At 68.8% G+C, this 57,671-nt stretch carries 48 protein-coding genes and 3 pseudogenes (2 of these 51 only partly in view); 18 read left to right on the plus strand and 33 right to left on the minus strand.

The window, feature by feature from the left end:
* On the plus strand, positions 1–3,807 hold the 3' end of the coding sequence (locus ID554_RS15105; protein WP_191088841.1) for a non-ribosomal peptide synthetase. Its footprint begins 12,891 nt before the window's first position; only the last 3,807 of its 16,698 coding nucleotides appear in the window; its start codon lies off the left edge, out of view; its stop codon occupies positions 3,805–3,807.
* Complete coding sequence (locus ID554_RS15110; protein ID WP_117230833.1) at positions 3,804–4,040, plus strand: phosphopantetheine-binding protein; 237 nt, start codon at positions 3,804–3,806, stop codon at positions 4,038–4,040. The genes ID554_RS15105 and ID554_RS15110 overlap by 4 nt, the downstream gene beginning before the upstream one ends.
* A 21-nt stretch (positions 4,041–4,061) precedes the next feature.
* Here the strand turns inward: ID554_RS15110 and ID554_RS15115 are convergent, their stop codons facing one another.
* The 7 genes from ID554_RS15115 to ID554_RS15145 all read right to left on the minus strand — a co-directional run bounded on the left by ID554_RS15115 (position 4,062) and on the right by ID554_RS15145 (position 12,576).
* Complete coding sequence (locus ID554_RS15115) at positions 4,062–5,810, minus strand: ABC transporter ATP-binding protein (protein ID WP_117230832.1); 1,749 nt, start codon at positions 5,808–5,810, stop codon at positions 4,062–4,064.
* Positions 5,803–7,563 carry an ABC transporter transmembrane domain-containing protein gene (locus ID554_RS15120; RefSeq protein ID WP_117230831.1) on the minus strand — a complete coding sequence of 587 codons (1,761 nt, stop codon included), beginning with the start codon at positions 7,561–7,563 and terminating at the stop codon, positions 5,803–5,805. The genes ID554_RS15115 and ID554_RS15120 overlap by 8 nt, the downstream gene beginning before the upstream one ends.
* Positions 7,553–8,434: a siderophore-interacting protein gene (locus ID554_RS15125; RefSeq protein WP_117230830.1), complete on the minus strand. Its 882-nt coding sequence runs from the start codon at positions 8,432–8,434 to the stop codon at positions 7,553–7,555. Before ID554_RS15125 ends, ID554_RS15120 begins: the two co-directional genes overlap by 11 nt.
* The gene (locus ID554_RS15130) at positions 8,431–9,285 is read right to left on the minus strand and encodes an ABC transporter ATP-binding protein (RefSeq protein ID WP_117230835.1); all 855 of its coding nucleotides are present in this window, start codon (positions 9,283–9,285) and stop codon (positions 8,431–8,433) included. Before ID554_RS15130 ends, ID554_RS15125 begins: the two co-directional genes overlap by 4 nt.
* Before the next feature lie 20 nt (positions 9,286–9,305).
* Positions 9,306–10,367, minus strand: coding sequence for a FecCD family ABC transporter permease (locus ID554_RS15135; protein WP_117230829.1), 1,062 nt, complete (start codon positions 10,365–10,367; stop codon positions 9,306–9,308).
* Positions 10,364–11,416, minus strand: coding sequence for a FecCD family ABC transporter permease (locus ID554_RS15140; protein WP_117230828.1), 1,053 nt, complete (start codon positions 11,414–11,416; stop codon positions 10,364–10,366). The genes ID554_RS15135 and ID554_RS15140 overlap by 4 nt, the downstream gene beginning before the upstream one ends.
* Positions 11,417–11,487: 71 nt before the next feature.
* On the minus strand, positions 11,488–12,576 hold the full coding sequence (locus ID554_RS15145) for an ABC transporter substrate-binding protein (RefSeq protein ID WP_117230827.1): 1,089 nt from the start codon (positions 12,574–12,576) through the stop codon (positions 11,488–11,490).
* Between the two features lie 137 nt (positions 12,577–12,713).
* On the opposite strand from ID554_RS15145, the gene ID554_RS15150 reads away from it, so the two are divergent.
* On the plus strand, positions 12,714–13,475 hold the full coding sequence (locus ID554_RS15150; RefSeq protein WP_117230826.1) for an AraC family transcriptional regulator: 762 nt from the start codon (positions 12,714–12,716) through the stop codon (positions 13,473–13,475).
* Here ID554_RS15150 and ID554_RS15155 read toward each other — a convergent pair.
* Positions 13,466–14,302: a sugar phosphate isomerase/epimerase family protein gene (locus tag ID554_RS15155; protein WP_191088842.1), complete on the minus strand. Its 837-nt coding sequence runs from the start codon at positions 14,300–14,302 to the stop codon at positions 13,466–13,468. The genes ID554_RS15150 and ID554_RS15155 overlap by 10 nt on opposite strands.
* Positions 14,303–14,499: 197 nt before the next feature.
* Between ID554_RS15155 and ID554_RS15160 the strand changes: the two genes are divergently transcribed.
* Complete coding sequence (locus ID554_RS15160; RefSeq protein ID WP_223884599.1) at positions 14,500–15,114, plus strand: isochorismatase family protein; 615 nt, start codon at positions 14,500–14,502, stop codon at positions 15,112–15,114.
* A 26-nt stretch (positions 15,115–15,140) separates the two neighbouring features.
* Positions 15,141–16,484 (plus strand): lysine N(6)-hydroxylase/L-ornithine N(5)-oxygenase family protein, encoded by a 1,344-nt coding sequence (locus tag ID554_RS15165; protein ID WP_117230823.1) that lies wholly within the window; start codon positions 15,141–15,143, stop codon positions 16,482–16,484.
* A 473-nt stretch (positions 16,485–16,957) separates the two neighbouring features.
* Here ID554_RS15165 and ID554_RS15170 read toward each other — a convergent pair whose 3' ends face one another.
* Positions 16,958–17,902 (minus strand): tyrosine-type recombinase/integrase, encoded by a 945-nt coding sequence (locus ID554_RS15170; RefSeq protein WP_117230822.1) that lies wholly within the window; start codon positions 17,900–17,902, stop codon positions 16,958–16,960.
* A 207-nt stretch (positions 17,903–18,109) separates the two neighbouring features.
* Between ID554_RS15170 and ID554_RS15175 the strand changes: the two genes are divergently transcribed.
* Together ID554_RS15175 and ID554_RS15180 are read left to right on the plus strand one after the other, a co-directional pair.
* The gene (locus ID554_RS15175) at positions 18,110–18,598 is read left to right on the plus strand and encodes a hypothetical protein (RefSeq protein WP_117230821.1); all 489 of its coding nucleotides are present in this window, start codon (positions 18,110–18,112) and stop codon (positions 18,596–18,598) included.
* 25 nt (positions 18,599–18,623) lie between these two features.
* Positions 18,624–18,809, plus strand: coding sequence for a hypothetical protein (locus ID554_RS15180; RefSeq protein ID WP_147333585.1), 186 nt, complete (start codon positions 18,624–18,626; stop codon positions 18,807–18,809).
* Positions 18,810–18,993: 184 nt separating this feature from the next.
* Here the strand turns inward: ID554_RS15180 and ID554_RS15185 are convergent.
* Positions 18,994–19,797 (minus strand): annotated as a pseudogene (locus ID554_RS15185) (Tn3 family transposase); the annotation flags it as partial.
* Between the two features lie 246 nt (positions 19,798–20,043).
* On the opposite strand from ID554_RS15185, the gene ID554_RS15190 reads away from it, so the two are divergent.
* Positions 20,044–22,173, plus strand: coding sequence for a tetratricopeptide repeat protein (locus ID554_RS15190; protein WP_117230820.1), 2,130 nt, complete (start codon positions 20,044–20,046; stop codon positions 22,171–22,173).
* Here the strand turns inward: ID554_RS15190 and ID554_RS15195 are convergent.
* The 4 genes and pseudogenes from ID554_RS15195 to ID554_RS15215 form a co-directional block, all read right to left on the minus strand.
* Positions 22,145–23,710 (minus strand): hypothetical protein, encoded by a 1,566-nt coding sequence (locus ID554_RS15195; RefSeq protein WP_147333584.1) that lies wholly within the window; start codon positions 23,708–23,710, stop codon positions 22,145–22,147. The two genes, ID554_RS15190 and ID554_RS15195, sit on opposite strands and share 29 nt — an antisense overlap.
* Entirely contained in the window at positions 23,707–24,024 is a 318-nt protein-coding gene (locus tag ID554_RS33100; RefSeq protein WP_191088843.1) for a hypothetical protein, read from the minus strand. The genes ID554_RS15195 and ID554_RS33100 overlap by 4 nt, the downstream gene beginning before the upstream one ends.
* A 691-nt stretch (positions 24,025–24,715) precedes the next feature.
* Complete coding sequence (gene ltrA, locus ID554_RS15210) at positions 24,716–26,179, minus strand: group II intron reverse transcriptase/maturase (protein WP_223884083.1); 1,464 nt, start codon at positions 26,177–26,179, stop codon at positions 24,716–24,718.
* A 521-nt stretch (positions 26,180–26,700) separates the two neighbouring features.
* Positions 26,701–27,418, minus strand: a pseudogene (locus ID554_RS15215) (IS5 family transposase).
* 354 nt (positions 27,419–27,772) lie between these two features.
* On the opposite strand from ID554_RS15215, the gene ID554_RS15220 reads away from it, so the two are divergent.
* The 3 genes from ID554_RS15220 (at position 27,773) to ID554_RS15230 (ending at position 31,025) form a co-directional block, all read left to right on the plus strand.
* The gene (locus ID554_RS15220) at positions 27,773–29,017 is read left to right on the plus strand and encodes a PP2C family protein-serine/threonine phosphatase (RefSeq protein WP_117231386.1); all 1,245 of its coding nucleotides are present in this window, start codon (positions 27,773–27,775) and stop codon (positions 29,015–29,017) included.
* Between the two features lie 192 nt (positions 29,018–29,209).
* Entirely contained in the window at positions 29,210–30,103 is an 894-nt protein-coding gene (locus ID554_RS15225) for an IS982 family transposase (protein ID WP_191088552.1), read from the plus strand.
* 439 nt (positions 30,104–30,542) lie between these two features.
* A complete protein-coding gene (locus ID554_RS15230; protein WP_191088553.1) occupies positions 30,543–31,025 on the plus strand; it encodes a helix-turn-helix domain-containing protein in 483 nt (160 codons plus the stop codon).
* On the opposite strand, the gene ID554_RS15235 is transcribed toward ID554_RS15230, so the two are convergent.
* The 12 genes from ID554_RS15235 to ID554_RS15290 all read right to left on the minus strand — a co-directional run bounded on the left by ID554_RS15235 (position 30,952) and on the right by ID554_RS15290 (position 44,348).
* A complete protein-coding gene (locus ID554_RS15235) occupies positions 30,952–31,869 on the minus strand; it encodes a helix-turn-helix domain-containing protein (RefSeq protein ID WP_158573885.1) in 918 nt (305 codons plus the stop codon). The genes ID554_RS15230 and ID554_RS15235 overlap by 74 nt on opposite strands.
* 219 nt (positions 31,870–32,088) lie before the next feature.
* Positions 32,089–33,036 carry an endonuclease/exonuclease/phosphatase family protein gene (locus ID554_RS15240; RefSeq protein ID WP_117231318.1) on the minus strand — a complete coding sequence of 316 codons (948 nt, stop codon included), beginning with the start codon at positions 33,034–33,036 and terminating at the stop codon, positions 32,089–32,091.
* Positions 33,037–33,099: 63 nt separating this feature from the next.
* Positions 33,100–34,929, minus strand: a complete 1,830-nt coding sequence (locus ID554_RS15245) for a helicase associated domain-containing protein (protein ID WP_147333644.1) — start codon at positions 34,927–34,929, stop codon at positions 33,100–33,102.
* A 76-nt stretch (positions 34,930–35,005) separates the two neighbouring features.
* Positions 35,006–36,022: an IS3 family transposase gene (locus ID554_RS15250; protein WP_113974893.1), complete on the minus strand. Its 1,017-nt coding sequence runs from the start codon at positions 36,020–36,022 to the stop codon at positions 35,006–35,008.
* A 5-nt stretch (positions 36,023–36,027) separates the two neighbouring features.
* Positions 36,028–36,459 (minus strand): transposase, encoded by a 432-nt coding sequence (locus ID554_RS15255; protein WP_113974894.1) that lies wholly within the window; start codon positions 36,457–36,459, stop codon positions 36,028–36,030.
* A 58-nt stretch (positions 36,460–36,517) separates the two neighbouring features.
* Entirely contained in the window at positions 36,518–37,141 is a 624-nt protein-coding gene (locus ID554_RS15260; protein WP_191088554.1) for a DEAD/DEAH box helicase family protein, read from the minus strand.
* A 646-nt stretch (positions 37,142–37,787) separates the two neighbouring features.
* Entirely contained in the window at positions 37,788–38,699 is a 912-nt protein-coding gene (locus tag ID554_RS15265) for a S1 family peptidase (protein WP_158573842.1), read from the minus strand.
* A 166-nt stretch (positions 38,700–38,865) separates the two neighbouring features.
* The gene (locus tag ID554_RS15270; protein WP_117230750.1) at positions 38,866–39,597 is read right to left on the minus strand and encodes an ABC transporter ATP-binding protein; all 732 of its coding nucleotides are present in this window, start codon (positions 39,595–39,597) and stop codon (positions 38,866–38,868) included.
* Positions 39,598–39,811: 214 nt separating this feature from the next.
* On the minus strand, positions 39,812–40,471 hold the full coding sequence (locus ID554_RS15275) for a GNAT family N-acetyltransferase (protein WP_223884084.1): 660 nt from the start codon (positions 40,469–40,471) through the stop codon (positions 39,812–39,814).
* 166 nt (positions 40,472–40,637) lie between these two features.
* Positions 40,638–41,837 (minus strand): histidine decarboxylase, encoded by a 1,200-nt coding sequence (locus ID554_RS15280; protein WP_223884085.1) that lies wholly within the window; start codon positions 41,835–41,837, stop codon positions 40,638–40,640.
* A complete protein-coding gene (locus ID554_RS15285) occupies positions 41,834–42,592 on the minus strand; it encodes a hypothetical protein (protein WP_223884086.1) in 759 nt (252 codons plus the stop codon). The genes ID554_RS15280 and ID554_RS15285 overlap by 4 nt, the downstream gene beginning before the upstream one ends.
* Positions 42,593–42,899: 307 nt before the next feature.
* Entirely contained in the window at positions 42,900–44,348 is a 1,449-nt protein-coding gene (locus ID554_RS15290) for an APC family permease (RefSeq protein WP_117230751.1), read from the minus strand.
* Positions 44,349–45,376: 1,028 nt separating this feature from the next.
* Between ID554_RS15290 and ID554_RS15295 the strand changes: the two genes are divergently transcribed.
* The 3 genes from ID554_RS15295 to ID554_RS15305 are packed head-to-tail and all read left to right on the plus strand — an operon-like array spanning position 45,377 to position 47,912.
* Positions 45,377–46,480, plus strand: a complete 1,104-nt coding sequence (locus tag ID554_RS15295) for a radical SAM protein (protein ID WP_117230753.1) — start codon at positions 45,377–45,379, stop codon at positions 46,478–46,480.
* A 15-nt stretch (positions 46,481–46,495) separates the two neighbouring features.
* On the plus strand, positions 46,496–47,095 hold the full coding sequence (gene tmk, locus ID554_RS15300; protein ID WP_158573843.1) for a dTMP kinase: 600 nt from the start codon (positions 46,496–46,498) through the stop codon (positions 47,093–47,095).
* A gap of 13 nt (positions 47,096–47,108) precedes the next feature.
* On the plus strand, positions 47,109–47,912 hold the full coding sequence (locus ID554_RS15305) for an endonuclease/exonuclease/phosphatase family protein (protein ID WP_117230755.1): 804 nt from the start codon (positions 47,109–47,111) through the stop codon (positions 47,910–47,912).
* Here the strand turns inward: ID554_RS15305 and cyaB are convergent.
* The gene (gene cyaB / locus ID554_RS33105; protein WP_396888549.1) at positions 47,909–48,463 is read right to left on the minus strand and encodes a class IV adenylate cyclase; all 555 of its coding nucleotides are present in this window, start codon (positions 48,461–48,463) and stop codon (positions 47,909–47,911) included. The two genes, ID554_RS15305 and cyaB, sit on opposite strands and share 4 nt — an antisense overlap.
* 111 nt (positions 48,464–48,574) lie before the next feature.
* Positions 48,575–49,396, minus strand: a pseudogene (locus tag ID554_RS33110) (SAM-dependent methyltransferase); the annotation flags it as partial.
* 298 nt (positions 49,397–49,694) lie between these two features.
* Between ID554_RS33110 and ID554_RS15315 the strand changes: the two are divergent.
* The 4 genes from ID554_RS15315 to ID554_RS15330 all read left to right on the plus strand — a co-directional run bounded on the left by ID554_RS15315 (position 49,695) and on the right by ID554_RS15330 (position 54,298).
* Complete coding sequence (locus tag ID554_RS15315; protein WP_325051151.1) at positions 49,695–51,134, plus strand: helix-turn-helix transcriptional regulator; 1,440 nt, start codon at positions 49,695–49,697, stop codon at positions 51,132–51,134.
* A 2-nt stretch (positions 51,135–51,136) separates the two neighbouring features.
* The gene (locus ID554_RS15320) at positions 51,137–52,063 is read left to right on the plus strand and encodes an aminoglycoside phosphotransferase family protein (protein ID WP_117230758.1); all 927 of its coding nucleotides are present in this window, start codon (positions 51,137–51,139) and stop codon (positions 52,061–52,063) included.
* A 492-nt stretch (positions 52,064–52,555) separates the two neighbouring features.
* Positions 52,556–53,587 carry a DUF4238 domain-containing protein gene (locus ID554_RS15325; RefSeq protein ID WP_117230759.1) on the plus strand — a complete coding sequence of 344 codons (1,032 nt, stop codon included), beginning with the start codon at positions 52,556–52,558 and terminating at the stop codon, positions 53,585–53,587.
* Between the two features lie 414 nt (positions 53,588–54,001).
* Positions 54,002–54,298, plus strand: coding sequence for a hypothetical protein (locus ID554_RS15330; protein ID WP_223884087.1), 297 nt, complete (start codon positions 54,002–54,004; stop codon positions 54,296–54,298).
* Between the two features lie 8 nt (positions 54,299–54,306).
* Here ID554_RS15330 and ID554_RS31700 read toward each other — a convergent pair whose 3' ends face one another.
* From ID554_RS31700 to ID554_RS15355, 5 genes are all read right to left on the minus strand, one after another.
* The gene (locus tag ID554_RS31700) at positions 54,307–54,954 is read right to left on the minus strand and encodes a hypothetical protein (RefSeq protein WP_223884088.1); all 648 of its coding nucleotides are present in this window, start codon (positions 54,952–54,954) and stop codon (positions 54,307–54,309) included.
* 270 nt (positions 54,955–55,224) lie between these two features.
* On the minus strand, positions 55,225–55,872 hold the full coding sequence (locus ID554_RS15340) for a hypothetical protein (protein WP_117230760.1): 648 nt from the start codon (positions 55,870–55,872) through the stop codon (positions 55,225–55,227).
* 14 nt (positions 55,873–55,886) lie between these two features.
* Positions 55,887–56,783, minus strand: coding sequence for a carbohydrate kinase family protein (locus ID554_RS15345; protein ID WP_117230761.1), 897 nt, complete (start codon positions 56,781–56,783; stop codon positions 55,887–55,889).
* A 4-nt stretch (positions 56,784–56,787) separates the two neighbouring features.
* Positions 56,788–57,222, minus strand: a complete 435-nt coding sequence (locus tag ID554_RS15350; RefSeq protein WP_117230762.1) for an NUDIX hydrolase — start codon at positions 57,220–57,222, stop codon at positions 56,788–56,790.
* Positions 57,223–57,299: 77 nt separating this feature from the next.
* Positions 57,300–57,671: the end of a radical SAM/SPASM domain-containing protein gene (locus ID554_RS15355; RefSeq protein WP_117230763.1), read on the minus strand. It continues 771 nt past the right edge of the window; only the last 372 of its 1,143 coding nucleotides appear in the window; the start codon falls outside the window, past its right edge — the gene reads right to left on this strand; its stop codon occupies positions 57,300–57,302.

Genomic DNA, 57,671 nt, shown 5'->3' on the forward strand with positions numbered 1-57,671 from the left:
GTGGTCGATCCCGACCGGATGCGCGTCGCGGTGGCCGCGGTGCTGCGCCGCCACCCGAACCTCCGCGCGGGTTTCGTCGCGCTGGGCGAGGGCGAGGTGCAGGTCGTGCCGGCGGAGACGAAGTTGCCCTACCGGGTCGTCACCGAAGTGGACGATCCGGCCGCCTTCCTGGCTGCGGAGCGCGCGGCGCCGTTCGACCACGAGCAGCCTCCGCTGCTGCGCTTCGTGCTGCTGGAGACCGCCCCGTCCCGCTGGACGCTCGCCATGACGTTCGAGCACATCCTGATGGACGGCTGGTCGCTGAACCTCGTGATGGCCGAGGTGATCGCCGCCTACCACGACCCGGACCAGGCGGACCGGGTGCCGGCCGTGCCGTTCCGGAACTACCTGGACTGGCTGGCCAGCCGCGACACCAGAGTGACCTACACGGCCTGGCGCGACTACCTCGCCGACCTCTCCAGCCCGTCGATTGTCTGGCCGGCCGGTGGTGACCTCACCCAGGGCCGGGTGGAGACCGGCGACCTGCACCACGACCTCGACCCGGCCGGCGCGGCACGCGTCTTCGCGGCCGCCCGGACCGCCGGCAGCACGGTCGGGACCCTGCTGCAGGCGGCCTGGGCCATCACGCTGGGCCGGCTTACCGGCAGCGGCGACGTGGTATTCGGCAACACCGTCTCGGGCCGTCCGCCGGAGCTCGCGGGCGCCGAGCGGATCGTCGGTCTGCTGTTCAACACGTTGCCGCTGCGGGTCCGGCTCGACCCGTTCGAGAAAGTCGGCTCGCTGCTGTCCAGGATGCAGGCCGAGCAGGCGACCGTGGTCGACCATGCCTACGCCTCACTGAGCCGGATCCAGGACGACACGGGCCTCGGCAACCTGTTCGACACGCTGTTCGTGGTGCAGAACTTCCCGTACAAGGTGGACGGCGCCATGGTCACCGGTGGCGGGTTGAACGACGCGACCCACTACCCGCTGACGTTCGCGGTCAACCCGTGGGAGACAGCGAGCACACCGGCGGTGCACGTGCGCCTCTCGTACCGTCAGGACGCGTACGCGAAAGAAGCCGCAGGCATCGTGCTGGAGCGTTACCTCCTGGTGTTGCGGTTCCTGGCCGAGCACCTCGCCGAGCCTGTCGGTCGGGTGCCGGCCCTGCTGGCGCACGAGGCGGAGGCGTCGGGCCCCGACGCGGTGCGTTTCGTCGACGAGGTGACCGTCGGCGATCTGTTGGCCGATCAGGTCACGCGGTCGCCGGACGAGACGGCTCTCGTCGCCGGGGATCGCCGGTACACGTTCACCGAGTTCGCCGCCGAGGTGCACCGCTACGCGCGGCTGCTGCTGGCCGACGGGGTCCGTCCCGAGCACCGGGTCGCGCTGCTGCTGCCCCGCGACGAGCGGATGGTGATCGCGATGTTCGCCGTGTTCGCCGTCGGGGCAGCCTACGTGCCGGTCGACGCCGAGCACCCCGACGACCGGATCGACTACATGATGTCGGTCGCCCGGCCGACGGTCACCCTGGTCACGGACCGGGACGCGCACCGCTTGGGCGATCACGCCGGGCAGGTAGTCAATCTGGACACCTCAGCCGTACGGGACCTGATCGCCGGCTTCGGCACCGGCCCCGTCACCGTGGCCGAACGCGGCAGCACGATCTCGCTCGACAATTTGGCGTACATCCTGTTCACGTCCGGCTCGACCGGCCGGCCCAAGGGCGTCGCGGTCGGCTACCGGGGACTGACGAATATGTATGCCAACCACGTCGAGGAGATTTTCGACCGGGTCGTCGCGCACCAGGGCGGCCGGCGCATGAAGATCGCGCATACCACGTCGTTCTCCTTCGACGCCTCCTGGGAGCAGCTGTTCTGGCTGCTCAACGGCCACGAGGTGCACGTGATCGACGAGGAGCTGCGTCGCGAGCCCGCCCGGTTGCTGGCCTACTACGACGAGACCCGGATGGACGGGTTCGACGTCACCCCGTCGTACGGGCAGCTGCTCGTCGACGACGGCCTCCTCGAACGGGACCGGCCTGCGGGTCGCTCGGTGTCCGCGGACGCGCCCGGCGTGGTGTTCGTGTCGTTGGGTGGGGAGGCGGTGCCGGAACGGCTGTGGCAACAGCTCCGCGAGGCGCCGGGAGTCGAGTCCTACAACCTGTACGGTCCGACCGAGTACACGATCAACGCGCTCGGCGCCGACCTGGCCGACAGCCCCACCTCGAGCGTCGGCAAGCCGATCTTCAACACGCGGGCGTACATCCTCGACGAGAACCTACAGCGCACGCTGCCCGGCGTCGCTGGCGAGCTGTACCTCGCAGGGGCTGGTACCGCGCGGGGCTACTGGGAGCAGGCGGCGCTGACCGCCGAGCGGTTTACCGCCTGCCCGTGGGAGCCCGGCCAGCGGATGTACCGCACCGGCGACCTGGCCCGCTGGACTCCGGAGGGGAACATCGACTTCCTCGGCCGGGCCGACGACCAGGTGAAGATCCGCGGCCACCGGATCGAGCCGGGTGAGGTGGCGGACGCGCTCGCGGCCGACCCGCAGGTGGCCCGCGCTGCCGTGATCGCCCGCAAGGACGCCTCCGGCGCGGTGCAGCTGTACGGCTACGTGGTGCCCGAGACCGTCGACCTCGACGCGGTGCGCACCCGGGTCCGTGGGGTGCTGCCCGACTACATGGTGCCGGCGGGCCTGGCCGCGGTCGCCGAGATCCCGCTGACCGTGAACGGCAAGATCGACGCCCGGGCGCTGCCGGAGATCGAAACCGCCGGGGCCGAGTACGTCGCGCCGACCACGGCGACCGAGGCGCTGATCGCGGACGCCGTCGCCGAGCTCATCGGGGCCGAGCGGGTCTCCACGACGGCGAACTTCTTCGAGATCGGCGGCAACTCGCTACTGGCCATGCGCCTGGTCGCGCGCGTGAACGCCGCCGGCGACCACAGCCTGCTGGTGAAGCAGGTCTTCACCCACCAGACGGTGAGGGACCTGGCCCGCAGCCTGGATTCCCGCTCGGCGGCAGGGCCCACCCTGCACGACGCGGTGCTGCTGCCGCTGCGCGCGGGCGGCGGGCGGTCTCTGTTCTGCTTCCACGAGTACACCGGCCTGGCCACGATGTACCGGCGGCTGCTCGGCATGATCCCGGACGACTGGGGCCTGTACGGGCTCCAGGACCCGGCGCACGGCGGGCTGCGGGTGGACTTCGCCGATTTTGCGGACCTCTGCCGGGGCTATGCCGACGTCATCGTCGAGACCCAGCCGGCCGGCCCGTACGATCTGCTCGGCTGGTCGTGGGGCGGGCACCTGGCGTTCGGGGTAGCCCGCGAGCTGATCGCGCGCGGCCATCGGGTGCGCGGCATCGGCATCGTCGACGCCATCCCGATCGCCGAGGGACCGCTGCAGGAGCACGTCGACATCGTCGACGTGCCGATGGCGGACCTGCTGGCCGACGTGACGCTGCAGGACCGGGTCGCCGATCGGCTGGAGGAGAACGAGGGGCTGGACCTCGGCGAGCGCATCTTCGGCGGGCTCAGCGTCACCCAGCGTCGTTCGATCGCCATCGCCGCGACCCGCACCGACTCGCTGCTGGCCGAGCCGACGCACGGCGTGCTCGACGTGCCGGCGCTGCTGGTCGCCGCGACCGAGGACGGCCAGAAGGCGGACTATCCGGAGCAGCTCGCCGGGATGTGGTCGTCGTTCCTGCCGTCGTTGCGGGTCGTGTCGGTCGAGGCCGGCCACCTGGAGGTCATCGTCGAGGACGAGCGCATCCGGCAGTGGGTGCCGCGCCTGGTCGCATTGTTCACCGAAGAAGGAGAAGGGGAATGAAGGTCACCGACGAGCAGGCTCTCGCCGACATCGCCGACCTGCTCTACCTGGAGCCCGCCGACCTCGACCACGAGGCCGACCTGCGGGATCAGGGCATGGACTCCGTGCGCGTGATGGAGCTCGTGGAGCGGTGGCGCAGCGCCGGGCTGCCGCAGATCGACTACATCGCGCTCGCCGAGGACCAGCGCGTGACGCACTGGCTCACCGTGCTGCGCGAGCTGCAACAGGCCTGACCGGCGCGACGGCCGGCGGATCTACCGCCGGCCGGTCTCCCAGGCCGTCCACAGGTCGGCGTAGCGGCCGCCCGCCGCGATCAGGTCGTCGTGGGTGCCGGTCTCCACCAGCCGCCCGTCCTGGAGTACCACGATCCGGTCCGCGGTGCGGGCCTGGGACAGCCGGTGGGCGATGACGAGGGCGGACCGGCCGCTGGTCACGGCGGTCGTCGCCCGGTCGAGCACGGCGGTGTCGGCGGTGTCCGCCTCGGCGGTGGCCTCGTCCAGGATGACCAGGGCCGGGTCGGCGAGCGCCAGCCGCGCCAGCGCGAGGTGCTGGGCCTGTGCGGCCGTGACGGCGTGGCCGCCGTCGCCCACCTCGGTGTCGAGGCCGTCGGGCAGCAGTTCGACGATGTGCTCAGCGCCGACCTGCTTCAGGGCCGTGGTGATTTGCTCGTCGGTGGCGCCGGGCGCGGCCAGGGTGAGGTTGTCGCGCACGGTCCCGGCGAAGACGTGCGTCTCCTGTGTGACGGTGACGATCCTCTGTGGATCGACGCGCCGCACGATGTCGCCGGTCGTGGGCCGGTAGACGCCCGCGATCAGCGAGGCCAGGGTGGACTTACCGGACCCGGTGGCACCGACCACGGCGAGCACCGACCGGTCGTCGATCCGGGTGTCGATCGCGGTGAGCACGGGACGGTCCGGGCGGTACGCGAAATGCACGCCGGCCACCTCGACGGCCGGACCGGCGTCGCTCCGGGTGTCCGGGGCGTCTGTTGCGGTGGCCCCACGGGTCGCGGTGACGCCGATGATGCGGCCGAGCGACGCGAGCGCGGACTGCAGCTCGTCCATCAGGAACAGCAGTTCGGCGATCGGGGCCACGGTGCGCAGGAACAGCAGAACCGCGGCGGTGACCTGGCCGGCCGACGCCTCACCGAGGAGGGCGAGCCAGACACCGATGCCGAGCACCAGGAGCAGCCCGAGCAGCTCGGTGACGTTGAGATGCCCGTACATCCGGTTCTGCACGATCCGGGTGCGCATCGCCCACCGGACCGTTTGCCAGGAGGTCACCTTGATGCGTTCGAGCTGGCGGTGTTCCAGTCGGTGCGCCGTCACCGTCGGCAGTTGGGTCAGGGTGCCCAGGATGTCGTGGCCCCGCGCGGATTCCGCGGTGCGTTCGGCGACGTAGACGCCCGGCGCCGTGCGCAGGTACCACCGCACGGTGAGGCCGTAAAGCGGGATGGTGAGGGCGTAGCCAGCAAGGAACCACGGGTTGAGTGCGGCGAGGCCGCCCGCGACGAGGACCATGGTCAGCGCCGCCACGCTCAGCCGCGGCAGCACGTCGGGCAGCGTGCCGGAGATCTGCGCGATGTCGTCGGAGGCGCGGGTGACCACGTCGCCGGTGCCGGCGGTCTCGATCGTGGCGCGCGGCAGGTCGAGCGCCGCCGCCACGTAGCCTTCCCGCAGCTCGGCGACGACCGTCTCGGCAAGCCGGGCCAGGGCCCGGGTGGCCATCCACGCCAGCAGCCCGGCCGCCACCGCAGTGGCCGGCAGCAGCGCGACCTGCCACCAGAACGACGCCGGCACGCCGGATCCGTCCGCGGCCCGCACGGTGTCGACCAGGCTGCCGATCACCAGGGGGAAGACGAGCGCCAGGCCCGCCTCGAGCAGGAACAGTACGACGATCCCGCACAGCGCCAGGCGGCGCCCGGCGAGCATCCGCCATACTCGGGCCGCGACCGTGCGGCCGTCGGCGACCGGCAGCATTCCCCGGGTGTCCTGCTCAGACATCGATACTCTCTTCCCGCCGGGCGGTGACGAGCCGGGCCGCGACGACCCGGTCGGCGACGGCGTGGAAAGCCGGCGCGGAGGTCAGCACGAGGGTGGTCCGGCCGGCCCGGTGTGCCCGCAGCGCGGCCGCGATCACGTGTTCGGTGACCGCGTCCACCGAGGTGGTGGGCTCGTCGAGGACCAGCAGCTCGGGGTCGGCGGCGACCGCCCGGGCGAGGGCGATGCGCTGGCGCTGGCCGCCGGAGAGCTGCCAGCCGCCGTAGCCCGCCACCGTGTCGTACCCGTCGGGCAGCTCCGCGGCGTGTAGCGCCGCCACCGCCAGGGCCACTCGCGCGGCATCGGCGGCGATCGGCTCGTCTCCGGTGGCGCGGACATTGTCGAGCACTGTCCCGGGCAGCAGCGCCGGGGTGTGCGGGACGATCAGCGCCCGTTCCCGCCAGCGCTGAGAGGAGTGCTCCGCCGGTGGCAGCCCGGCATACGTGAGCCGCCCGGCGACCGGCGTGGCCCGCAGCGTGAGCAGGTCGCCGAGTGCCCCGCGGGCCGCGTGCGGGAGGTGGGCGACGACGAACTCGCCGGGTTCGATCCGCGCGTGCAGGATCAGACCGTCGGCCAGGGCGAGGTGCTCGAACTCCAGGGCAGGCGGTTCGTCCGGGCCGGCTTCGGCGGTCGCGGCGCCGGCGGGGTGGCGGGGCATGCGGAGCAGTTCGAGCAGGCGTTCCGCGGAGGCTTGGGACATGGCCCAGATCGATCCCTGTACGCCGATGAGTGCGTCGAGCGGGCCGATCAGGGTGAGCGCGATGCCGGACACTGTGATCATCTGACCCACGCTGATCTGCCCGTCGAACGCGAGCAGCGCCGCCGCGATCGCCACCCCGGCCGCGAACAGGTTGCCGACCGCGGCGCTGGCGCCGTCGAAGGCCGCCTCCGCGTTCCGGGCCGCCAGTGTAGCCCGCAGCGCGTCCCGGCTGACCTTCCGGTAGCGGCTCGCGGCGGTGCGCTGGGCGTGCAGCCCTCGGATCACCCGGAAGCCGGCGACCAGGTCGGCGGCCTCGGCGGCGGCATCGGCGAGCCCGGCCTGTTCGTCCTTGCTGCGCAGCCGCAACGGGTACGCGGCCAGGTGCATCAGGCCGAGCACGAGCGGCAGAGCGACGACGATGCCGATGCCGAGAGCGGGGTGCACCGAGAACAGCAGGACCGCGGCGACCAGCAGCCCGATCAGTTCGCCGGGCGGGTAGACCGAAACGTACACCGCCTGGCACGCCTGGAAACCGTCGGAGGTGGACAGCGACAGCAACCGGCCAGGGGGGTGCGCGGAGGCGCCGAGGTCCCGCTCGTCGAGCACCCGCTTCAGGGTGTGCTGGGACAGCTCGTGGTGTGCGCGCTGCACCCCGTACCACCCAATGCGCCCGCCGAAGCGGAAGCCGATGTTCATCAGGACGTAGAGGCCGATGAGGGCGCTCGTCCAACTGGTGAGGGGCCACGCGATGTCCGAAGCGCTCGCACCGCCGGCCGCCGGGGTGACGACGTCGTCGACGAGCGCGCCGACGGCGACCGGCACCAGCACGCTCGTGACGTTGAACAGCGTGCGCAGGCAGGCGCCGCCCACAGCGTACGGCCAGACCGATCCGATGATCGCCCGGGTCAGCCGGAACGGTGACCAGGACGGGTCGATGCGCAGCCGCATCCGGTCATCGGGAACGGCGGGGCCTTCGAACCGGCCCCAGCTCCGCTCCGGCGTCGTGTCAGTTGTCATCGATGTCGGAGTCGTGATGGTCGAAGCCACCCACGCCCCGCTTCCAGTACCCGTCGACGACGACCTGGTCCTTGGCCAGGCCGATCTCGTTGCGCAGATAACGCCGGATCGGCTTGAGGGAGCTCGTCTCCCCGGCGGCGAACGCGAACAGGCTGCCCGCGTCGGCCGGAGGCGTCCAGGCGCGCAGAGCCGTCTCCAGCGGGCTGAGGTGTCCCTCGCCCACCGGCGCCGAGTCGCGGTGCACCCACCGCAGGTCGACCTGAGCCTGGCCGGTCAGCACCTGTTCCTCGCCGGCGTCGGCGACCTCGATCAGGGCGGTGACGTGCGACCCGGCAGGCGCCTCGCCGATGATCCGGGCGAGGGCCGGCAGCGCTGTCTCGTCGCCTAGGGCGAGGTAGTGCGGGTAGTTCTCGGGCAGCCGCCAGTTCGAGCTCGGGCCGTTCACCACCAGCGGGTCGCCGGGCCTGGCCTGCTGCGCCCACCGGCCGGCGACGCCGTGGCCGTGCAGAACGAAGTCGAGGCTGAGTTCACGGGCCATCGGATCCCAGGCGCGCACGGTGTAGTCGCGGTGGATCGGGTCGCCCGTGCCGCCCTCGTTGGGCCAGCTCCCGTCAGGCTGCTCTCGCGGCGCCACTAGCTCGCCCGTATCCGGGTGAGGGAAGAACACCCGTACGTGATCGGGGGAGAAGTTGGCGAACGGGAAGCCGTCGGCGAGGTCGTCACCCACGAACACGACGCGACGGTACCGCGGGGTGATGTCTTCGGTACGCGCCACCTTCAGGTCGCGGCGGATCAGCCGGTCCATGTAGTTGAACTGAAGTTCACCTGTCATGTTCGGGCCGGTGAACCGGGGGAGTTCGCGTCTGTTCATCGGATGCTCTCCTGTGGTTGCGGTGCTTCGTTCGGCTCGACCGGGTGGACTGCCGTGGTGCGCGGATCGAGCGGGATGACGGTGGGAGTACCGGTGACCGGGTCGGGCGCGACGAGGGCCTTCAAACCGAACACGGATTCGACGAGCTCGGCCGTGATGATGTCGCCCGGCGCCCCGGTGGTGACGACCTTCCCGTCGCGCATGACGATGAGGTGATCGGCGTACCGGGCGGCCTGGCTGAGGTCGTGCAGCACGCTGACGATGGTCTTGCCCTCGTCGTGGAAGTTGCGGAAGAGCTCCATGAGCTCGTACTGGTGGGCGATGTCCAGGAAGGTAGTGGGCTCGTCGAGCAGCATGATCGGGGTGTCCTGGGCCAGCAGCATCGCCACCCACACCCGTTGCCGCTGACCGCCGGAGAGCTCGTCCACGAGGTGCCCGGACAACTCGGTGAGGCGGGTCGCCTCGAGCGCGGCCGCCACCGCCTCCTCGTCGGACGCGCGCCATTGCTGAATCAGGTTTTGGTAGGGCGCGCGGCCGCGGGCCACGAGGTCGGCGACCCGGATGCCATCCGGGGCGAGCGACGCCTGGGGCAACAGGCCGAGCCGGCGGGCAACCTCTTTGGACTTGTACGAGCCGATCGCCTTGCCATCGAGCAGGACCGCCCCGGTGCTCGGGGTCAGTACCCGGGCCAGCGCGCGCAGCAGGGTGGATTTGCCGCACCCGTTGGGGCCGATGATCGCGGTGAAGGACCCGTCCGGGATCACCACGGACAGCCGCTCCGAGATGGTGCGTCTGTCATAGCCGATGGTGGCGTCGTCGACGACGACCCGGGCCGCGGGGTAGTCGGTCATGGCGTCCTTCGCATTCATTGTCATCGGAGCAGCCCGGTCCGTTTGCGGGTCTCGGAAATCAGCAGCCAGATCAGGTAGCTGCCGCCCACGCACACCGTGATGAGCCCGACCGGGACCGGCCGGTACGCTTGGGCGAGCAGTAGCGACAGCAGGTGGGCGCCGGCCAGCAGGGCCGCGCCCATGCCGGCTGAGGCCAGCAGACTCACCCCGGCCGATCGGGTCAGCCGGCGGGCCAGTTGCGGCGCGGCCAGGGCGATGAAACCGATCGGCCCGGCGGCAGCGGTGACCACCGCGACGGTCGCGACGCCGGCCACGATCAGGCCCAGCCGGGCCGGTCCGGGGCGGGTGCCGAGCGTGACCGCGGCGTCGTCGCCGAGTTCCATGCGCCGCAGCGCGGGCGCGAGCAGGGCCGCCGTGATGACGATCGCCGCCGCGACCGCCAGGGCCGGGAGCAGCGCCTCCCACGAGACGCGGGTGATGGAGCCGGCGCCCCACCATCCGACGGTCCGCGCGTCCTCGATCTCGGCGCGGGAGATGAGGTACGCGTTCACCGAGCCGAGCATGGCCGAGACGCCGATGCCGACGATGATGAGACGGAAGCTCTGGATGCCGCGCCGGTAGGACAGGACGTAGACGCCGAAGGCGGTGGCGATGCCGCCGGCGATCGCCGAGAACGCGATCCACCAGTAGCTACCGGTTCCGACCAGGAGGATGGCGACCACGACTGCGGTGTACGAGCCGGCGTCGAACCCGATCACGTCGGGGGAGCCGAGGGGATTGCGGGTCAGCGACTGGAAGATTGCCCCGCCGATGCCGAGCAGTGCGCCGAACACGACCGCGCCGATCGCGATGGGCAGCCGCCACGTGACGACGACGGTCCGTTCGAAGGTCTCCTCGCTGGTGAAGGTCGCGAACACCTGCTGGATGGTGAGCGGATAGTCACCATGCGTCAGGGCGACGGTCGCGAGGGCCAGCGCGACGAGGAACAGCAGCACCGACACCGTCAGGAGCCGTACGCTCAACCGGCCGGAGAACCAGCGTGTACGCACGCTGCGGGTGCGGTATCCGAAAGCGACGCTCATAGCCCGCTCGCCACCCGCCGCCGCACCAGCGCGATCAGCACCGGCGCACCGATGACCGCAGTGACGATGCCCACCTCGATCTCGCCGGGTCGGACGATCACCCGCCCGAGGACGTCGGACAGCAGCACCAGCACGGGGGCGGCCAGGGTCGAGTAGAGGATGATCCAGCGTTGGTCCGGGCCCGTGAACCACCGCACGACGTGCGGCACCATTAGCCCGACGAAGCCGATCCCGCCGGTCAGCGCGGTGCCGCCGCCGGCCAGCAGCGTGACGGCGATGATCCCCAGCACCCGCGTGCGGCCGACCCGGGTGCCTAGCGAGGCGGCCAGGTCGTCGCCGAGCGCGATGGAGTTCAGCGCGCCGGAGAGCATCACCGCGATCAGCAGGCCGGCGGCCAGGAACGGCAGGACCGCCACGGTCTCGCTCGGGCCGGTACGCGCGATCGACCCGAGCCCCCAGTTGCGCAGCGCCCGGAACGTCTCCTCGTCGATCAGCGTCAGGAACGTCGTGATCCCGCCGAGCACCGCGCTCAACGCCACACCGGCCAGTACGAGAGTGACCGGCGAGGCCGATCCCCGCCCGGCCGATCCGATCAGGTAGACCAGCACCGTCGCGACGGCCGCGCCGAGGAAGGCGAACCACACGTAGCCGGTGATGCTGGTGAGCCCGAAGAACCCGACGCCGACGGTGACGACGAAGCCGGCGCCCGCGTTGACGCCGAGGATTCCGGGATCCGCCAGCGGGTTGCGGGTCAGCGCCTGGATGAGCGCGCCCGCCACGCCGAACGCCACGCCGACCAGGATGCCGAGCAACGTCCGGGGCGCCCGGATGGTCCAGACGATGGTGGCGGCCTCGCTCTGGTCGCGGTCCCACAGGACCTGCCACACCGCGCCGAGCGACAGCGGGTTGGCCCCGAACGCTAGGCTGAGCAGTCCCGCGACCGCGAGAGCGACGAGGATGACGAGCAGCCCGAGGGCGCGCCGCCGGTAGAGTGACGGCGCGGGCGGGGCCGCCGTCGCGGGCGGTTGTTGCGTGAGGGTTGGCGGCACGGCCTTCCGTTCCCGGGTAGCGGTCGGTCACGGGGATTAGGGCGCGTGGCCCCGATCCCCGTGCCTGAGGATCAGGACAGCTTGGCGCCGGCCAGCCACTCGTCGGCGACCACCTTCACGCCCCAGGGCAGGCTCGCGGCGCTGGCGCCGGCACGCAGCACCCAGGTCGCGTTCGGCATCTGCTTCCCGGCCGCGTCCACGACCTGGTTCGGGTCCGACTCGAGGTTCGTAAGCGCGACGTAGCGGCCCTCACTCACCGGCTTGAGGCCCTTGAACAGCGGCTTGGCCTCGCGGGCCTTGCGGACGTCGTCGCCGCTGTAGACGACCACGAGCGCGTCGGCGTCGAGCAGGCCCTGGTTCTCGTCGGAGACCACGTCCTCGTCGACGAACTTCTGCGCGTTGGGGTTCGCCGTGAAGCCCAAGTTGCCCATGATGCCCTCGGCGACCCCGCCGGCCACGGTGTAGTAGGACAGGCCGTACTGCGGGCCGTAGTCGTTGGCGATGGTGATGGTCTTGCCGGCGAACTCGGGGTGCGCCTTGGCGGTGTCGGCGATCGCCGTCTCGGCCGTGGTGACCGCCTTGTCGGCGGCGGCGCTGAGGTCCAGCGTCCTACCGACCAGGCGCTGCAGGTCCTGCCATCCGATCTCGCCCTCCTTCTCGGTGTCGAGCACCGGCGCGATGGCGGCCAGCTTGGTGAAGTCGGGCTTCTCCCAGACCGCGCCCACGGCGACGATCAGGTCGGGCTTCGCCGCGGCGATCCCCTCGAAGTTGATCGGGTCCCGCCGGGTGGACTTGTCCACCGTCTCGATCTTCGAGAACCAGGCCTTGTCACGCCACGCGTACTCGGCGTCCTCGGTGAGCGTGAAGACGGGCGTCACCGCGAGGGACTGCAGCGAGTCCAGGTTGGGGGAGACGCCGATCACGGCGATCCGCTCGGGCCGCTTCTGTAGTACGGACTCGCCGGCCCACGTCTTCAGCGTCAGCGGGTACGTCGTCGTGCCCTCGGCGGGCGGCACCGCGCCGGGTGGCGGGCTGGAGGAGGGCGCGGCCGGCTCGTCGCTGTCACTGGTCGAGGCGCAGCCGGTGAGGGTGAGGATCGCCGCCAGCGCGACGGTTGTCAGGCGCCGTCGCCTGCCATGGCGAAGCAGGGAGCTTGTCATCGGGGGGTCCTCCTGGTTATCGGCAACGCCGTCTGGTGTGTAGGTACGTGCGCTGTTAGGTTAGGCGAACCTAACCTAAGGGTGTGCACTGATTCCGACAGGCATCGCGCAGAATGCGACAAGCAGAGGTTGGTGGGATGTCTCAGCGCACGTACGGCGATGACGCGATCGTGCCGTGGCGGATCTGGATGCCGGCAGTCTCGGTCCCGGTGCAGCAGGAGGATCGTCTGCACGTGCTGCTCTGGCAGGTGCACGGCGACGCCGATCTCGTCGTCGGCGGCGTCCAGCACGCCCTGGTGGCGGGGCACGCGCTGTGGGTGCCGGTGGGTGTCCGGCATGAGTTCACGGTACGGGCCAACTCAGTGACGATGCCGCTCTTCTTCGAGGCCGCCGACATCGCCACCACGTTGTCCGGGCCGACTCTGGTCACTGTCGACCGGGATCTGCAGACGCTGATGCTGGCGTACACAGTGTCCTGGAACACCATCATCGAGCCCGCGCCCAACCTGGCCCGGCAGATCCTCGCCCTGATCGAGGAGAGCCCGGTTCTGTCCACTGTGCTGCCAATGCCGGCCAGTGAACCGGCCCGGACGATCGCCGAGACCCTGCGGTTCAATCCCGGCGACATCCGAGGCGTGGAAAGGCTCGCGGAATCGGTGCACGCCTCCGCGCGTACAGTGGAAAGGCTTTTTCAAGCCGAGACCGGAATGACCTTACGGCAGTGGAGAATCCGCAACCGCATGGAGGCGGCTGCCATTCTGTTGCGCTCGAATGCGGCGCCCGATGCCGTTGCGCACCGGGTTGGATATACGAACGTGAATGCATTCCGGCGCGTTTTCAAGGGCCATTTCGGCATCTCGCCGACCGAATATGTAGATCGCTTTAAGGCTCAGCGGTGATCGCCGACGGAGGCGACCGGCCGGGACGCGTCGGTCACCTCGGCGATGAGCCGCCGGAGGGCGTCGGCACCGGCCTTCGCGGCATCGTCCGCAGGACGTTCCCGATATCCGGGGTTGAAGATCTCGAGGGACAGCGGTCCCCGGTAGCCGGACGAGATCGCGGCCGCGACCTGCGCCGGCAGGTCGAACTCGCCCTCGCCGGGGAAGCAGCGGTGGTTGCGGCTCCACGTCAGTAGGTCCATGGGCAGCCGCGGCGCGTCGGCGACCTGGAGGAAACCGATGGCGTACGGTGGCAGCTCGGCCAGCGTGCCCGCGTCCTCGCCGCGTGCGTTCATGTGGAACGTGTCCACCACCAGGGCGAGGTTCGGGTGGCTCGCGCGCTGGATGGTGTCCCAGGCGTCGGCGGTGCGGCTGATGTGGGTGCCCCAGGCGAGCGCCTCGAACATGATCATCATGCCGTGCTCCGCGGCTGCGGCCGCCAGGATCGCGAGCTGCGCCGCCGAGAGGTCGCGGTTGCCGTCGGCGTCCGTGTCGGTGTTGGAGACCACGAGGATCGACTCGGCGCTGAGCCGGCGCATCACGTCGAGCTCGCCGTGGAAGCGCGACAGGACCTCGCGGAACTCACCCGGGGGCACTCCCTCCGCGCGGCGGAAAGGCTGGTAGAGCTCGATGGTGAGTCCGAGGTCGGCGCATCGGTGGGCGCATTCTTCGGGGGTCATCCCGGAGCGCCGCAAGTCGTCGTCGAGCAATTCGATGCTGTGGAATCCCGCAGCGGCGATCGCGGAGATTTTCTCCTCAAGACCGCCGCCTATCGATACGGTTGCCATGCACATCTTCATCGTCTGCAGGCCTCACTGGTCAGCGGGAGATCATCCCTGCCACGGTGGCGAGGTTAGGTTAGCCTATCCTACCCTCAAGGCAAGCCCGAGTGAGGCATGCGCATACGTGAACCCCTCGCGGAGTTTCCTGCGGCCGAGTCTTAGGTTAGGCTGACCTTACTTGACCGGGAGAAGGGCTGTCGCTGGTGTTGCCCAGAATCTGCCCGTACTTCATCCCGACCGGCTTCGACCTGCACCGCGCGCGAGTCGGATGGAAACCCGATCCGGCCCGCGCCGTCCTGCTCGTGCACGACATGCAGAACTACTTCCTGGCCCCGTTCGGCATCGCCGACCAGGCCCTGGCCGCCCGGGTCGTGCGCAACATCGGCATGCTGCGTGAGTGTGGCATCCCGGTCGTCTACACGGCTCAGCCAGGTGGACAGACACCGGCTGAGCGGGGCCTGCAACAGGACTTCTGGGGCGACGGCCCACCGGACGATCCCCGCGCGCTGGCCATCGTGGACGCACTCACCCCGGCGGCTGGTGACCTCCGTCTCACCAAGCGGCGTGACAGCGCGTTCGCCGGCACCGTGCTCGCCGACTTGCTGGGCGACCGGGACCAACTGATCATCACGGGGGTCTACGCGCACGCAGGAGTGCTCGCGACGGCGCAGGACGCTTTCATGCGCGACATCCAGGCGTTCGTGGTGGCGGACGCGGTCGCCGACTTCAGCCCCGCCCATCACCGCGAAGCGCTCCGCCGCGTGTCGGACCGGTGCGGTGTGGTCGGCACCGCCGCCGAGATCGCCGAACTCCTCTGATTTCGTGTTCGAAGAAAGGGCAATCCATGTCTGCCGCGGACATCGAGGTGTACGACCTCGTCGGCATCGGCTTCGGCCCATCGAACCTGGCCCTCGCCATCGCCGTCGAGGAACACAATGCCCGCTGCACGCGGGCCGAGGATCGCATCTCCGCCATCTTCCTGGAGAAGCAGGACGACTTCGGCTGGCACCGCGGCATGCTCTTCGACAACGCCACCATGCAGGTGTCGTTCCTCAAGGACCTGGTCACCATGCGCAACCCGGCCAGCGACTTCAGCTTCGTGTCGTACCTGCACGCGCACGGCCGGCTCGCCGACTTCATCAACTACAAGACGGTGTATCCGCTGCGCGTCGAGTTCCACGACTACTTCCGGTGGGCGGCCGGCCGGATGAGCGAGGTGGTCCGCTACGGCCACACTGTCACCGACGTGGTCCCAGTGCCCGGCGGCGACCTCGTCGACGTGATCGCGGCGACGCCGTCAGGGGGCCGTACCGTCCGCGCCCGTAACGTCAGCCTTGCGCTGGGCCTCGAACCGAGCCTGCCGCCCGGCGTGAAGCCGAGCGAGCGGATCTGGCACAACCTCGACATCCTGCACCGCGTGGCCGCGTTCGAGGTGGCCGAGCCCCGCCGTCTCATCGTCGTCGGCGCCGGCCAGAGCGCCGCCGAGTCGGTCAGCTTCCTGCACAGCCGCTATCCCACGGCCGAGGTCTGCTCGGTCTTCTTCCGGTACGGCTACAGCCCCGCCGACGACAGCAACTACGCCAACCGCATCTTCGACCCGGAGGCCGTCGACGTCTATTACGACGCCCCCGCAGACGTGAAGCGGATGCTGTTCGACTATCACCGCAACACCAACTACTCGGTGGTCGACGGCGACCTCATTGAGGAGCTGTATCGCCGCCAGTACGCGGAAAAGGTGCTCGGCCGCCCCCGGCTGCGCATGCTGAACGCGTCCCGGGTCGCCGAGCTGACCGAGACCCCGGACGGCGTATGGGCGGTGGTCGAACATCTGCCGAGCGGCGAGCGCGAGCCGATGGACGCCGACGCGATCGTCTTCGCCACCGGCTATCGCCCGGTCGACCCGGCCCGGCTCCTCGGCGCCGCGGGCGAGTTGTGCCTGCACGACGACGAGAGCCTGCTGCGAATCGGCCGTGACTACCGCCTCGAGACCGGCGATCAGCTACGGGCCGGCCTCTATCTACAGGGCGGCACCGAGCACGCGCACGGGATAACCGCCACCCTGCTGTCCGCGGTGGCCGTCCGATCCGGTGAGATCGTGGCGTCGATCGCGGCTGCAGTCGCGGACCGCGCCCCGGTCCCGCCCGCCGCGGGCCGCCCCCTGGCGACGATCGGGGAGCGCTATTCGTAGCGGACCGCGTCGTGCCGGGTCAGCGCGCCGAGCAACGGCACTCGGCGGCCGACGACAGCAGCACGATGAGCAGGCCAGCGCCGGCCTACAGCAGGACCGCAGCTCCGTCCAGCGCCACGTCACGACCCGGCCATCGGGACGCTGGAGGTCGTGAGTCACGCTCACTCCCCGCCGCTCCTGATCGACGCTCGCGGCGGTGCCACGTACATACCGGTGGCCCCGGTGGCCCCGGCGCGCCATCCTGCTTAGCCCTCGTTGACCGCGGTCGTCCATGTCAGAGCGCATGCATCGTCGCCGACGGTGACGAGCAGGGTGGTGTCGTCAGCGGGAATAGGCCCGTCCGTAGTTTCCAGACCCAAAACAACTCGCTAAGCTGTTGATCTAGGCCCGTACCTGGGGCGGCTGCCTTGGGGAGCGAGTTGCAGGGGAGACATTTCGCCGTTCCCTGCGATCCCGGTACGTGGGATGCGAGATCATCGCCGGTGCCTCCGGTGGTGCTCGTCGTTCTCGGCGGTGATAGGCGCGGAGGTCTCCTCGCCGAGCCGGACGTAGATGCCGAGGGTGGCCAGGCGCCGGTGGCGGGACTTGGCCTGTAGCTCGGCGGCGCTACGGCCCTTGGCGGCCAGGTGCGTCAGCCCGGAGTGGCGCAGTTGGTGGAGGGTGTACCCGATCCCGTGCGGGTCGTGGAGCTTGGAAGCATGCTTGAACAGGTACTCGGCGCGCGGGTAGGACAGCCGGCCGCGGCCGGTGTCTGGGCAGATGTCGCCCAGGGCCGGCGCGCGGCGGCCGGTGGCGGGTGCGCGCCGGTCGGCGAGGAACACCGGTCCGGCGGTGCGCCCGGCTAGCAGCCGGGGCAGAAGTCGGGCAGTCGGGGTCTCCCAGTGCACGTAGGCGCGGTCGCCGCCCTTCTCGGTGATCAAGGCGCGGCGGAACTCCATGTCGAGGTCGGGCACGTCCAAGCCGAGAATTTCCTCGGCGCGGGCGCAGGTCTCGTAGAGCATTCGCCACAGGATCCGCTCGCGCAGCGGGTGGCGGTCGTCGGTGAACAGCCGGTCGAGGCGGGCGCGGGGAATGGCTTTGTCCCGGGTCTGGGTGACTTTGCGGCGTTCCAGTTGTCGGCCGGGGTCAGTGGTCAGCCAGTCCTGGCGGCGGCAGTAGGCGGTGAACGAGGTCAGCGTGGACAGGTGCTTGTTCCAGGTGTTCGCGGCCCCCTGGTCCCAGCGGGCCATCGTCTGCTCGTAGATCTCCGGGGTGAGCGCGGCGACCGGGAGTTGGTCACCGGTGGTCTCTCGTAGCCGGCGCAGGGTCTCGGTGTAGGAGGCGCGGGTGGGGTCGTTGTGGAGCCGGTCGAGAAACGCGTCGACGGCGACCACGAGCGCGACCGGGCGGCGGGCGGTCGGTAGCGGGATCACGGACACCTCGACGGCCCCTTCCGATGATGTGACACAGAATGTGCCTGAGTCACCATCACCCTGGTGCTGTGTCCAGCAGGTGGTGGTGGGTGGATCGCCGACCTCTGTGACAGAGGCTACGGGATTCTCTGTCCCAGAAGGTCAACGAGTGGCGCTGACATCCCCACCTCAAAGACACTGCATTTTCTGATGCAATCGGCTAGGGTATGCGTCATGACCTCCTCCGACGCGTCCTCGATCTACATCCGCATGCCTGCCGACCTCAAGAGCGCGGTCGACGACCACGCCAAGGCGCGGGGCAGCACGGTGACCGGCGCGGCGGTGGATCTGCTCGGCCGAGGTCTGCAAGCGGTCGCCGATGAGAGGTCCGTCGCCGACCTGCAAGCCGCGCTGTCCCGCTCGGTCACGGAGAAGGCGGTCGTGGAGGCCGAGCTGGTGACCGCGCGAGCGCAACTGGCCACCCTCGGAAACTTCGTCGACCGGGCTGGCCAGCGGGTCGGCACCTGCCCGAGCTGTCGGCAGCCGATCAGCGGTGCCGACGTGTTCGCGGCCAGTCGGTGCCCGGCCTGCGGCCAGCCGCTGACTGAACTGCTCGCCCCGAAGGCCAACAGCGCCACAGGGATCGACCAGCGGGAGCTACTGCTGTTCGCCGGCGCGCTCGGTGCACTGATCGGCGTCGCCTACCTGTCCACCAAGAAGTAGTCCATCCAGTAGTAAGGAGAACCAGATGAAGAAGTCGCACATGACGGTGCTGACCGTCGCCGTCACCATCTGCCGCATCGCCACCCTGATCAAGGGCGCGGAGCAGTGGGTGATCAACGCGAACCGCGTACGAGCCGACCCATCCCCCGCCAACCTGACCAAGCTGGCCCTCGCCAGCGGGGTCCTGCTCACCGCCGTACGGAGCATCTGACCAAAGATCAGATGCTCGGCGAAAGGGGACGGTCACCCAAGCGCCAATCTGGCCCCGCGCAGCACCTGGTGCTGCGCGGGGCCAGATTCGTCAGCCTCTGACCAGCGAGGGCATGCGATGACAACGGTTGACGAACACCACCGGCGGCTGCCCGGCAGCGGGTTCACGTGCCAGCGGTGGGTGGTCAGCGGTGTGCCGGGGTGACCTCGGCCAGCCGCAGCGGCCGGTAGCCGTCGGTGTCGAGCTGGGCGAGTTCGCCGTCGATGTCGACCGAGTGGGTGCCGTAGAAGTGGACGTTCTCGTGGTGGGTCGGCCAGATGTGCGCCAGCACCTCGGCGTCGACGTCGCGGCCGGCCCAGCACAGGGCTGCTAAGCCGAGGCCGTGGTACTCCGTCGACCAGCAGACGATCGCGTTGGTGGCCAGGGTCAGGCACCACATCTGCTTGGTCTGCTGCTCGTGGTGGCGGCGGCGCAGCGCTCCCTCGCCGGCGTACGCAAGGGAGCGGCGCAGAGCGTGCAGGTTCTCGCCCTTGTCGAGCTGCCGGGAGATCCGCCGCCGGTAGGTCTCGTCGGCCAGGCACCGGGCGGCGTAGACGGTGCGGCGCAGCGCCCCGTACTCCTTGATCGCGCTGGTCAGCGCGTTCTGCTGCCGTTTCGAGAAGCACAGCTTCCCCACGACCAGTGCTGCGGTCGGGTGGCCGCCCTGCACCGAGGCGGCGACACGCAGCAGATCGTCCCAGGTACTCGTGATCAGGTCGGTGTTCAGGCGACGGGCCAGCAGGCCGCCCGCGCGCGGGTAGCGGACGAGGAAGTCGGCGTTCGGCCCGGTCCGGTACAGGGTGATTTTCCCGAGGTCCCGGATGCGGGGCGAGAGTTGCTTGCCGACCAGGTCGAACAGGACGAAGTTGGCCAGGGTCGCGCCGTGGGTGTCGGTGGCGTGCTCGAACACCGGCAGGTCGGTCTCGTTGCCGAGCAGTCCGTCGAGTACAACTGCACCGCCACACCCAGCACGTTGCGGGCCGTGCGGAACTGGCGAACGAACGCCTCGTCCGCGCCGGTCGACCCGGCGACGTGGTGCTGTCTCATGTGCAGCCACAGCGTCTGGCGGCTCGCATCCGGGTTGTTGGGCGACCAGTTGAGAGGCTGGGCGCTTCTGGAGTTGCATTGTTGGTGATCGCTATAGTCCTTGCGGTGTGTCAGGTTGGGGTGACTGACAGCGCAAGGGGGTCTGCCGGTGAGCTGGGATGTCGTGGCCGCGGAGGCGGCGAAGACCGTCACGGCAGGCGTCGGTGGTGTCGTGGTGGCCGGTGCGGGTGGGGTGATGCGGGCATTGCTGCGTCGGCTCGGCGCGCTGCCGAATGATCCGGAGAAGTTGCGGGACGCGATTCTGGAGGCGGGCGAGCGGGATCCGCATTTCGCTGCGGAGGTCAGCGTCGCGTTGGCGGCGGTGGCAGGTGCGGTGACCGAGAGTGGCGTTCTGCCGCCGGCGGTGTTCCTCGATCGGGATGCGGCGCGGGTGGAGTTGGCGGAGCCGGGTGTGCATCTGGTGGCGGGGGTGCACGGGGTGGGTAAGACCGCTTTGGTGCTCCAGGTCAGCCACGAGGCAGCGGGCCGGTTTCCGGGTGGGCGGGTGTATGTCGACCTGGATGTTTACCGGGTGGGCGAGGCGTTGCAGGTTGGTGAGGTGCAGGCGGCGGTGCTGCGTCAGCTCGGCGTGCCGGTCGCTGAGGTTTCCCTGGCGGTGATGGCGGAGCAGTACCGGCGTGCGTTGGTGCACCGGCGGTGTGTCCTGGTGTTGGACAACGTGCTTGGCGCGGCGGAGGTGTCGGCGTTGGTGCAGCCGTGGCCGGCGAGCCTGGTGTTGGTGACGGCTCGCCGGTTGACCGATGATCTACGCGCCTGGGCGCCGACCGCGCCGGTGATCCTGCACGGGTTGGACGAGCAGGGCGCATGGGAGATGCTGGAGCATCGCTGTCCCGGGATGCTGGCGGCCGAGCCGGCCGCGGCGCGGGAACTGCTCGAGTTGTGCGATCGGATCCCGTTCGCCATCGTGCAGGTCGCCGTGCGGTTGTCTCGGCGGCGCGGCGTTGCGGGGGCGGTTGCGGCGGTTCGGGACGAGCTTGCCAGCAGCGATGACCCGGGTGAGTTGATCCTGCGGTGCCTGGGCCAGACGATTCGGGAGCTACCCGACGCGACCGTCGATGACCTGATCGTCTTGGCCACGCAACCGGTGCGGGACTTCAGTCACGAGGCGGCGGTAGCGGCGGTGGGGCATGGTGTCGACCGCCTGATCGACGCCGGGTTGGTGGTCGCCGAGACGCGGGGTCGGCTGCGGTTGCCGGGGCTGATCCGTGACCACGCGCTACGGATGCTCCCAGACCACGCGGTCGACGCCGATACGCCGTTCGAGCGGCTGCTCACGTTCTACCGGGACCGGGCGGTCGCGGCGGACCTGGCTGGCGGTCAGCGGCTGCGCCGCTACCAGGTTCCGTCTGGACTGGGGTGGAACCCGTCGTGGTCGGTGCCGCTGGATTGGTTGGAGACCGAACTGGCGGCGATCGTCGCGGTCATCCCGCGTGCCTTCCATGCCGGCCGGTTCGTGGAGGTGACGCAGTTGTGCGGTGCGCTGGAGCCGCTGCTGACCAGCCGCGGCCACCATTGGCGGATCTCCGGCGCCAACGAGTGGGGCGTGCGGGCCGCCCGCGCGCTCGGTGACCGGGTGCTGGAGGCACGCATTCACGCCGCGCAGGCACGCCTGTTCACCCAACTACATCTACTCGACCGGGCGGAAACCGCCCTGACCGAAGCAGAGCGCCTGCTGGCCACGACCGATGACGCGCACATGCATTCGTCGGTCGGGGAGTTCCGGGGCCGGCTGGCCGAGGCCCAGGGCGACTACGGCGCCGCGGAACAGGCGTTCCGCCGCTGCCTCGTCATCGACGAGCGGCAGCAGTTGCGCAGGGCCGCCGGGATCCACCATCGGATGCTCGCCAACGTGCTGCTGCATCTCGGCCGGCCGCAGGAGGCTCTGCCGCTGCTGGCCACCGCGTTCACGTTGACCGATGACGTGCGCAACGCCGCCCGTGCGCATACCGTGGCGGCCCGCGCCCATCTCGCGCTCGGCGACCTGCCGCAGGCACGCGCCGCGATCGGACTGGCCCGTCAGATGGTGGCCGAGGCCACGGCGACGCAGTACGAGGTCGAGTTGGCCGACATCGAAGCCGAACTGGCCTGGCGCGGCGGCGACCCCGAGACGGCCCGCGCCCGCTGGGGCTGGATCGCCCAGCTCTACTGGAACACCGGGGATCCCCGCTTCGACCGATACCTGCGCAAGCTCAACGTGCTACCGCCACCACCCCGATAATCCGCCGGCCAAGATGAACTCTGTCCTCGCCCGGGAGACGGCCGAGCATGGTGAGTCGGACGTACGCCAGCGACGCGAGCACGATCGGATCAACCGGTTCGTCAGCGTGCAGAACAGTCACCCGGCCACCAGCCCAGACCGCGCAAGACGTCTCGTCCACGACCGTTGCCAGCACGCTCGCCTGCGGCCACCGCGCCACCTCCTCGGCCGCCCGAACCGGCCAGCCCTTCGTTGACCACACCGCATGGTCGTCAACGACCACGACACTGGCCGAACAGAGCTGGGCCAGGCTGGCGGTACGCAGGTCCGCGACCAGATGCCGATACTCCAGCCCGCCACGCGGCTCGCCGTGGCCGAGGTCGGCATACCGCTCAATACGGACCCCGTCGCGTTGAATCGCCGCGCCGACCACCGTCGCCGGTATCGCCGGTTCCGATACCGCAGGCGCGACAACGGGACCGAACATCGCCGGGTCCGCTGGTTCCTTCAACCGCAGCAGCCCGTACACCAGTCGTCGCAGGCGACGCGCGCAGTCTTCACCATGCGCATCTGGCTCCGCCAACAGGTCCATGACCTGACCGTGAACACCTGCCCCATACTGATCGATCGCCGCGTCGATCTGATCCCGGGGTCGTTGATCGACATCCCAGACCGGCGCGGTCTCGGCGAGCAACGCCGCCGCAGACCCGGGAACCGTCACCGCGCTGCCCCGACCCGCCAGCACCACCGGCTTGTCCAACGCCGCCGCGTACAACGCCAGCGAACCATGATCAGAAATCACCACCGATGCGGCCAACAATGCCGCCTGCCAACCCTCGTACGGCGTGATTACCTGCACCCCGTACGCGGCAGCCTGCTGCAACCAGGACCTCACCTGCCACGGGCCGTGCGCCGCCCACACCCCGGGATGCAGCACCACGACCACCTGGTACTCATCCACCGGCAACCCGCCCACCAGACGCTCCGGCAAGTCCGGCAACCGGCCCAACGCCGAGTCCGGCCCGAACGTCGACGCGAGGACCACCAGCCGCTTGTCCCGCGCACCAAACGCCGCCCGCAGCTGCCCGTCCCGAAATCGTGAGCCGCGCATCCGCGCCAGCGCAGGGTCCCCCACCACCACCCCACGCGACGCCGCAGGCGCACACACCCGCGCCAAACGCTCCAAATGCGCGGCATGGGGCAAACCAATCGCGGCCGGCACCACCCGGCCTCCCATCACCAGCCGCTCCGGATTCAAACCCGACACCACCGCCGTACCCGGGTAGAACTTCTGATGCCCCGCCCCATGCGGCACCAACAGCACCGGCGCGTCAAGATCCACCAGTCGATCGTTCTCACTCGCCGCCAACGCCAGATCGAACCTCATGCTCACCGCATCACGCCACGGCAGAACCGGAGCGCCCAACCCCGCCAACGCCTCGTCCACACCGGCCGCCAGCAGCGACCGGGACCGAACATCACAGGTAAAGAACGTCTGAATACGCCGATCACCGGCCGTCAGCGACAACACATCCCGCAACCGGCCCAACGTCGTCACCGTCCGGACAACCACCAACAACCGGCGACAGACACCAACCGTCGGCTCCGGGCTCCGGGCTCCGGGCTCCGGGCTCCGGGCTCCGGGCTCCGGGCTCCGGGCTCCGGGCTCCGGGCTCCGGGCTCCGGGCTCCGGGCTCCGGGCTCCGGGCTCCGGGCTCCGGGCTCCGGGCTCCGGGCTCCGGGCTCCGGGCTCCGGGCTCCGGGCTCCGGGCTCCGGGCTCCGGGCTCCGGGCTCCGGGCTCCGGGCTCCGGGCTCCGGGCTCCGGGCTCCGGGCTCCGGGCTCCGGGCTCCGGGCTCCTTAACGAGGTCACGCCGAAGAAGTTACGGCTGTGGTGGGACTTGGCGGAAGTGAACTGATCGTGGCTGCTCTCTAGTAGTGCTGCCTGTCACATGGCCCTATAGAGCGCCCCAGGTCAGCCCAAGGACCACCCAAGGACCACCCGAGGCCGACGCAGGTCGCCAATAGGCCGGGCACGGTGCCGCCGTATGTCCCTCACCCGCTGCTCGGTGACCCCGTCACCTCGGCGAACTGGGAGGCTGACGCCCGCCTGTATCAGCATCGCCAGCGTCCGCGTGAGCTGCGCCGCCACCTACTGGGAGTAGGAGCGGTACCGCCAGCCGTGGGCCCGCCGGGTAGCAGCTGGGAACGGGCGCGGTGTCGAGGCCGTACTGCTCGCAGGAGTCACCGCGGCGCAACGCGTCTAAGTGAGCGTTTCGCATGTCTGTCAGTCGGGTGTGTTGAGGGTGCGGCGTTGTTGGCGGGTGGCGGGTCCGCCTCGGGTGAGGTGGCCGAGCATGCCGGCGATGGCGGCCCAGCGGATCATGGCCTCCGACGTGGCGGGACGGGTTTCGTAGTCGCGGGCCAGGCGGCGGTGGGCGGTGAGCCAGGCCAGGGTGTTGGGTCGGGCCCGGGCGCGGTGCCTGGATTGCTCCAGGTCCGTTTCCCGGACCCGCCCGCCGAACCCGGCGTGCGACTCTCACCGCACCGGGCTCTCCACGAGGTCATGCCGTTGGGGGTGGGCTTGTCGGTGTGGGCTGCCAGGGGTTCGGGATCTTGGTGCCGCGATAGCGGTATCGGGTCACGGGGACCTTCGCCATCTTGAACAACTCGACCCCGTCGAAGGCGATGGGCTGCCACCCTTGCGGGGTGCGCAGCCATCGCTGGATGGCTCTCCAGGTCATGCGGTTGCGGCGCATCACCCAGTTGATCACTTGCCACCAGATGAAGTTCTGCAGGTGGGAGAAGGTGTGCTTGGCGACCGCGTGCTTGAAGTAGTTGGCCCATCCACGCTGGATGTAGTTGATCTTGACCAGCGTCTCCCGGTAGCTCAGGTGCGACAACCGGCGGGTCAGTGACTTGATCTTCCGTTTCAGCGCCTGGACCGGCTTGTCGGCGATGAACGTGTATACATGCCACTTGTCCGTTCCTCGTTTCCGCTTCCAGACGATGCGGAAGCCGAGGAAGTCGACCCCGTCGGCAAGGTGGGTGATCCTGGTCTTGGACTCAGATAGGCGCAGGCCCATCGTCGCCAGAACGGTACTCACCTGGTCGCGCAGGTCCTCGACGTGTTCCTGGTTGCCATGGACCAGGACGAGGAAGTCGTCGGCGTAGCGGACCAACTGCCACGTCGCCAGTCCTTTGGCGCGTCGTTGCCTGCGCTGCTGGCCGGTGCCCGCTGCCGCCCATTGCTCGACGAAGAACTCGTCGAGAACCGACAACGCGATGTTGGCCAGCAGTGGTGAGAGGATCCCTCCTTGGGGTGTGCCGGACGTGGTCTCGTTCCGCTCGCCGAGCTCAGTCATGATCCCGGCCTTGAGGAACGCCTTCACCAGCGCGAGCACTCGCTTGTCCTTCACCCGCGCTCGCACCCGACCCATCAAGGCCGGGTGGTCGATACGGTCGAAGCACGCCTCGATGTCCGCGTCCAGCACCCACCGGTAACCGGCGGTGGCCAGATGATGGATCTCGGCGATCGCGTCGTGCGCGCGCCGGTTCGGCCGGAACCCATACGAACAAGGCTGGAAATCCGCCTCGAAGATGGGCTCCAGGACCAGCTTCAGCGCTGCCTGGACCACACGGTCCGTGATGGTCGGTATCCCCAGCCGGCGTAGTTTCCCGCCGGTCTTGGGAATCATCTTCTCCCGTACTGGTAGTGGCCGGAACGTGCCGGTCTTCAGCAGGGAACGGACATGGTCCAGGAACACTTCGGGCCCGGCCATGCTCACGTGGACAGCGGTGACGCCGTCCACTCCGGCAGTGCGGGCTCCGGCATTCCCGGCGACCCGTTGCAACGCCACGACCAGCGTGGCGGGGTCGCTGACGAAGTTGTAGACATCGTCAAACCGGCGACCGTGGTCGGCCGCCGCCCAACGGTGCAGTTTGATCTGCATTCCCCGTACCCGCGTCCATGCCTCTTCCGGGGTCGGCCACGTGACGGCGGTATCCACCACCGTGTCTTCGGGCATTGCAGTACCTCCCTTGCGATCTCGCTGCCGCCCTTCCCCATGTGACCGGCTCTCCCGGCCTCGGAGTACTACGGCGGCTCCGCCCTCTCCCGACCCGATCGGCCGACGGTGAACCCAACCCGAGGCGTCGTCTCTGGCTGAGACGGCCCCGGGCAAAGCCGGGAAAGTTCCCGTGTTCACTGACTGATCGCTCGACGAAGGAGGCACCCGGCTATACCCCCGCGGCATCGCCACGGCTACCCCGCAGCACTTCACCGTGGCCTCCCGGACCGCCGAACGTCAGCAGCCGCAGGAGTTCCCCGTCCCGAGAGAAGAGGACCAGGACGCACCGCACCCAGCCCACATCCGCCAGGTTCGAGCTGGTAGGGATCGTTAGGAGGCTTCAGACACCGGTTCCTCGCGTATACCTCTCCGTCTCGCTTGCCGGACCCGCGCCATCTGGCAGTACTGGTTACGTCCCGGCGTTGTCGGGGCCGCTTGCCACCCTCCCCGGCACCTCCCGGATCAGGCTGCCCCCAGCTTCACCACCCTGCTGCGACAGGACGGCGGCGAAGGTCTCTCACCTCCACTCGATCAATCAGCGCCTCACGGCGCACGCGTTCCACGACCCAGCGGCGGCGGTGCACGATGAATCCTTGCTGGTCGGCGGGTTTCCGGACGATCTCCAGGGTGGTGCGCAGGATGTCGCGGGCCCAGTCGACCAGACGGCCGGCGAACCCGGAGTCGGCGAACACGTGCCGGATCGGCGGCGCCCTTCGCGCCGTCGCGGTCCTGCCACGACGCGGCCAGGACCCACACGGTGACGAGCAGGCCGAGGGTGTCGGTCACGATGAACCTTTTACGACCGTTGACCTTATTCCCACTGTCGAAGCCGCGGGTGTCGGAGTGCACGGTGTCCGCGGCCCTCACCGACTGGGAGTCGATGATCCCGGCGGTGGGCTGCGGCTGCCGGTCGTGGGCCAGGCGCACCTGCTCCCGCAACTCGGTAAGGATCCGATCGGTCACACCCCGCCGGTTCCACCGCTGGAAGTGGGAGTACACCGTCTGCCAGGGCGGAAAGTCGATCGGCAGATACCGCCACGCGCACCCGGTCCGCACCACGTACAGGATGCCGTCGACGATCGCCCGACGAGGATGCTTCTCCGGTCTACCCATCCACTGCGGCGACGGCAGCATCGGCTCGACGAACGCCCACTCGGCATCGGTCAGGTCAGACGGGTACCGCCGCTCTCGATCCATACCCGTCTACCGACCGAACCCGGCCCATCGATCGCACCCACTGTCCGACACACCCGACCAACACACATCCCAAACGCTCTCTGAGGGCGCCGCGGTCCTGGCATCGTGCCGGCAGGTGGCGCAGGGTCGGGATGCTCGCCGTGCCGGTGACCTCGCCGTGAAGGTAAGGATGAGGGCTTGCCGACGGGTGGACTGTTGCCCGGATCGTGACGCCGCAGGAAAGTCGTCGCAGCCGCCACGTCTGCCTGCGTCGTGGGGCAGGTGATAATCGACAGGGTCGAGGAGACGGGCGGATCATGCATCGTGGTGAGGTCGGCCTCCTTGTCGTGGCGGTGGCCGGAGGAGGGAACGGCTGTGCTCGGTGATGGCGATCTGCGGACGGTGCCGTCGTCCATGGTGCCGCCGGCGCTGCCGAGGCCCGTGACGGCCTCGATGCGCGCGGATCTAGGGGTTCTGCTAATCGAGGACGATCCCGGCGACGTCGTGCTCACGCAGGAGCTTCTGGCGGAGAGCGGTATCTGCAGCCGGTTCGAGCAGGTCGGTAGCCTGACTGAAGCGTTGGCCTTGCCGACGACGCCTGATTGTGTCCTGCTCGACCTGCATCTACCCGACGGTCGTGGGTTGCAGGCGCTACGTCGGGTGCTGGACCGGTGGCCGGACACGGCCGTAGTGGTGCTGACAGGTTTGGATGACGCTGCTGTCGGGGCAGCGGCTGTCGCCGCCGGTGCGCAGGATTACCTCGTCAAGGGCCGCATCGACGCAGTTCTGCTCGGACGCACGGTGCAGTACGCGATCCAGCGTCAACGCGCCCTGGTTGCCGAGCGGCAGCTACGGGAAAGCCGGATGCAGGCGCGCGAGAACGTCCGCTTGCAACGCGGGCTTCTGCCTACCCCGCTGATCACCGACCTCGCGTTGAGGGTGGCCAGCAGGTACGTGCCCGGGCGGGGGCGGTCGCTGCTCGGTGGTGACTTCTTCGACGTCGTGCAGGACGAGGACGGCACGATCCACGCCGTGATCGGTGATGTCTGCGGTAACGGCCCGGACGAGGCCGCGATCGGGGTCGGCCTGCGCGTCGGATGGCGCACCCTGACGCTGGCCGGCCTGGACAAGACGTCCCGGATGCGGCTGCTCGAACAGGTGCTGGTCGCTGAACGGCCACACGAGGCGATGTTCGCCACCGCCTGCACGGTCCGTGTCTCCCCGGACCGGTCCACGGCGGTGATCGTCAGTGCCGGCCACCCTCCGCCACTGGTGATCACTCCCGGCGGCGTCCAGGCCGCAGCAATCCGCCATGATCTGGGACTGGGTATGTTTCCAGGCCGGGGCCGCTGGCAGGAATCGGTCGTCACGCTGCCAGCGGGCGCGGGGCTGCTGCTGTACACCGACGGCGTGTACGAAGGCTTTAGCGACGACGGCACCCGCCTCGGCGAAGAACGCTTCGTCGAACTCGCCGCCAAGCTGAGCACCATCACCGACCCGGCCGACTACCTCACCGCCCTGCTTGCCGACATTCAGCGCAGCGACGACGGCCGCCATAGCGACGACACCGCTCTGCTGTACCTGGCCTGGCCGTCGTCGCCCACCACAGGGCAGCCGTGACTCGCCGGGCGGCTGACCGCAGCAGGCGCAACCGAATCGATGGAGCCAAACGCCAATAGCCGGTGAGCGGTACACCACCACTCGGCACGCTGGTCGCGGCCATGTCCGTGCGTTGTCGCCGCCCCTAGACGAGTAGTTCCGATGTCAGGGGTCGATGTCTGGGCATGAAGAGAGGGCATCCAAGATCGTGTTGTGACGCAAGACTTGGACACCCTCTTGACCGCACTGTACGTGAAGATCGACGACAGTATCCGGACGCCCCGGTGGCGTGGCAGGCCACCGCTGCTGACCGACTCCGAGCTGGTCTGCCTGGCCGTGGCGCAGGTACTGCTCGGCGCCCGCTCGGAGGCGCACTGGATTCGCTACGCCCGCATCCACCTGGCCGGCATGTTCCCGTACCTGCCCCAGCGGCCGGGCTACAACAAGCGGCTCCGCGCCGCCCTGCCGCTGGTCAAGAAGGTGATCCGGGACCTGGCCCGCGACAGTGACTTCTGGTTCGACAACCACTGGATCGTCGACTCCACCCCGATCCCGTGCGGCATGTCCCGCCCGACGGTGCAACGCTCGGACCTGGCCGGTTGGGCCGGGTACGGCTACTGCGCCTCGCACTCCCGGTTCTTCTGGGGGCTACGGCTGTACCTGGTGTGTACCCCGACCGGGATGCCGATCCTGTGGGCCCTGGCCAACCCGAAGATCGGCGAGCGGGAAGTCCTGGCCGCGATGCTGGAGGTCGAGGCCGGTGTGGTCGCCGAACACCAGGGCATCCTGCTGATCTCGGACAAGGGCTTCGCGTCCAAGACGTTCGAGAGGGACCTGGCCGTGCAGGGCATCGAACTGCTGCGTCCGTCACGCAAGCGGGAGAAGGCCCGCTACGGCGAGCCCATGTTGAAGAAGGTCCGACAGTTGATCGAGTCGGTCAATGACACCCTCAAAGGCCAACTCGACCTGGAACAACACGGCGGACGAACCTTCACCGGGGTCGCCGTACGAGTGGCCCAGCGTCTCCTGGCCATGGCAGCCGCGATCTGGCACAACAACAAGACCGGCGCGCCCGTCACCCGGTCACTGATCGCCTACGACCACTGACCGGAATTCGGAACAACTCGTCTAGACTCTTCCCGGCCTCGCCCAAGGTGCGGTGGCTCCGGATGACCGTGCCCGCGATCCGTCTGGAGAGGGTTGCAGCCCGTTCGAGCCGGGCCGAGTCCGGAGGGCGCCTCGACGTTGGCGGCGCGTCCTTAAGCTTGATCTTTAACCTGTGCGGCGTGGCCTGGGACGCGGGTTGGTTCCTCCTCGCCGGCGTATCTGCGGCGGAGGGGTCGGGACCGAAAAATCCCCGCCTTCCCTTCGGCCTGTAAAAGCTTCAGATCGAGTGCCGTGACGACCGGCTGGGCACAAAGTGGCGGGCAGTCAAGAGCTGGTCTGCCGGCTCGGAACCCGGCGTGTGTGTGCTTACAGATCTTGAATGGTCAGGTTCGTCCGATGTGGTCTGTGTGACGGCTTGGGGCTGGGGTAGATCCGTGGGATGAGGTATCCCGATGGAGGTGGGTTGTCCGCGCGGGGGCGGGCGAAGCGTGAGGCGGTACGACGGCAGGCGGCCGGGTGGTTCGCCGAGGATGTGTCGGTGCCGGAGATCGCGCGTCGGCTGCGGGTGTCGCAGACCGCGGTGTACGGCTGGCGCAAGCGGTGGCGGGCTGGTGGTGAGCAGGCTCTGGCATCGAGAGGGCCTGGTGGGTCTCGGTGCCGTCTGGATGAGGGTCGGTTGCGGCGGCTGGCCGATGCCCTGGAGGAGGGGCCGGCGGCGCACGGGTTCGGTGCCGATCAGCGGTGGACCCTGGCCCGGGTGTCGGACCTGATCGCTCGGATGTTCCGTACCCGGTACACGCTGCGCGGGACGGCGGTTGCCGCCGCCAACGGCGCTTGTGCTCCAAGCCTCACAATTCAGACACCGTTCGACTTTGCCGGGGCCTGGGTCCGTCCTGCATCTGCACGCGTACCTCGTCGATGAGGCGCGCCGTTGCTGGCTCGCTCAATGCAATTTTTTCCAGGTCGAGGAACTGTCTGGCGTAGAGAGCTATTGTGTTCACATCGTCGCGCGTGGACAGGCTGTTGGGGCCGTTTTGAAGGAACAGTAGGTCGTCGTCGTCCTCGTCAGGGAACGTCAAGATGGTGAATGGCTTCATGAGGCCCATGTGGGCACCCTGGGAGAATCTGATTACGCGGAGGTGGACGTTGGGTCGACCGCCGATGTCGTTGAGGTGTGCGAGTTGGCGTTTCATGATTTTGGTGCTGTCGTCGCCGGTCCCTACCGCGCGTCGGATGACTGCCTCATCGAGGAGGATGGACAGGCTGGGTGGGGTCGCGCGGTCGAGAATCTCCTGTCGCTGTGTGCGGATCTCGAGTTTCCGGTCGATGTGATGCGGGGCGGCGTCCGGCGGGCTGAATGCGTGGATGACTGCCCGGGCGTACTCCTCGGTCTGTAGCAGGCCGGGCAGAATGAGCGACGCGGATTGCCGCAGCGCGGACGCCGAGCTCTCGAATCCTAGGTAGATGAGGAAATCCTGGTTCATTACATCCCGGTAGATGTGCCAGTGCTGTTTCCTGCTTCGCCTGGCCATCTCGACGTAGCCGGCGACCTGGTCGGCCTCCAGGACCCCGTATAGCTCAAGCAGTGCCCGGAGGTCGGTGTCCGAAATGCCTACCTGGCCGGCTTCGATCCGAATGATCTTCGCTGTTCCCCATTCGAGTGCCTGGCCAGTATCTTTCTGGGTCATCCCTTTTCTGTCCCGCAGCTGCCGTAGCCGCACCCGGAGTCGTCGGCGCTGGATCGTGGGATCGATGTGCTGTGCCATCCGCCCGATTCGTCCTTTCCGGAATGTGGCCATGTCATGCGGCATTAGACAACTGCCGGAGTTGATCTGCTGAGTGTGCTGCACTAGCCAAGTAGGTGAGGCAGCCGCGATCAGCGAGATCGGCGTGTGGACGAACACGACCCGCAATCAGATGCGCTACACGGATCACCCGGACAGTCGCTGCTTCCGATTCCGCTGGTTCCGATATCCCCGTCATCGTTAACTGCCCTGGCCGGACGATGTTGTCGGGAATGTCAGGGTGGCGGTGATGAGGCGGTGGTCGGACGGGTGTGGGTGGGTGTGGGGTAGGTGGACGTGGTAGCTGTCGGGGATGACGTGCGGGAGCATGGCGGTGTTGGCGAGGAGCCAGTCGATGAGCAGGCCGCCGCCGACGTGGTCTTTGTCGTTGACGGTGGGCAGCAGCTTGGTGTGCGGGTTGGTTTGCCAGGCGAGGTCGGCGAGGGCGTGGAAGCCGCATCCGTCGTCGCGTTGTCGGGTGTGGGGGTTCCAGCGGCCGATGAGGTGGTCGACGGCGTCGGTGTCGGCGGTCCAGGTGCCGTCGGGTAGGCGTCGGCCTTTCTGGGCGCGGGTGCGGTAGTCGGCGGCGGTCCAGTCTCGTTGGGGGAGGTGGTCGCCGCTGGCGGTGGAGTTGAGGTCCCCGCCGATGATGACGGGTCGGCGGGTGGTGCCGTAGCGGTCGAGGAGTGCGGCTTGGTGGCGGCGGCGGATGCCGCAGTGGGGTGTCCAGTGGGTGACGGCCGCGGCGAACTCGATGCGGTCGGTGTCGACGTCGGCGGTGTCGGTGACGGCGAAGACCGCGATGTTGCGTTTGTCGGGGAACAGGTGCGGGTCGCCGACGTCGGGCCAGCTGCGGAGGGTCAGGACGGTGGGGTCGTAGATGATCGCCGACGGCATGGGGCTGTCGGGGTCGTGTCCGAGCAGTCCGACGTAGCGGGTGTGGAACCGGTCGGCGAGTAGCTCGGCCGCCTGGTGCAGGGGTCGGCTCCCGTTTTCCCTCCAGTACTTCGCCTCATTGAGCAGCAGCAGCGCGGGGGCGTGTTCGACGGTGTGGAACGCGTCGACGAGCAGTCGCAGATCTCGTCCCTGACCTTGTCGGCGTAGGCCGCCGGCCTCGAAGTTCAACAGAGCGATCTCCACGCGGGTCATGGCTACTCCGATGACGCAAGTCGGTGCGGTGAGGTGGTGCGTGGCCGGTCGAGAGGGGCGTTCTCATACGGCGGGCGGCCCTAGTGAGGGGGCCGGCTGTCTTCGTGGGGGCGGTGCGGGGTGAGGTTCGGCGGGGTCGCTGTGGTGGGCCGTGTCGCTGTCGCCGTGTGTTCGACCGTTTCGGCTCGCGGTGACCTGGTGTACGCCGGTCCAGCCGCTGGCGACTTCCCATTGCATGCCGAGTGCGTCGAGGGCGGCGATCCTGTCCTGCGGGAGTTTGCCGTCGCGTCGTGCCAGACGCTGATGGTTGATCCATCTCGATAGATCGACGCCGCCTTCGCGGTGGCCTCGGCGTGGGTGGAGGTGTCCTTCGCGCTCGTAGAAGGCTTCGGCGGTGGACAGGGTGCGGTCCCAGGTGGCGTCGAGGATTGACCATTGCATGCCGAGTGCTTCCAGGCTGCGGATGGTGTCGGCGTCGAGGCGCCCGAGTCGGTGGTCGGTGCGGCGACTGCCGAGCCAGGCGTAGAGGTTGACGCCGTTGACGATCAAGCCGTACGGCACCTGGATATGGCCGTGGGCGGCGTGGAATTGTTGGAGGGCGGCGAAGCACTCTTGAGGGGTTCGGCGGTTGGTGGTCCAGTTGATTCCGAGGTCGGTGAGGGCGGTGACCCGGTCGGGAGCGAGGGTGTTCTTGCGGTGGTAGCCGCGTTGTTGTCGTAGCCATAGGGCGAGGTCGAGTCCGTCGACCACGTATCCGGTGGGTACGTCCAGGTGGCCGTGTTCGGCGTGGAACGCGGTGGCGGCGGCGATGCCCCTTTCCCAGGCGCGCCTGGCCGGTGTGAAGTCGAAGCCGATCTCGTTGAGGTACTGGACCCGGTCTTGTGGAAGCCGGCTTGCCTGGTACTCGACACGCTGCCACGCGACCCAGCGGTCCAGTCGTATGCCGTGGCGTACGTGTCCGGTGGGAACCCTCATGTGTCCGTGGTCAGCGTGGAACGCCGTCAGCGCGGCGTAGCCGACGAGCCACTGCGAGGTGGTCTCCTCCAAAACTCGCACGGTGAGTGTCCGCAGCAGGTCGTCGGAGGCATAGCCGTCGGGCAGGCGGACGAGCAGACGCGGCGGTAGCTCCGCGGCGACACCGCTCGACATCTTGGTCCGTTGAGTGTCGAGGTCGGTGGCCAGCCCGTTGTCGTGTGCGCGTAGGGCGCGCAGGACCTGAAGGAGGGTGGTCCATCCGGTCAGGTCTGCGGCGAGATCGCGGGCGGCTTCGTCCGGGTCGTCCGGCAGCAGGACCGGCAGGAGGACGGTGGCGATACCGGATCCGGCCCGGTTACGGCGCAATGCCCGGCCCACGGTTTGAATGACGTCGGGCTCGGACTCCTTCGGGGCGGTGAAGACCACGGCGTCAACGGCGGGCACGTCGACGCCCTCCCCAAGGCACCGGGCGTTGGAGATCACCGTCCAGCCGTCCTCGGGCGGGTCCGCGAGGCTAGCCAGATGCAGCTCCCGCTGGGCCAGCGTCTGGGTGCCATCCACATGCCCGACCGTCAGGCGGCCCTTGGGACGATCCTGTTCCGGCAGGGAGGCCACCGCAGCCGGCAGAGTACGAGAGAACTCTTTGGACTGCGCCACCCGTTGGGTGAACACCAACACCCGACGAAGGCCGAACTCGGCGGCGGCGCGGACAAGAGCGGTCTGCACCACAGCAGTGCGCAGCGGCGCCGCGCCAGCACGCACGACCGCCCGGGGATCGAGCCGCCGCAGGGTCTCCAGCGCCTCTGCAGAGGCGATACCCACCACGACGATGCGGTAGTCGTCGAGCCAGCCGTCAGCGATCGCGTTCGCGAACGGGTAGCTGTAGTGGACCGGCCCGAACACCTTCGCGTCGTCCATCGACAGGACGTCCTCACCGCCGCCGCCCACGCGACCGGAACCTGTCAAGTCAACTGAGACAATTTCTTGATTTTGTTTAGCTTTGTGCTGGTGGAAGAGGGGCTCCGGCCGAGGTCACGGCCTGTTCCGGGTGGCTGTTGTCGGGTTTGTTGATCCATGCCCGGTCCGGTAGCCGGGGTGGTTGGGGACGGCGGCGTCCGAACCGTTCGGGATGTGCGGCCCAGGCGGCGTCGAGGGTGCGTTGCCGCTGTTCACGGATCTGTCCGGCGGTGCCGTGGTGGACCGATGCCGGGGTGTGCAGGCCGATCCCGGAGTGCCGGTGTTCGTGGTTGTAGTAGCTGTAGAACGCTTCGCAGTGCTGTCGGGCGTGCTGGATCGATCCGAACCGCTCTGGGAACGTGGGGTCGTACTTGAGTGTCTTGAAGCTGGCCTCGATGTACGGGTTGTCGTTGGAGGTCTTGGGCCGGCTGTGGCTGCGGCCGATTTTGAGATCGGTCAGCAGCTGGGTGACGGTCTTGCTGGTCATCGCGGCGCCGCGGTCGGCGTGCACGGTCAGCTGATCGGGGTTCACGCGTTCGCGGGCGGCGGCGTCGGCGATCAGCGCTTCGGCGAGTTGGCCGTCCTCGTGGGCGGCGACCATGTGCCCGACGACGTAGCGGGACCAGATGTCGATCACCGTGTAAAGGTGGAACCAGACGCCCTTGACCGGGCCGCGCAGCTTCGTGATGTCCCACGACCACACCTGATTCGCGGCGTCGGCGACCAGTTCGGGTTTGGTCCGGGCCGGATGGGTGGCCTGGCTGCGGCGTTCGCCGGTCTGCCCGGCGGCCCGCAGGATCCGGTACATCGTGGACTCCGAGCACCACCAGCGGCCCTCGTCGAGTTCGCGGGCCCACACCTGCGCCGGGGCCAGATCCACGTATGGCGGGCTGTTGAGCAGGTCCAGGACCTGCCGGCGTTCAGGCTCGGTCAGCGCGGACGGCGGCGGCTTACGCGGCGCCCGTGGCCGGGAGACCAGCGGCGGGGCACTACGGCGATACAGCGTCGCCCTCGACAGGCCGGTCAGCCGGCACGCGGGCGCGATGCCCCACAACGGCGTCAGCGCCGCCTGCGCCTCGGCGAGGACGAGTTCGGCATCGCCACGGCATCCGCGCTCTCGGAGAGCAGTTCCAAGAGCGCGTGAGCTTTTCCCATGATCGACAACGCGGTCTGGGTCTTGTTCAACTCGGCCTGCAGGCGGGCGTTCTCCCGCTGAAGACGGGAAAGTTCAGCGTTCTCGGCCTTCTTCGCCGCCCGCGCAGCCGATTGCCGCCGGTCCGTCAGGCCGGCCGCGGCTCCGGCATCCCGCGCCTTGCGCCAGTCGAGAAGGTGTGAACCGTACAGCCGTTCCCGGCGCAGAATCGCCCCGCGAGCCGCCGCATCCGGCGCCGACTCGTACTCGTCCAGAATCCTCGCCTTGAACTCCGCGGTGAATGTCCGCCGCTGGGGCCGGGCGTCCGGATCCAGACTCTCATGGGGCCTCGACGTCATGCTGATGTGCTCTCCTCAGGGCCGTCCAGGAAGAGTATCCCCTGGTAGACGGGCTGTCTCACATCAGCGTGACAGGGAGGGGACGACGGGTACCGAGGACCCGGGGCGTCGCGGTCATATACAGCCGCCGTGTAGCCGGCAGGTGCTCGTCCCGGTGCACCAACGCGACATGTTTGCCCGACCATCCGGCAGTGTGGTGCGCCTCATCAATGACCAATAGATCGGCGACCATGTCGGCTTCGTGCAGTCCTTTGCCCACCACCGCGACCGAGAGATGAGTGACCAGGATCAGCCGCATACGGCTTCCCGGAGTGCGTCGTACCCAGTCCGCGACCTCGTCCTGCCGTGTGGTGACCGGACACTGAAGGTCCGCCACCCGCACCGCCACGTCGGCGACGGTGTCATCGCTGCACACCGCGAGGACCTGCGCCCCCATACCGGCGGCGGCCCACACCGCCAGAGTCTGTGCCAGCAACGGCAGCGACGGGCACGCCACGACCACCAGCCCGGCCGGGCACAGCCGCGCAGCGGCGTGCACCGCGACCAGCGACTTACCGCTACCGCAGGCGGCTCGGAACTGGCCGCGACCGCCGGCGGCCTGCCCCCGCACGATCGCCTCCACGGCCTCCCGCTGATAGTCACGAAGCGTCGGCAGCCTCTCGACCGACCATGAGGTGCTCACCTCACCGCCCTCCTCCGGCGCGACCCGGTCGATGCCCTGCCGTCTGGGTGCGGCGACCGGCCGGGCGATCGAAGATCCGGCATAGGCCCGATCACCGCTCACCGTCATGGGACACGACAGGAGGCGGAGCGAGGAGAGTGCCGGTCCGCACGGTGACGAGCGTCAGGAGTACCCGATGGCGGGACAGATGGTGCGTGAGCCGGTGAGAGGGGACACCGGCCAGCGACACAGACGACGACATGGGAACGCAATCTCCAACAAGGTGCGACAAAGAGGAGGTCCGGCCCGGTCGGCCGGGGAACAGGCGCGGCGCCAGTCAGCGGCACCCGAAGGATGTCGACGACGCCAAGTCGCGGGAGCGCACCACACAACGCGCCCAGGGCATCACCCTGCCCAACAAGGTGTCCGCGACATGATGCGCGACAGTGACCGTGCTCGACAGCCCGCTGGCTCGGCCAGTGACTGCCCACCGAGCACGGCTTCCGCTCGCCGGGGGTCTACCAGGCCCGGCGACCTCCGGCGGCAGCGAGGTGGTCGGCATGAGCTTTCTCCAAAACGTAAGCGTGGTGGGTGGGAAGCCGGCCCGGCGAGTGTGGGCGGCGCGCCATTGGCACGGGTGACCGGACCGGCTTCCCGCGTAAGGCCGTTACTGAGTGAAGTCGATCTTGAGGCGGTCCGTCAGCTCGGCGGTCGTGGCCGTGAGCGTCCTCGGTACCCGGACGGGCGGCTGCACCTTCACGGTGCGGATCGTGTCGAAGGTCCACACGCGGTGCCGGGGGTAGCTGGCGTCGGTGTAGACCGTGGGCTTGCCGCACGGGTCGTCCGCACTGGTCTCCCGGCTGGCCGTACCGACTGATACCCACGCCGGACCTGCCCCGACCCTGTGTCCGGGGGCCTTCCGCAGGAGCGGGCTGCCGGAGTCACCGAAACAGGGGCCGGTGCTGACGCAGATCTCGCCGCGCCCGATGAAGCCGCCGTCGCAGGCGGCGTCGGGTAGACGGGTGATGTCGCGCTGGTGCAGCCGTGCGGGCGGGGTGACGCCCGGTCCGGGCGGGAACTCGGTGAGACCCCACCCGACCGCGCGGACTCCGCCGCCGACGGGTGCCTGGCGCAGGGCGGTCGGCAGCAGGTCCGCCCGGACCGGACGGGCCAGCTCGATCAGGGCGTAGTCGGAGACCGGCTCGGCGGGGTAGTTGACACCCCACCGCCACTGGGGGTGCAGGAAGACCCGCTTGCCGGTGACGACCTTCCCGCCGGTGGTGCGGTCGAGGCTGCCGACGCGCACGGTGACGTTGCCGCCGGGCACCGCGACCGGGGTGGGCGCGACGTCCTGGACGCTGACGCAGTGCGCCGCGGTACGGACCCACCGGCGGTGGACCAGCTCACCGCCACACAGTGCGGTACCCAGGCCGGGGTGCAGGATCTGGACGGAGACCACGCCGTGGTGCGGCGTGGCGGTGCGTCCGCCGACTATCGCGGCGGCGGGACTGGCGGTGCCGGCGAGGACGCCGGTCAGCGCGACCACCACGAGGGTCGACCTCAGGAGCCGGAGTTTCATCGATGCCTTTCGTTGATTGGTGCTTGCCCGGCACGGTGTTGTGCCGGGTTGTCTGGGGTGCGGCGACTGTCCTGCTGGCATGCCAGCAGGACAGGAGCGCCCTGCTTGCCGAGGGGTGCCTGTTCAGGGCGGTGCCTGCGCCGCTTGGCGTGTGCTCGGCGGTGCGTCATCGGCTGCGTTGTCTGTATTGCGATGCCCGAGTGGCCGTGGCCTTTTGACCGCGCAGCGCGATGCTGGCAGCGACGCCGGTGGGCGCGGAGCCGAGGAGCTGTCCGGCGGCGAGGACGTGCATGGTGTCGGCGACCGTCGCCGCGACGGTGGCGTGTGGCAGCGCGACGAGGACGCTCACGCCTCTGGCAGGCAGCTTTCGCAGCACGGTGGTGATTTGGTCTGCGACGACGGGGGCGAGGCCTTTGGTGGGTTCGTCGACCAGCAGCAGACGCGGTGCGGTACGCAGCGCGCAGGCGATGGTGAGCATCTGCTGCTCACCGCCGCAGAGTTGGTGAGCGCGGTGTCCCCACCGCGCCGCCAGGCCGGGGAACATGTCCAGGAGGTCGTCGACGGGCCACTGGTCGGGACGGCCGCCGCCCGGCCGGGGCGCGGCGAAGTGTTCGGCCACGGTCAGCGTCGGCGACAGCCGGCGGCCCTGGGGGGTGAGCGCGATCCCGGCCCGCACGGCGGTTTCCGGCCGCCAGCCGGTGACGTCGTCTCCGTCGAGGTGCAGTGAGCCGGTGGTGGGTGTCAGGTGCCCGGCGATGGTGTGCAGCAGAGTCGATTTGCCGGCGCTGTTGGGACCGATGATCGCGTGGACCTCGGGGCCGGGCAGCGTCAGGGTCACCGCGTGCAGCACGGGCCCGCTACTCGGGTAGGCGACCGTCAGGTCACGCACGTGCAGCATCTACACCGCCTCTTGGGTGGAGGGCGTCACGTCCGCGTCGTCAGGCGGCAGGACGGTGCCATCGCCGCACACCGCGAGTATCTGAGTCGCCACACCGGCAGGGGCCTGTGCCAGCAGGGGCAACGACGGGCACGCCACCACCAGCCCCGCCGGACACAGCCGCTGAAGATTTCGACGTCTCGGCCGCCGCGCGACCAACCGCATGCCCGTCATCTCAGGGCCTCTCCACGGCACGGCCTGGCTGACGGTCTGCCGTAGGAGCCCGGACCGGCCAGGCGCCGGACGTCGTGGTGTCACGGTGCGCGGGGCGGCGCATCGGGTGCAGGGTGAGTCCGTCGGCGACCGTGATCGCGTTTCCGGGCTCGTAACCGTTGTGGGCGAGCAGGCGCTGCCCGGCCGCGAGCGTGACGGTCCAGCAGGGCATGGTGAGGTGATCGATGCGGCTGTGCAGCTCCGCCATCAGTGCCTGGCCCCGCCCGGTGCCTTGACATTGCGGGTGGACGGCGAGGTAGGCGAGGTGGTGGTGGGCCTCGTCGGGCTGAGCGGCAGCGAGCAGGTCATGCACCGCCGCGAAGCGGTGGACGTGCGGGCCTGCGGCCTCGGCGAGACGCGCGGCGTAGTCGCCCGGAGGTGGCAGTGGCCCGTACCGGCGGAAACAGACGCTGGCGGCGCTCAGGTCGTCGACGAGGTGGACCTCGCCGTAGAACATGGCGTGCTCTACCCATATCGCGGCGACGGCGGCCAGGACGCGGGCCCGTTGCGCGTCGTCGGGCACCAGCCACTCGGCAAGCCGGCTGGGGTGCAGCGCTTCGGCGAGCACTTCGGCGGCATCGCCCCTGTCCGTCCATCTGGCGGTCCGGATCCGGTACGTCACCTCGTCCTCCTTCGCTGTGTCGGCCCGCCGCGAGACGGGGTCGGTGTGCTTGCTGGTGTGGGTGGCCGGCGGCAGCGCAACGGGGGCGGTCCGCTGCCGCCGGCCGGGAGACCAGCCGTCGCCTGCTGCTCGGGCCAGGTTCGGCGGCTGGCCAGGTTTTCACCCGTCACCCGTCGGCCTCGGGTGTGTGCGGTGTGCGGGGATGCGGGATCGGTGTCCTGATGGCGGCGGTGAGGTCGGCGGTGAGTGCGTCGATCTGCGCGGTGGTGATGCCGGGCATGCAGATGAGGTGGCTGGCGGGTCCGTCGGTGGCCAGCAGCCACTTGACCCGGACGGTCTCGGGTGGGGTGGGCAGGACGACCGTGAAGGCGTGGGGGTACCGCCATGCCTGCCAGCCGGTGGCGCGGATCCGGTCGACGGCGTACGCGGCGACGGTGCGGGCTTCGGCGGCCCGCCACCGATGCCCTTCGCGGCCGTGGACGGCGATGGCGTGCCAGAGCAGGGCGGCGGCCAGGCCGCAGCGGGATCCGGTGACGGTGGTGTCGGCGGCGGCGGTGTAGGCGATCGGCTGTCGGGCCGGGTTGCGGACGTGGTCGCGGATCAGCACCACCCCGCACGGTGTGGGCACGCCGAGGAACTTGTGGCCGGACACGGCGATCGAGTCGATGCCGACGTCGTCGCAGCGCAGCTTGCCGTCGAGGGCGAGCGGAATTCCGGACAGGGCCGCGTCGACGTGCAGGTGCCCGACCATGGCGTAGTGGGTGAGGATGGCGCGGATCCGGGTGACGTCGTCCACGGCCTCGGTCATCGTGGTGCCCGCCGTGGCGACCACGATCGCCGGCCACCGCCGTCGCTTGCGCAGTTGCGCGGCGAGGTGGTCGTAGTCCATCTCCCCGTCCGGATGCGCCCGCACCACCGTCTTGTAGGCGCCGAGCAGGTCGACGATCTTCGGGATGGAGTAGTGGGCGGCGGTGGAGTAGTAGATCCGAGCGGTCGGCCAGCGTCGGTAGGCGGCGGCCAGGGCGGACAGGTTGCCTTCGGTGCCGCCGGTGGTGACGTAGCCCCACCGGTCACCGGCCGGTATCCCGAACAGGTCCGCCATCCAGGCGACCACCGCCTGTTCCAGCACCCGGGTGTGCGCGACCCCGCCGGTGTCGGCGGGGTCGCCGATGTTGTTCCACAGCCGGTGCCCGAGGCGGGCGATGACCGCGCTGTGGTCGAGGTCGACCGCGCCCGGGTACCCGATGGCGGTCGGTGCCGTGGCTGCGGCGTCGGCGACGAGGTGGTCGAGGACCGCGGTGACGTCGATGTCATCGCGGCTCAGATCCGCGGCCACCGCCAGATCGGCGATCGAGGTGGACGTCACCCTTGCCACCTCCGCGGCAGGTGGGCCTTCAAAAGCTCGTGCAGGGCACCGAGGTGGTGCCACACCTGCCGGGTGTCGGCATCGCCCTGGCTGGTGAGGTCGTGGTGCGGGTTGTGCCACAGCGGATTCCAACGCACTTCCAACGGTTTGCTGCTGCGCACGCCGGAGCTGCCGAGGCGGGCGTGCGGGTCACGGTCGACCTTGATGGCCGTGCCGTCGACCAGCAGCGCGAAGCACTGGCCCTTCAGGTCGAACGCCGACCTGACCGAGCCGGTCCCGGACGGGCTGCGCAGCGTGCTAGCGATCTGCCGCCACGACCCGTCGGCCGAGTCGAGGGTGCTCACCCCGGCACCGACGTAGACCGCATCGGTGGGCAGGGTCATGTCACCGCCGTTGACCATCGACCGCTCCGGACCCAGCGGATGCCATGAGCGTCCCAGGGACCTGGCGTGAGCGATGTTGTCCGCGGCGATGGCCGTCAGGTCCGCCAGCAGCGCTACCAGGTGTTCCGACTCGGGAGCCGCCAGGAACAGCCGGTAGGCGGTGTGTAGCCGGAACCCAGGAGGCTCCGTCGACGACGGCGCGGCGAAGAACAGCGCTACCGCGTGCGGGCCGAGGGCCTCCCTCGTCCCGTATCGCTCGTCGGCGGCGTGTATATGACCTGAGTTGAAACCCTTGCACCGGAACGCCACCTGGTGACGCAGCTCGACCCACCACCGACTCTCGGCGTCCGACTCACCCTGCGGGTCATCCACCGCCTCAGCCGACATCGGCCTCACAGGCTCAGACGGTTCCGGCGGAGGCTCAGGCAGACGCTCATAGGCGACCGACGGCGGCCCGTACCCGGGTGTGGGCGGGGGCCCGTGCCCAGGCCCAGGTGGCGGTCCGTATCCGGATTCGGGTGGTGGCCGGTAGTCGGGCCGGGGTCCGTGGCCGGCGGGCGGCCGGTGCGCGGCGGGCGGGGGCACCTGGCGGTGTTCAGGGCTCCAGCCGGGATGCAGGGGGTCGACCGGGCGGCCCTGGGGGCCGGGTCGTCGCGGGTGAGTCATCATCGTCGGCCCGTCAGATCGAGATGTTCAGGGCATCGGGCACCGCGTTCGGCTGCGGAGTGCCGTCACCGATCCCGGCGTAGACCTCCGGCCGGGACTGCCGCAGGTGCTGGGCCCACATCGCACCCGTGACCGCGGCGGCGATGATGATCGTGGGCAACAGCAACGGAAACGGGGATCCGGGTGCAGCCCCCAACAGACTCCCGACGTTGAAGACCATCGCGGCGAGCACCAGAAGTCCCGCGATCAGGCCCAGCACCGGAGCGATCCGCCACTCCCACACGCCGGCCCGCTCACCCTTCACCTCGGGTGGGGCGAGCAGCGCGGCCAGGGACGCGGCCAGCAGCAGGCTCAGCAGACCCAGCGCACCCAACGTCGACAGCCAAGTGAACATCTGTGCGAGCGGATCGGCGCCCGCAGCGGCGAACCCGGTCACCACGAGAGCGGCGGTGACCGTCTGCGTCAGCGAGCCGCCACGCGGCGCGCTGACCCGCGTGCCGCCCTCGGCCCCCGCGAGCCGGGCCGGCAGCACGCCCTCCCGCGCCATCGCGAACACGTACCGCGCGATCACGTTGTGAAAGCTGAGCTTCGCGGTGAGGATCGCCAGGAACAGCATCACTCCCGCCACGGCAACCAACCAGCTACCGCCCCGGGACAAGATCGTGAGCGGTAGATCGGCGTCCGCCGCAGCCATCTCGCCGACGACGGTGGGGCCGACGGCCACGCCCATCGCCCACGCCGCCACCGCATAGACCCCACCGAGGGCGAGCGCGCCGACGACGCTGGCTCGATTGACCGACCGCTTGTCGATGGCCTCCTCCACGAGCGACCCCGGCGCGTCGACGCCCATCAGCGAGGCCACGCAGAACGCCGCCGCCCCGCCGATCCCTCCGACCATCAACCCGGAGACCTCGAAGCCCGCCCACGACACGTCACCGGTCGATGCCTGACCCATCACCCCGGCCAGCACGAATATCGCGACGAGTAGCAGCGACACCACCAGCACGACCGATAGCAGCCATGTCGAGCGGACGATCGGCGCGCGGCCGAACGCCGCGACCGTGACGAGGGCGATGCCCGCCCACACCCACCACGCCCCGCCGATCTGAGCCGCGAGGGTGGCGCCGAGCAGCCCGTACAGGCTGATCTGGATCGCGTTGTAGGCCACCAGGGCGACCATGCCGCCGGCCACACCCCAACCACGACCTAACCCACGGGCGAGGATCCCGTAGTAGGCCGCCGGGTGCCCGACCTGACGCGCCATCGCCGTGTAACCCACCGCCAGCACCGCCACCACCCCCGCGACCAGGACATACGTCAGCGGCAGCGCGGTGATGCCTGTGGTCGCGTAGATCGCGGGGATACCACCGACCAGAACAACCAAGGGTGCGGACGCCTGTGCCCCGAACACCCACAACCCGAACGGCGTCACCGTTCGACGTGCCAACGCGACCTGCGTCATCGCACCTCACCCCGCTGCGGCGAATCGGGGCACGATGAGTTGCGGCAGCCGGACACCGGATGCTCGTGCACTGCGGACGCGTTGGTCGGCACCACGTACACCGCTGCGGGCCGCACCGGCCCGACACGCCACAAGCCGCGGTCACGGGCCACGGCACGGTCGGCCGTGCGCCGGTCGGCGGTGAACCCGAACACGTCGTGGCGACCATCGCGCCACTCCCGACGCACCGCCCACCCCCACACCTCCTCACTCGACCCCGTTCCTCCGTCCGTCGGGGTGCGGGCCACGAGCTGCCGCTCCGACAACCCCGGTCCGGCATTCGGTCTGAGAAACATGAGCAGGGGGCGATGGCGTGTACGGACGGGCTGCACGGCGGGTACTCCTTCGTCGTCGAGAGGGTGTGACAGGCGGTCCGGCATCGCCCCAGGGCTCGCACTCCAGCGGATGATCACCGCCGTGCTGCGAGCCCCGGGGCGGGCCGGGCGGTGATCCGAACCCGCGTCGCGTCCGCCGGAGGCAACACGGCCTGGGCCGGTGCCGTCCGGCCCACGGCTGTGCGGATTCGCATCCCGCCTCCCCTGTGAGCAGGTGACGCGAACGAGCAATCGCGTCACCGGGCTGCGGCCGGGCCGACTCCACAGATGTCGGGTCACCTGTCGTCACCGGGTCGTCCACGCCGCAGCAGTCGATGTCGTCGGATCAGTTATGACGGGGACCGGGACTGTCGAACACCCTCGACACGAAGAACCGACACGCCACCCGCTCTTCGACGGTCGTCACGCTCGTCACACGACTGCGTTCTGGTCTCGATCGGTGTTGATGCGGCAGGTCGCGCCCCGTCTACCCCTCTTTGAACAGGAGCTATCCACCCGTGACGTCGGTGCTACCGGGACGTGCACCGTGTCGAATTTCGGTGTCGAGGCTGTTCGACACGCACCGGCAGCCGTTTCCTGAGCGAGAAGTCCCGCCGAAGTGGACCAGGCGACCTGACGCCTCCGGGGTATGCGGGGCGGGCGCCTGGAGGGGCCATGAGCAAACGTTTGATCGTTGATACCCACGCCAGCTCCTGCTATTTCCGCACTTCCGTCGGCGACGGCGCGCGGAAGGCACTGGTGCAGATCACCGAGCGGTGCAACCTGCACTGTGCCCACTGTTTCGTCTCGTCGACCCGTGCTGGGCTGGACATTCCGTTGGAGAAGATGGTCGAGCTGGTCCTGCCGCGCCTGCGGCAGGCCCGGGTGACCCGGCTGACGCTGACCGGTGGAGAGCCGTTCGTGCATCCGGACCTGCTGGAGATCTGCACGGCAGCAGCGCGAATGGATCTGCCTGTCAAGATCTGCACGAACGCCACTCAGACCAACGACGCTCACATCGCCGCGCTGGCCGAGCTGGGCACAGTACGGGTCAACGTGAGCTTCGACGGCTTTCGCCCCGCCTCACACGGCCGTTTCCGGGGCGACCGTGACTCCTTCGCCGTCACCCGGGAGACCACCCGCAAGTTCGCCGACGCTGGGCTGTTACACGGGATCCTCTCGACGCCCAACATCCTCACCCGGCCGCAGGAGTTCGCCGACCTGTGCGCCTTCGCCGCAGACCTCGGCGCCTCGTACGTGTTGATGAACCCTCTGTCGAGCTTCGGGCGCGGCGTGAAGTCCCACGGACGACTCGCCGCGACGGAGCAGACAATGCGGGCGATCACCACCGCCACCGCGCCCCTGGCCGAGCGGATCGAGCTCGTCCCCATCAGGTTCCCCAACGACGATCGGCCGTTGTCCGGCTGCGACGCCGGCACCCTGATCTACGTGTTCGCCAACGGCGACACCGCTGTCTGCCCCTACCTGGTCTTCGCTTCCCGCACACCGCAATCCCGGCACACCGACCGCGAGTTCCTCGTCGCCAACATCCTCGACGGCGAGATCGCCACCGCCCTCGACCAGTATCGCTTCCACGACCGCTACCAAGTCGGCGCCAACACGACCTGCGCCACATGCGCGTTGAGCGGCACCTGCGGCAAGGGCTGTCCGGCAGCGATCGTCGCCGCCGGGCAGCGCATCGGCGCACCTGACACCGACCTGTGCCCACCGGAAGCCATTCGACTCCCGCTGAAGCCGACCCGAGCCGCGAGGTCCTGATCTGCCATGTTCATCGTGATCGAGGGACCCAACGGCGTCGGGAAGACCACCGTGGCAGGGCTACTGGCCACACGGCTGCGTCACCGCGCCGGCCGCCCCGTGCACCTGACGACCGAGCCGACCCGGACCCGCCTAGGGAAGTTGCTGCGCGAGGCCGAGGCCGTCATCCACGGAAGGGCCCTCGCCCTGGCGATCGCCGCGGACCGCACCATGCACGTCGAAGACGAGATCATTCCCGCACTCGACGCCGGCAACATCGTGATCAGCGACCGCTACGTGCAGTCCTCCCTGGTCCTACAACGAGTCGACGCCGTCGACCTGCGCGAGATCTGGATCTACAACCGGTATGTACTACAACCCGCCGTCTCCCTCTACCTGACCGACGACCCACACGTGATCGGAGCCCGCCTCGCGGCCCGCCCGAGCCTCACACGACTGGAGGCAACAGGAACACCTGAGCGTGAGTTGCAGCTCTACGGTCAGGCAATCGAGTTCCTCGACCGCCACTCGTGGCATCAAGTGAAGATCGACTGCCGAGGCCGGAATCCAGACCAGGTCGTGTCCGTCATCCTCGACACACTGGACCCGCTGCTCGCCCGCCGCTCAGCGGCCTGACAGGCTCGCCCCCGTGCTGTCCATCCTGACCATGAATGTGCAAGCCACGTCGCGACGGCGGGCAGAACCGCTGCTGCGGTGGCTCGCAGACCGCCCCGAACAGATCCTGCTACTGACTGAGACCAGCGGCGGCGAGGGCAGCACCTACCTGCTTGACCACTTCCGCCGCGCCGGTTGCCAGGTGCAACACCGCCACTTGAACGGCGACCGCGGTGCGGCGATGATCAGCCGCATTGCGGTCACGGACCGCCTCGACATCACCGCGCAGCTGAGTATCCCCGGTCGGGCAGTCGCCGCCACCACTCACACCGATCCGCCCGTCACAGTCCTCGGCGTCTACGTCCCGTCCAGCGACCGTGCCCCCGCCAAAGTCGCCCGCAAGCGCACCTTCCTCGCCTCACTCGTCGACACCCTCGACCGCATGCCCGACCACGAGAAGGCACACCTGGTGCTCGGAGGGGACTACAACGTCATCCCTCGCGACCATCAACCGCCCTACCCCGGGGTGTGGCGACCCTTCGAGTACGACCTGTTCGACGCACTCGCCGCCGCCAACCTCACCGACACGCACGCCCGCCTCGCCCCAGGCAATCAGGCGCACAGCTGGTACGGGCGCAACGGCAACGGCTACCGCTTCGACTACCTACACGTCGGCAGAGAGCTGCGCGACCGCATCCGAGGCGGCGGCTACCTGCACGAACCCCGCGAGCAACGTCTCACCGACCATGCGGCGGTCACCGTCGACCTCGATCTGACCGTCGACATGCACGACGTGTTCGCAGTGCCGCCCGTAGCCGCGCCGCAGACGCTGTTCTAGACCTCGGCCGATGTCGCCGCCTGGATCAACGAATCGTAAGTGCCCCCGGTGCGCACCAGTGGCACCATCAGCGTGCAAGCGAATCGGTGGAGTTCCGCCTGGACCTGCTCGCCGGCTTCACCGGACTCGATGATGCGCTCGATCTCCAGGAACGGGCCGAGGCCGTCCACCTCGTCGAGGCACAGCGACATCGGGCCGACGACAGCAGTCCGGCGCGTCTTTCGGATCCGCACCGTCGGGTAGAAGCCCATCTGCTGGACCACCGCATGCATCTGATCCCTGTCGGCCACCTCAGTCTCATGCTCGACGCACGACTGCTCATTGGCCACCGGTGTCTTGACCGTCAGCAGACACCGTCCCCGCTCGGTGCGCAGACGAACGAACGGCACGCCGAGCTTGGACTGGCCGTACTTCCAGCCGACCCGCGCATACGCCTGGTCATCCTGAACGACAGGCGCCGACAGGACGATCCCCCGCGCGGCCAGAGCCGCCTCCAGCCTCGCAAGGTCACCGACCCGGTACTTGACCTCGACCTCGCACGCGCCAGTCATGGTGGGACCGGCCGGCTGAGACACGCAGGGATTCGTCACGTCATCGCAGCCCAAAAGGTCGCCACCGACGACAGCGCTGCGCCGCGCACTCGGGGTTGAACGGCGTGACGAAGTCTTATGCGCCACCACGGCGTATTGCGGTACCGCAGTCGCGCTGGCTGCTGGCGTGGTACGCCATAGCGAGCACGACACGAGCCCAGGCTCAAGAATGTCGAGCCCTTCGACGAGACGCCGGATCGCGGTGCCGCTGCGGGCACGGATCGGCGGTGCCGCATTGGCGTTCCAGTACGCCATCGCCTGCCGGTTCGCCTCGCCGCCCAACTCGTAGGTCGGATGAGTCACCACGAGGTAGCTGCCCACGGGCACGGCGTCCATCAGCTGGCGCACGCTACGAAGCGCGTCGGCGTCGTCGGGAACGAAGTTCAGAACGCCGAGCATCAAGACGGCGACCGGCTTCTGGAAGTCGAGCGTCGCCGCAGCGGCGCCCAGGATACGGTCGGGATCTCGCACATCGGCGTCGACGTAGTCAGTGGCACCCTCGGGTCCACCAGTCAGCAACGCACGGGCGTGGGCGAGGACCAACGGGTCGTTGTCCACATACACGACCCGAGACTCCGGAGCGTACGTCTGCGCCAGGCTGTGGGTGTTGTCCGCCGTAGGTAGTCCGGTGCCGACGTCCAGGAACTGACGGATGCCCGCGTCCACGAGGAAACGCACCACGCGGGCGAGGAACTCACGGTCCGCGCGTGCGACCGCGACGATCTCCGGGAACAGCTTCTGCACATGGGCACCCACGACACGGTCGACCTCGAAGTTGTCCTTCCCGCCGAGCCACCAGTCCCACACCCGAGCGTTATGGGCAATGGTGGTGTCCAGACGGGGCAACCCGTCGTGGCTCTCTGCGCGACTGGGCACCACCACCTCCAGAGGCATGAGGATATTGCGGCTGCGCCGGGAACGCTGACCATTCGGCGCCGGTTCGGCAGGCGACAGCTAACGCGACCGAGCTCGTGTCGGACACCCTCGACACGAAGTTTCGACACGGATCGCATGGCGATTCCGGGCGATCGCAAGGTGATCTCGCGGCATCTCCGGCAGCGATGTGAGCTCCAGGAATCCCTGGCGAACTCGTCAGCCAATCAGCGCTGCGATCCGCTACTGTCGCTCTAGCGCGAGTCGAACACCATCGACGATGCGTCCGGCAGATGTTGGCATCGTGAAGGGCCAGCTCATGAACGACCGACAGCTCCAGGAAGCCAGACAGTCGCTCGGTCGGAAACTCGCTGCTTGGCGCACAAACCGACAGCTCATCCAGGGTGACCTAGCCCGGAGGGTCCACAGCAGCCGCAGCACGGTAGCTATGGTCGAGCGAGGCCGTCAGGTGGTCGACCGCATCTTCTGGCTGCAGTGCGAGTCCGTATTGAGCGCCAACGGCGAGCTGATCACCGCCTACGACGCCTACCGCCAGTCGGAGGCTCGGTACCGGACGGAAAGGGCCGCGGCAGCAAGCAGGGCCCGATGGGGGACGCTGGCGGACGGACCTCCTGAGGCCAGCGAGCGCGATCCGCACCAGGCGGCAGCCGGGACGCACGAGGGCGATCATCCGCTGGGACATGAACGTTCCAGCACACCCGACATCGACGCAGAGACAACTGCCAGCGGCTCTGACGACAGAACAGACCGGCGGACGCTGTTGCTCTCCATCGCTGCTGTCGCCGCAGGATCAGGCTTGCTCGGCCTGACGCCGAGCACCACACGTCGGCGTGTCGGCATCGGCGACGTCGCTCGGATCGAGGCCGTCACCGCTCTCTATCGATCGGTCGACTACGAAATCGGTGGTGGAGCGCTCTACACCGACATAGGCCGCTTCGCCGAGGCTGCCTCGATCCTGCTCGCGTCCGCTGACAGCAACCACGCGACCACCAGCCTCGCCATGGCCGTCGCTGACGCCCGCCAACTGGCCGGCTGGACCGCATTCGACGCCGGACACCACAGCGACGCCGGCCGCCACTGGCTCGCCGCCGAACGCACCGCAGTAACGTCCGGCAACCAACGCCTCGCCGCCCGGATCCGCTACTGCCAGGCCCGCCAGTTCCAACACCTGCACCACAACCAAGACGCCCTCGCCACCATTCGCCTCGCCAAGGACGCCCTCGGACGCGACGCCACACCGGCGCTCCTGGCCATGCTGCGCGGCGCCGAAGCCGCCTCACTGGCCGCGCTCGGTGAACACTCCACCGCAGTCGCCTCGCTCAAGCAAGCCGCCGGGCACTTCGACGACATCAACCCAGACCGCGAGCCCGACTGGATGCGCTTCTACGACCGAGGCGAACTGCTCGCCCAGCATGGACGTGTCTACCGCGACCTCGCCCGCCACGACCGCCGCCACGCCGACGCCGCCGTGACATGGACCCAGGACGCCATCACCGCGTTCGGCCCGCAGAATATCCGCAGCACCGTACTCAACACGGTTGGACTGTGCAGCGCACTCGCCCTCGCCGACGATCCGGACCGGGCTCTCACCGTCGGTACCACCGTGATCCGCCATGGACGGGAGTTGACCTCACGGCGAATCCAAGACCGTATCCGCAACATCAGCAGAGACATCTCCCCGGACATCCGCCACAGCGGTCTTGCTGACTTCCGCCACACCGTCACGCGCGTCGCCTAGGCATGACCGGCAATGACACCAACGACCGACACATTGGCGGCCGCTTCGGCGAAGCCGCCATGCGGCAGGTTGCTCGGCAGGTCCTTGACCGACTGGGCATTGGCGGCGCAAACGCCTTCCTGTTGCGGCTGACCAACAACGCCGTGTTCGCCGTCCCCGAGGCCGGCATCGTTATCCGCATCACCCGCTCCTACCGACTACGACAGCGAGTCGCCAAAGTCGCAGCCCTCGGGCGATGGTTCGCTCAGATCAACGCGCCGACCATCCGTCTCGCCCCCGGTTACGAAGAACCCATCGATGTCAACGGGCTGCAAGCCACCATCTGGACCTACCTGCCACCCCAGGTGCCAAAGCCGGATGTGACCGACCTCGGCAACACGCTGCGCAGCTTCCACCGACTCGGACCTCCTGACCTACCGCTACCAGTCTGGGATCCGATCGGCGACGCCCGTGCCCGACTCGCAGACGCCGAGGCCCTCCGCGACACCGACCGGCGATTCCTGCTCGACTGGTGCGACCATCTCGAACCCCAGATCGTCGTGCTCAATGAACAAGCACCACCCGGGCTGGTACACGGCGACGCACACGCCGGGAATCTCCTGCGCCACCACGATGGCCGCGTTGTGCTCTGCGACTTCGACGCCACCTGCCTCGGCCCCTGGCAAGTTGATCTTGTTGCTGTGCCGGTCGGGCAAGTTCGTTTCCACCGACCAGGCGCCCACGCCCGCCTCGCCGCCGCCTACCGCTACGACGTCACCACCGACCCCACATGGCCGATCCTGCGAGAAGCCCGCGAGCTGAAGATGGTCGCCGCTGCCGTACCTCTCCTCGCCTCCGGGCCAGCCGTCGCGCACGAGTTCAGCGTCCGCCTGCGCTCCATTCAGCAACGTGACGACACTGCACGTTGGACCCCGTTCGCGGATTTGTAGAGGTCGACGGATGGACATGGTGAGACTGCCAGGACTTCTTCCGCCCTGGCTGCGGACAGATGAGCACGGCGTGTCACCAACCCGGCAAACGTTCATGGACAACGGACTAGAGCTGCCTGAGCGGCCCTTAGTAGTACCGACGTCGGCGTACGGGCAGGAGTGCAGCGGTGTGTACGGCTGCAAGGTGCACACCCGTGCCGAGTTCGGTCTCGGTCCGGCGACTGGCCCTCGACTGGCCGCGATCAAAGGCGGTGACTTTGCGTGACGGGTGTAGCCGAGCCCGGCCAGTTCCTCGGCACCCGGATCTAGCCGATGAGCGGATTGGCGCCTAAACTCGGCGAAGTTCCAACATTTCGCGCCATTACGCGAGAGGGCCGGGGGTTCGAAGGCAGCCGGTTCAGCGGCTTCGGCACGCCAAAATATATGGATGCAGCGCTCCTACGCGGTGGCAGAGTATGTTCGCCGGGATGACGAGCGACTAAGGACGGCCGGATGACTGCTTCTTTCGATCCATCGCGCACGCAATGGGGCCGTCTGCCTCCCAGGCTCTCCGGTGCCTCCCTTAGGAAGCGGCTGGCTGAGTTGCGAGAGTCGTCCGAGCCTTCGGTGACGAAGCAGCATCTAGTGTCACGCGTAATCCTTAGTCGATTTACTGAACATGGACACGGCGGCCGGGAATTGCGCTCCTATAACTTCGTACACGGCACCTGGCGCGACAAAGGCGTCAAGGGGTGCGGATACCTCCCGGACTGGATGCCGAAGCTCTCCTCCTCAATGGAACAGGTATGGCGCGGCGTTGAGGACCGACTTCACGAGGCACTGGACGCCGTGGCAGACGACAATAGTGACGATCACATCCCGACGAGTGTTCTCCAGGAGACCGTTGCTCTGCATTACGTCCGAAGCGTGCCCACGAGGGTCGTTGCGCAGCGGGCCGGAGTGGAGGCCATTGCGGGGATGCGTTCTTATTGGGCGGACGACAGAAGGGAGGAAGCCGTCCAAGAATTTTTAAGAAGATTCGGCCGCCCTCCACTCGGGCGTGACGAGTTGATGCAGATGGTCAACACGGTCGTCCAGTCGCACGGACAGCAAGAAATGGAAGTGAATTTTCGATTCCGAGCCGAGGAGTTGCTCGGGCGCGTATCTCAGTCTTTGTCAAGCCATCCTGTCGAAATCCTCTCGCCGCCTAAAGGCTACGAGTTCTTGATTGGAGACACGCCGGTTGTCGGGTACCGCAATGGCACCCGCGCTAGCGGGCCCGCAAGCGGGCTCGGCTTGCTGGCCGCTGAATACCTGGTTATGCCTCTGACTCCACTTCACGCAGTCCGCATCCCGGCACAGATGGAACTGAACAGGGTTACCATCGGAAGGCGGGAACTCGAAGAGTTAAATGCCACTCAAATACGTAACGCGTACCGTGAGGTCTACCTCCGATGCTCCGCGACACGCAACCATAGATTCGTAGAAAAGCGATTGGGTGAGTGGGAAGGCCCTCCCGAAATTAAGCCGCTGCATACTGCCTAGTGCGGTGTCCAGGAACGTTGGCGGTGCCGCGCCGGGTGAACGTTTCTGGACACCGCACTAGCCGATGAAGGATGCCGGGAGGACGTGGATGGCGGGCCGATGTTTGCGGACGGGATCGGGCCGCCGCCAAGGGCTGACCGTACAGCACCCTGACTGAACGCCGCGATGGAGTTGACGAGCCTCCAGGGCTGGCGTGAGACGGTGGCAGCGACACCGGCCATTCCGGCCAGGGCGGTGGCGGTGGCGATCGGGGTGTTACAGATCTTGAATGGTCAGGTTGTGTCGGGTTCGAGGGTCAGTCCGGCGTGAGCGAGGAAGCCGTCGAGTAGGTCGGTGCGGTACTGGATGCTCTTGAGTCGGTTACGGGTCAACAGGCCCGAGGAGGCCACAGTATCGGCGACGGAAGCACTGCGATTGGCGGCAACGCAGGGCGGCACGCCCTGGTCGACGGTTGAGGGCGAAGCCCGAATCGACCTGGCCACGTGCCATCTGTCCGACAGGCGGCTGGACGCCGCACAGGACACGCTGATGCCGCTGTGGTCCACGCCGCCCGAATGGCGACGTACCGGGCTGCTGGGACGGCTGGACCGGATGCGGGAACTGCTGACCGCGGAGCCGTGGGGCCAGGTGCCCCAGGCGCGCCAGCTCGCCGAACGAGCGGGTTTCTTTGTCGCGGCCCGGCCGACGCCTCCCGCGCTGCCCTCTGTGTGATCTCTCGTTCAGCTGTTCTGTAGCCAGGTCTTCAACAACTCGCGTTCCCGACTGGCGGAGAGGCCGTGGTCGGCCGCCCGCCCCGCCTCGCCCTCTCCGGTGATGGCACTGCCGCCACCGGTCATCCACGCCCACGTCTGGCTGACGGTGTCGCTTAAGGGCCTACACGCCAGCCCCGCTGCGACAGCGCGGGAGCTGTCGACGGCCCAGGCGCCACGATGGGTACGCCACAGCGGCAGCTCCGTCCACTGCTGCACACCCTGCCCGACGAGCCAGTCCGGTTCGGCCCAAACCGGTACGGTGCCGGCACCCGTCACCGCGACGCAGGTGTTGACCAACTCGACGAAGATCTCCCACGGGCCCCTTGGCTGGAAACCTCGCCACGTTGTCGGTCGTACACGTGCCCAATTGGCGTCGCGCCATGAGGCCGTCCCGCCCTCGGCGACGACCTCATAGTCAGGCATCACAACGTAGGCGGTGCAGCAATCGGCTCCGGGAGCTGACCGCAGCTTCTCCACCTCATCCAGCTGACCGTGTAGCCAGTCCTTCCAGTCCGGCAGATCCGTCTGACGATCAATACCGCCCAGGCGAGCAGGCGAGCTGATCCGCAGTCCCGGTCCTCGTAATCGCGAGCGGCCACCCTTTCTGATCGACACGGCGCCATGATGGCAACCACCACTGACAATCCTCGGCGGTAACGAAGAGTCTCTTGGACGGTGAGCTTCCGAGCCGGTGGCTCCCACCATGAGCAGTGGGTGGAGCGTGCTGCACGACGAACGCCGTCGATGGTCCGCCGAGTCGTGTGGCGCGCTCCACCCGTTCATCTGACCGCAGGGAGGTCCAGGTCGCGTGCGGCCGGGGAAGCGTTTCGAGGCGAGGGCGGGTGCCGTCTGCGGAAGCGAGTGGACGCCGTTTGGTAGCCGGCCTTAGCTCAGTAGGCCCAGCTCGGTCAGGTGGCGAACGCTTGCAGCCGCCTGCTCATCGGTCATGCGCTTGCGGGCTGCTTCGATGGGGTCCTCGCTGGCGGCGCCGTACTGCCACCAGGCTTGGCCGGTGTGCCGGTCGGTGACGACGAAGCGGTCCTTGACGGCGGGTCCGCGCACGATCAGCGAGGTGGTGTGGGGCTCAGCGACCACGGAGTGGATCATGGTGTGGTGCAGGGTGTAGGTGTCGCCGGGCTGTTCGGTGCGGATCATGCGCGGTATCAGCGTGGCGGGGTCGATCGTGTCGCCGAGGAGGTCCTCGGTGCCGTAGAGGGTGTGGGTGTAGCTGCCGTGCAGGATGCGGCTGACGTAGCTCCACCGGTGGTTGTGGGGCCGGTCGAAGTAGCCGGGCAGGAAGACGTGCAGGCGTAGTCGCCATCCGGTCGGGTCGTCGTGGATGACGATCTTGTCGAGGATGTCGTAGTGCTCGCACAGCCGCAGGAGGTTCGGGTCGGCGAGTGCCCCGTCGACGAGCCCCCGGAGCAGGTCCCGTTCGGTGTCCAGGCGGGTGAGCAGCGTGTCGCTGGCGGCGGTGACGGCGGGCAGGTCGTTCCAGTCCAGTTTGCTGATTTCGGCGAGCAGGTCGTCCATCGCTGGGGGTCCTTTCAGACGGGGGCGGGTCGCTGGAGGGGCAGGTGGTGGGGTACCAGTGCGGCGGAGGTGGCGCAGTGGGCGGTACCGGCTTGACAGCCGGCCCGCAGTGCGGCGTCGGCGTCGCCGCCGTGCAGGAGTGCGTGAATGTAGCCGGCGGAGAAGGCCGCTCCGGCGCCGTGGGTGTGGGTGACCGGTCCGGGTGGCGCGGAGGCGCGGTGGAGGCGGTGCCGGGTGCGGGCGACGGCGCCGAGCTGGCCGAGGGTGACGACGGCGGCGTCCGGGCGTACCTGGTCGTACAGGTGAGTTGCGAGATCCTCCGCGTCGGCGTCGGCGGATTCGTCGAGGCTGGTCTGCACGGCGAGCACCCGCGCGCTCGTCGCGGCCTCGGCGATGACGTCGGTGAGGGGGTCGCCGCCGAGGTTGAGCACCAGCCCGGTGCCGTCGGCGGCCGTGATCGCGCGGGCCGCGTGGTGGGTGAGGACCTGGTAGCAGTCGACGTACCCGATGTTGGCCTGGGCGATCGGCGTCAGGTCGGCCTGGTGTAGATCGTCGTAGGCGTGGTGCAGTGCGGCGAACCAGGTGCGGGTGTCGGCCTCGTCGGCGATCACGGTCAGGTGCGGGGTGCGCACGTTCGGGTCGGGATGCAGCGTGTGCCGGACGTTGGCGGTGTTCAGGGCGGCGAGCAGGTGGTGGCCGGCGGGGTCGTCGCCGATCCGGTTGGTGACCAGGGCGACGGTCAGGCCGGTGCGGGCGGCGGTGACGGCGGTGAGCGGACCGTCTCCCGCGACGGATGCGGCGATCGCGTCGACGACCGCGCCGCCGTTGGCCCGCGGGTAAGCGCGGACGTGGAGGACCTGCGCGGTGGCGAGGTAGCTGACACAGGCGAGGTTGAGGAGACGGTCCGCCACGGTGCTACTCCTGCCAGCCGCGTTCGGAGTAGGACTCGCTCTTGGCGTATTGGGCGAGAGTCTCGGCCGCGTAGTCGATCATCTGTTCGGGCAGGTCGGACAGGGGGAACCACCGCCAGCCGGCGCACTTGTCCGGCTCGTTGTTGACCGGCTCGCCGGTCCAGCGGGTGACCTCGAAGAAGATTGCGGCCCGGGCGGACTCAGTGCGGTGGTGCAGCAAATGGGCGAACCGCACGTCAGCCGGGTTGATGTCGACGCCGATCTCCTCCTTCGCCTCGCGGACGAGGCCGGCGATCGCGGACTCGCCGTCCTCGCCGTGGCCGGACGGCAGGTGCCAGCGGCCGTCGCCCCAGCCGGTGTTCTGCCGTTGGCCGAGCAGGATCTCCTCGTCTCGGCGCAGAATCAGGTGCAGGTCGAGCTGGGCGCGTTGCTTACCCATGGGCTACTCCTCGCATTCGGTGGCTCTGTCGGCTCGGGTGGCTCCGACTGGTACTGGTTGTTCAGGGCATCCTGTGGTCAGGCGTCGGCTTTCCAGAGGCGGCACACCGGCACGATGTCCGGCAGCGTGCAGGAGGCGGCACCCATCACGAGTTCCTCGGCAGGACAGCCCCCGCCGCAACCACCGGCGACGTCGCAGTCGCCACAGCTTGGTTGGCTCAGCACGCGGGTGAACAGGTCGAACTCGTTCGGCCCTTTGTTGATCTCGATGCGGCCGTCGGTCACGTTCGCGTAGTGCAGGTCCGTGTCGAACAGGTACGAGCAGACGTAGGCGCGGCCGTCGGGGAACACCGAGATCCGGTCCAGGGTGCGTCCAATGCACCCCTGGTAGCCCTGGGCGGCGTACTGGGCGATGCGGTCACGCCGCGCGTAGGTGGGCTGGTACCAGGT

The sequence above is a fragment of the Micromonospora craniellae genome (assembly GCF_014764405.1).
GTDB lineage: Bacteria > Actinomycetota > Actinomycetes > Mycobacteriales > Micromonosporaceae > Micromonospora > Micromonospora craniellae.

Excerpts from the sequence above, each read along its gene's own strand:
- ID554_RS15110 (WP_117230833.1), top strand. The coding sequence starts at position 3,804 with ATGAAGGTCACCGACGAGCAGGCTCTCGCCGACATCGCCGACCTGCTC.
- ID554_RS15115 (WP_117230832.1), bottom strand. The coding sequence starts at position 5,810 with ATGTCTGAGCAGGACACCCGGGGAATGCTGCCGGTCGCCGACGGCCGC.
- ID554_RS15120 (WP_117230831.1), bottom strand. The coding sequence starts at position 7,563 with ATGACAACTGACACGACGCCGGAGCGGAGCTGGGGCCGGTTCGAAGGC.
- ID554_RS15125 (WP_117230830.1), bottom strand. The coding sequence starts at position 8,434 with ATGAACAGACGCGAACTCCCCCGGTTCACCGGCCCGAACATGACAGGT.
- ID554_RS15130 (WP_117230835.1), bottom strand. The coding sequence starts at position 9,285 with ATGACCGACTACCCCGCGGCCCGGGTCGTCGTCGACGACGCCACCATC.
- ID554_RS15135 (WP_117230829.1), bottom strand. The coding sequence starts at position 10,367 with ATGAGCGTCGCTTTCGGATACCGCACCCGCAGCGTGCGTACACGCTGG.
- ID554_RS15145 (WP_117230827.1), bottom strand. The coding sequence starts at position 12,576 with ATGACAAGCTCCCTGCTTCGCCATGGCAGGCGACGGCGCCTGACAACC.
- ID554_RS15150 (WP_117230826.1), top strand. The coding sequence starts at position 12,714 with ATGTCTCAGCGCACGTACGGCGATGACGCGATCGTGCCGTGGCGGATC.
- ID554_RS15155 (WP_191088842.1), bottom strand. The coding sequence starts at position 14,302 with ATGGCAACCGTATCGATAGGCGGCGGTCTTGAGGAGAAAATCTCCGCG.
- ID554_RS15165 (WP_117230823.1), top strand. The coding sequence starts at position 15,141 with ATGTCTGCCGCGGACATCGAGGTGTACGACCTCGTCGGCATCGGCTTC.
- ID554_RS15175 (WP_117230821.1), top strand. The coding sequence starts at position 18,110 with ATGACCTCCTCCGACGCGTCCTCGATCTACATCCGCATGCCTGCCGAC.
- ID554_RS15180 (WP_147333585.1), top strand. The coding sequence starts at position 18,624 with ATGAAGAAGTCGCACATGACGGTGCTGACCGTCGCCGTCACCATCTGC.
- ltrA (WP_223884083.1), bottom strand. The coding sequence starts at position 26,179 with ATGCCCGAAGACACGGTGGTGGATACCGCCGTCACGTGGCCGACCCCG.
- ID554_RS15230 (WP_191088553.1), top strand. The coding sequence starts at position 30,543 with ATGAGGTATCCCGATGGAGGTGGGTTGTCCGCGCGGGGGCGGGCGAAG.
- ID554_RS15235 (WP_158573885.1), bottom strand. The coding sequence starts at position 31,869 with ATGGCACAGCACATCGATCCCACGATCCAGCGCCGACGACTCCGGGTG.
- ID554_RS15240 (WP_117231318.1), bottom strand. The coding sequence starts at position 33,036 with ATGACCCGCGTGGAGATCGCTCTGTTGAACTTCGAGGCCGGCGGCCTA.
- ID554_RS15245 (WP_147333644.1), bottom strand. The coding sequence starts at position 34,929 with ATGGACGACGCGAAGGTGTTCGGGCCGGTCCACTACAGCTACCCGTTC.
- ID554_RS15255 (WP_113974894.1), bottom strand. The coding sequence starts at position 36,459 with ATGACGTCGAGGCCCCATGAGAGTCTGGATCCGGACGCCCGGCCCCAG.
- ID554_RS15265 (WP_158573842.1), bottom strand. The coding sequence starts at position 38,699 with ATGAAACTCCGGCTCCTGAGGTCGACCCTCGTGGTGGTCGCGCTGACC.
- ID554_RS15270 (WP_117230750.1), bottom strand. The coding sequence starts at position 39,597 with ATGCTGCACGTGCGTGACCTGACGGTCGCCTACCCGAGTAGCGGGCCC.
- ID554_RS15290 (WP_117230751.1), bottom strand. The coding sequence starts at position 44,348 with ATGACGCAGGTCGCGTTGGCACGTCGAACGGTGACGCCGTTCGGGTTG.
- ID554_RS15295 (WP_117230753.1), top strand. The coding sequence starts at position 45,377 with ATGAGCAAACGTTTGATCGTTGATACCCACGCCAGCTCCTGCTATTTC.
- cyaB (WP_396888549.1), bottom strand. The coding sequence starts at position 48,463 with ATGACTGGCGCGTGCGAGGTCGAGGTCAAGTACCGGGTCGGTGACCTT.
- ID554_RS15315 (WP_325051151.1), top strand. The coding sequence starts at position 49,695 with ATGAACGACCGACAGCTCCAGGAAGCCAGACAGTCGCTCGGTCGGAAA.
- ID554_RS15320 (WP_117230758.1), top strand. The coding sequence starts at position 51,137 with ATGACCGGCAATGACACCAACGACCGACACATTGGCGGCCGCTTCGGC.
- ID554_RS15325 (WP_117230759.1), top strand. The coding sequence starts at position 52,556 with ATGACTGCTTCTTTCGATCCATCGCGCACGCAATGGGGCCGTCTGCCT.
- ID554_RS15340 (WP_117230760.1), bottom strand. The coding sequence starts at position 55,872 with ATGGACGACCTGCTCGCCGAAATCAGCAAACTGGACTGGAACGACCTG.
- ID554_RS15350 (WP_117230762.1), bottom strand. The coding sequence starts at position 57,222 with ATGGGTAAGCAACGCGCCCAGCTCGACCTGCACCTGATTCTGCGCCGA.